The 57,671-nt window shown below is 36.3% G+C and carries 62 protein-coding genes, 1 tRNA gene and 2 riboswitches (2 of these 65 running past the window's edge); of the genes, 14 read left to right on the top strand and 49 right to left on the bottom strand.

The window, feature by feature from the left end:
* Positions 1-236, top strand: partial view of an outer membrane beta-barrel protein gene (locus tag AYC65_RS02165; protein ID WP_034871442.1) — the 3' portion only. The gene continues 391 nt to the left of window position 1, outside the view; only the last 236 of its 627 coding nucleotides appear in the window; its start codon lies beyond the left edge, outside the window; it ends in the stop codon at positions 234-236.
* A 103-nt stretch (positions 237-339) separates the two neighbouring features.
* Here the strand turns inward: AYC65_RS02165 and AYC65_RS02160 are convergent, their stop codons facing one another.
* The 3 genes from AYC65_RS02160 to AYC65_RS02150 form a co-directional block, all read right to left on the bottom strand.
* Complete coding sequence (locus tag AYC65_RS02160; RefSeq protein ID WP_034871443.1) at positions 340-606, bottom strand: GIY-YIG nuclease family protein; 267 nt, start codon at positions 604-606, stop codon at positions 340-342.
* 107 nt (positions 607-713) lie between these two features.
* The gene (locus tag AYC65_RS02155) at positions 714-1,190 is read right to left on the bottom strand and encodes a ribonuclease domain-containing protein (protein WP_034871444.1); all 477 of its coding nucleotides are present in this window, start codon (positions 1,188-1,190) and stop codon (positions 714-716) included.
* A gap of 69 nt (positions 1,191-1,259) precedes the next feature.
* Positions 1,260-1,934, bottom strand: coding sequence for a glycosyltransferase family 32 protein (locus tag AYC65_RS02150; RefSeq protein WP_034871445.1), 675 nt, complete (start codon positions 1,932-1,934; stop codon positions 1,260-1,262).
* Positions 1,935-2,350: 416 nt separating this feature from the next.
* Here AYC65_RS02150 and AYC65_RS02145 point away from each other — a divergent pair, with 416 nt between their 5' ends.
* Positions 2,351-2,776, top strand: a complete 426-nt coding sequence (locus tag AYC65_RS02145) for a hypothetical protein (protein ID WP_034871446.1) — start codon at positions 2,351-2,353, stop codon at positions 2,774-2,776.
* Between the two features lie 106 nt (positions 2,777-2,882).
* Here the strand turns inward: AYC65_RS02145 and AYC65_RS02140 are convergent, their stop codons facing one another.
* From AYC65_RS02140 to AYC65_RS02055, 18 genes are all read right to left on the bottom strand, one after another.
* Positions 2,883-3,542, bottom strand: a complete 660-nt coding sequence (locus AYC65_RS02140; RefSeq protein WP_034871447.1) for an epoxyqueuosine reductase QueH — start codon at positions 3,540-3,542, stop codon at positions 2,883-2,885.
* 14 nt (positions 3,543-3,556) lie between these two features.
* Positions 3,557-4,339, bottom strand: a complete 783-nt coding sequence (locus AYC65_RS02135; protein WP_034871448.1) for an enoyl-CoA hydratase-related protein — start codon at positions 4,337-4,339, stop codon at positions 3,557-3,559.
* A 5-nt stretch (positions 4,340-4,344) separates the two neighbouring features.
* Positions 4,345-5,226 carry a 3-hydroxyisobutyrate dehydrogenase gene (gene mmsB, locus AYC65_RS02130; RefSeq protein WP_034871449.1) on the bottom strand — a complete coding sequence of 294 codons (882 nt, stop codon included), beginning with the start codon at positions 5,224-5,226 and terminating at the stop codon, positions 4,345-4,347.
* 9 nt (positions 5,227-5,235) lie between these two features.
* Positions 5,236-6,342, bottom strand: a complete 1,107-nt coding sequence (locus AYC65_RS02125; RefSeq protein ID WP_034871450.1) for an enoyl-CoA hydratase/isomerase family protein — start codon at positions 6,340-6,342, stop codon at positions 5,236-5,238.
* Positions 6,343-6,380: 38 nt separating this feature from the next.
* The gene (locus AYC65_RS02120) at positions 6,381-7,541 is read right to left on the bottom strand and encodes an acyl-CoA dehydrogenase family protein (protein WP_034871451.1); all 1,161 of its coding nucleotides are present in this window, start codon (positions 7,539-7,541) and stop codon (positions 6,381-6,383) included.
* 46 nt (positions 7,542-7,587) lie between these two features.
* Complete coding sequence (locus AYC65_RS02115; RefSeq protein ID WP_034871452.1) at positions 7,588-9,084, bottom strand: CoA-acylating methylmalonate-semialdehyde dehydrogenase; 1,497 nt, start codon at positions 9,082-9,084, stop codon at positions 7,588-7,590.
* Between the two features lie 81 nt (positions 9,085-9,165).
* Positions 9,166-10,617, bottom strand: a complete 1,452-nt coding sequence (locus tag AYC65_RS02110; RefSeq protein WP_034871453.1) for a bifunctional 2-methylcitrate dehydratase/aconitate hydratase — start codon at positions 10,615-10,617, stop codon at positions 9,166-9,168.
* Between the two features lie 49 nt (positions 10,618-10,666).
* Entirely contained in the window at positions 10,667-11,818 is a 1,152-nt protein-coding gene (prpC, locus tag AYC65_RS02105; RefSeq protein WP_034871454.1) for a bifunctional 2-methylcitrate synthase/citrate synthase, read from the bottom strand.
* Entirely contained in the window at positions 11,808-12,713 is a 906-nt protein-coding gene (prpB, locus tag AYC65_RS02100) for a methylisocitrate lyase (protein WP_034871455.1), read from the bottom strand. The genes prpC and prpB overlap by 11 nt, the downstream gene beginning before the upstream one ends.
* A gap of 321 nt (positions 12,714-13,034) precedes the next feature.
* Positions 13,035-13,230: riboswitch (cobalamin riboswitch) on the bottom strand.
* 930 nt (positions 13,231-14,160) lie between these two features.
* The gene (locus tag AYC65_RS02095) at positions 14,161-14,412 is read right to left on the bottom strand and encodes a hypothetical protein (protein ID WP_034871456.1); all 252 of its coding nucleotides are present in this window, start codon (positions 14,410-14,412) and stop codon (positions 14,161-14,163) included.
* 227 nt (positions 14,413-14,639) lie between these two features.
* The gene (locus AYC65_RS02090; RefSeq protein ID WP_034871457.1) at positions 14,640-15,638 is read right to left on the bottom strand and encodes a M28 family metallopeptidase; all 999 of its coding nucleotides are present in this window, start codon (positions 15,636-15,638) and stop codon (positions 14,640-14,642) included.
* Between the two features lie 125 nt (positions 15,639-15,763).
* Entirely contained in the window at positions 15,764-18,364 is a 2,601-nt protein-coding gene (locus tag AYC65_RS02085) for a multicopper oxidase domain-containing protein (RefSeq protein ID WP_034871458.1), read from the bottom strand.
* Between the two features lie 4 nt (positions 18,365-18,368).
* Positions 18,369-18,839 (bottom strand): DUF3347 domain-containing protein, encoded by a 471-nt coding sequence (locus AYC65_RS02080; RefSeq protein WP_009089855.1) that lies wholly within the window; start codon positions 18,837-18,839, stop codon positions 18,369-18,371.
* 106 nt (positions 18,840-18,945) lie between these two features.
* Positions 18,946-19,335, bottom strand: coding sequence for an HYC_CC_PP family protein (locus tag AYC65_RS02075; protein WP_034871459.1), 390 nt, complete (start codon positions 19,333-19,335; stop codon positions 18,946-18,948).
* A gap of 27 nt (positions 19,336-19,362) precedes the next feature.
* A complete protein-coding gene (locus tag AYC65_RS02070; RefSeq protein WP_185097691.1) occupies positions 19,363-20,550 on the bottom strand; it encodes an MFS transporter in 1,188 nt (395 codons plus the stop codon).
* An 80-nt stretch (positions 20,551-20,630) separates the two neighbouring features.
* A complete protein-coding gene (locus tag AYC65_RS02065) occupies positions 20,631-21,089 on the bottom strand; it encodes a GNAT family N-acetyltransferase (protein WP_052114793.1) in 459 nt (152 codons plus the stop codon).
* A 37-nt stretch (positions 21,090-21,126) separates the two neighbouring features.
* Complete coding sequence (locus tag AYC65_RS02060) at positions 21,127-21,699, bottom strand: pentapeptide repeat-containing protein (protein ID WP_034871461.1); 573 nt, start codon at positions 21,697-21,699, stop codon at positions 21,127-21,129.
* A 254-nt stretch (positions 21,700-21,953) separates the two neighbouring features.
* Entirely contained in the window at positions 21,954-23,288 is a 1,335-nt protein-coding gene (locus AYC65_RS02055; protein ID WP_034871462.1) for a Na+/H+ antiporter NhaC family protein, read from the bottom strand.
* A 52-nt stretch (positions 23,289-23,340) separates the two neighbouring features.
* Positions 23,341-23,436, bottom strand: a riboswitch (SAM-I-IV-variant riboswitch).
* A gap of 144 nt (positions 23,437-23,580) precedes the next feature.
* Here AYC65_RS02055 and mgrA point away from each other — a divergent pair.
* Positions 23,581-24,543, top strand: a complete 963-nt coding sequence (gene mgrA / locus AYC65_RS02050; protein WP_034871463.1) for an L-glyceraldehyde 3-phosphate reductase — start codon at positions 23,581-23,583, stop codon at positions 24,541-24,543.
* 48 nt (positions 24,544-24,591) lie between these two features.
* Here the strand turns inward: mgrA and AYC65_RS02045 are convergent, their stop codons facing one another.
* Together AYC65_RS02045 and ffh are read right to left on the bottom strand one after the other, a co-directional pair.
* A complete protein-coding gene (locus AYC65_RS02045) occupies positions 24,592-24,867 on the bottom strand; it encodes a TM2 domain-containing protein (protein ID WP_034871464.1) in 276 nt (91 codons plus the stop codon).
* Positions 24,868-24,914: 47 nt separating this feature from the next.
* Complete coding sequence (gene ffh / locus AYC65_RS02040) at positions 24,915-26,279, bottom strand: signal recognition particle protein (protein WP_034871465.1); 1,365 nt, start codon at positions 26,277-26,279, stop codon at positions 24,915-24,917.
* Between the two features lie 371 nt (positions 26,280-26,650).
* Between ffh and pnuC the strand changes: the two genes are divergently transcribed.
* Entirely contained in the window at positions 26,651-27,244 is a 594-nt protein-coding gene (gene pnuC / locus AYC65_RS02035) for a nicotinamide riboside transporter PnuC (RefSeq protein ID WP_034871466.1), read from the top strand.
* A gap of 76 nt (positions 27,245-27,320) precedes the next feature.
* On the opposite strand, the gene AYC65_RS02030 is transcribed toward pnuC, so the two are convergent.
* The 6 genes from AYC65_RS02030 to rbfA all read right to left on the bottom strand — a co-directional run bounded on the left by AYC65_RS02030 (position 27,321) and on the right by rbfA (position 33,352).
* Positions 27,321-27,917 (bottom strand): IMPACT family protein, encoded by a 597-nt coding sequence (locus AYC65_RS02030; RefSeq protein ID WP_034871467.1) that lies wholly within the window; start codon positions 27,915-27,917, stop codon positions 27,321-27,323.
* A gap of 2 nt (positions 27,918-27,919) precedes the next feature.
* Positions 27,920-28,981 carry a bifunctional diaminohydroxyphosphoribosylaminopyrimidine deaminase/5-amino-6-(5-phosphoribosylamino)uracil reductase RibD gene (gene ribD, locus AYC65_RS02025; protein WP_052114794.1) on the bottom strand — a complete coding sequence of 354 codons (1,062 nt, stop codon included), beginning with the start codon at positions 28,979-28,981 and terminating at the stop codon, positions 27,920-27,922.
* Between the two features lie 30 nt (positions 28,982-29,011).
* A complete protein-coding gene (locus AYC65_RS02020) occupies positions 29,012-30,877 on the bottom strand; it encodes a DUF349 domain-containing protein (protein ID WP_034871468.1) in 1,866 nt (621 codons plus the stop codon).
* A 66-nt stretch (positions 30,878-30,943) separates the two neighbouring features.
* On the bottom strand, positions 30,944-31,678 hold the full coding sequence (locus AYC65_RS02015; RefSeq protein WP_034871469.1) for a shikimate dehydrogenase family protein: 735 nt from the start codon (positions 31,676-31,678) through the stop codon (positions 30,944-30,946).
* Between the two features lie 111 nt (positions 31,679-31,789).
* Positions 31,790-32,989: an ABC transporter permease gene (locus tag AYC65_RS02010; protein ID WP_034871470.1), complete on the bottom strand. Its 1,200-nt coding sequence runs from the start codon at positions 32,987-32,989 to the stop codon at positions 31,790-31,792.
* 3 nt (positions 32,990-32,992) lie between these two features.
* Positions 32,993-33,352 carry a 30S ribosome-binding factor RbfA gene (gene rbfA, locus AYC65_RS02005; RefSeq protein ID WP_009089816.1) on the bottom strand — a complete coding sequence of 120 codons (360 nt, stop codon included), beginning with the start codon at positions 33,350-33,352 and terminating at the stop codon, positions 32,993-32,995.
* 102 nt (positions 33,353-33,454) lie between these two features.
* Here rbfA and mce point away from each other — a divergent pair, with 102 nt between their 5' ends.
* Both mce and AYC65_RS01995 read left to right on the top strand, forming a co-directional pair.
* On the top strand, positions 33,455-33,859 hold the full coding sequence (gene mce / locus AYC65_RS02000; RefSeq protein ID WP_034871545.1) for a methylmalonyl-CoA epimerase: 405 nt from the start codon (positions 33,455-33,457) through the stop codon (positions 33,857-33,859).
* Positions 33,860-33,934: 75 nt separating this feature from the next.
* Positions 33,935-34,008: transfer RNA gene (locus AYC65_RS01995), tRNA-Ile, on the top strand.
* Between the two features lie 117 nt (positions 34,009-34,125).
* Here the strand turns inward: AYC65_RS01995 and AYC65_RS01990 are convergent.
* The 5 genes from AYC65_RS01990 to AYC65_RS01970 all read right to left on the bottom strand — a co-directional run bounded on the left by AYC65_RS01990 (position 34,126) and on the right by AYC65_RS01970 (position 37,315).
* Entirely contained in the window at positions 34,126-35,022 is an 897-nt protein-coding gene (locus tag AYC65_RS01990) for a GLPGLI family protein (RefSeq protein WP_059333783.1), read from the bottom strand.
* Positions 34,988-35,728, bottom strand: a complete 741-nt coding sequence (locus AYC65_RS01985) for a GLPGLI family protein (protein ID WP_059333782.1) — start codon at positions 35,726-35,728, stop codon at positions 34,988-34,990. Before AYC65_RS01985 ends, AYC65_RS01990 begins: the two co-directional genes overlap by 35 nt.
* A gap of 69 nt (positions 35,729-35,797) precedes the next feature.
* Entirely contained in the window at positions 35,798-36,109 is a 312-nt protein-coding gene (locus AYC65_RS01980; protein ID WP_034871546.1) for a hypothetical protein, read from the bottom strand.
* A 199-nt stretch (positions 36,110-36,308) separates the two neighbouring features.
* Positions 36,309-37,091, bottom strand: coding sequence for a DUF5694 domain-containing protein (locus AYC65_RS01975; RefSeq protein WP_034871547.1), 783 nt, complete (start codon positions 37,089-37,091; stop codon positions 36,309-36,311).
* Between the two features lie 14 nt (positions 37,092-37,105).
* Positions 37,106-37,315 carry a hypothetical protein gene (locus AYC65_RS01970; RefSeq protein ID WP_034871473.1) on the bottom strand — a complete coding sequence of 70 codons (210 nt, stop codon included), beginning with the start codon at positions 37,313-37,315 and terminating at the stop codon, positions 37,106-37,108.
* A gap of 100 nt (positions 37,316-37,415) precedes the next feature.
* On the opposite strand from AYC65_RS01970, the gene AYC65_RS01965 reads away from it, so the two are divergent.
* Positions 37,416-38,171, top strand: a complete 756-nt coding sequence (locus tag AYC65_RS01965) for a response regulator transcription factor (protein WP_034871474.1) — start codon at positions 37,416-37,418, stop codon at positions 38,169-38,171.
* 280 nt (positions 38,172-38,451) lie between these two features.
* On the opposite strand, the gene AYC65_RS01960 is transcribed toward AYC65_RS01965, so the two are convergent.
* The 15 genes from AYC65_RS01960 to AYC65_RS01890 all read right to left on the bottom strand — a co-directional run bounded on the left by AYC65_RS01960 (position 38,452) and on the right by AYC65_RS01890 (position 52,554).
* A complete protein-coding gene (locus tag AYC65_RS01960) occupies positions 38,452-39,147 on the bottom strand; it encodes a siderophore-interacting protein (RefSeq protein WP_234300222.1) in 696 nt (231 codons plus the stop codon).
* A 205-nt stretch (positions 39,148-39,352) separates the two neighbouring features.
* Positions 39,353-40,903, bottom strand: coding sequence for a DHA2 family efflux MFS transporter permease subunit (locus AYC65_RS01955; protein WP_034871475.1), 1,551 nt, complete (start codon positions 40,901-40,903; stop codon positions 39,353-39,355).
* A 10-nt stretch (positions 40,904-40,913) separates the two neighbouring features.
* Positions 40,914-41,960, bottom strand: coding sequence for an HlyD family secretion protein (locus AYC65_RS01950; RefSeq protein WP_034871476.1), 1,047 nt, complete (start codon positions 41,958-41,960; stop codon positions 40,914-40,916).
* A gap of 21 nt (positions 41,961-41,981) precedes the next feature.
* Positions 41,982-43,328, bottom strand: a complete 1,347-nt coding sequence (locus AYC65_RS01945; protein ID WP_034871477.1) for a TolC family protein — start codon at positions 43,326-43,328, stop codon at positions 41,982-41,984.
* 95 nt (positions 43,329-43,423) lie between these two features.
* Entirely contained in the window at positions 43,424-43,855 is a 432-nt protein-coding gene (locus tag AYC65_RS01940) for a universal stress protein (RefSeq protein WP_234300221.1), read from the bottom strand.
* Between the two features lie 83 nt (positions 43,856-43,938).
* Complete coding sequence (locus tag AYC65_RS01935) at positions 43,939-44,508, bottom strand: Crp/Fnr family transcriptional regulator (protein WP_034871479.1); 570 nt, start codon at positions 44,506-44,508, stop codon at positions 43,939-43,941.
* A gap of 268 nt (positions 44,509-44,776) precedes the next feature.
* Positions 44,777-45,535 (bottom strand): siderophore-interacting protein, encoded by a 759-nt coding sequence (locus AYC65_RS01930; RefSeq protein WP_052114796.1) that lies wholly within the window; start codon positions 45,533-45,535, stop codon positions 44,777-44,779.
* A 147-nt stretch (positions 45,536-45,682) separates the two neighbouring features.
* Positions 45,683-47,281, bottom strand: coding sequence for a Na+/H+ antiporter (locus AYC65_RS01925; RefSeq protein ID WP_034871480.1), 1,599 nt, complete (start codon positions 47,279-47,281; stop codon positions 45,683-45,685).
* A 165-nt stretch (positions 47,282-47,446) separates the two neighbouring features.
* Positions 47,447-48,067, bottom strand: coding sequence for a DsbA family protein (locus tag AYC65_RS01920; RefSeq protein WP_234300220.1), 621 nt, complete (start codon positions 48,065-48,067; stop codon positions 47,447-47,449).
* 68 nt (positions 48,068-48,135) lie between these two features.
* The gene (locus tag AYC65_RS01915; protein ID WP_034871482.1) at positions 48,136-48,525 is read right to left on the bottom strand and encodes a nuclear transport factor 2 family protein; all 390 of its coding nucleotides are present in this window, start codon (positions 48,523-48,525) and stop codon (positions 48,136-48,138) included.
* Positions 48,526-48,606: 81 nt separating this feature from the next.
* Complete coding sequence (locus AYC65_RS01910) at positions 48,607-49,446, bottom strand: MBL fold metallo-hydrolase (protein WP_234300219.1); 840 nt, start codon at positions 49,444-49,446, stop codon at positions 48,607-48,609.
* A gap of 408 nt (positions 49,447-49,854) precedes the next feature.
* Positions 49,855-50,436 carry a Crp/Fnr family transcriptional regulator gene (locus AYC65_RS01905; protein WP_052114797.1) on the bottom strand — a complete coding sequence of 194 codons (582 nt, stop codon included), beginning with the start codon at positions 50,434-50,436 and terminating at the stop codon, positions 49,855-49,857.
* 185 nt (positions 50,437-50,621) lie between these two features.
* Positions 50,622-51,629: an OmpA family protein gene (locus tag AYC65_RS01900; protein WP_034871484.1), complete on the bottom strand. Its 1,008-nt coding sequence runs from the start codon at positions 51,627-51,629 to the stop codon at positions 50,622-50,624.
* Positions 51,630-51,688: 59 nt separating this feature from the next.
* On the bottom strand, positions 51,689-52,141 hold the full coding sequence (locus tag AYC65_RS01895) for a hypothetical protein (RefSeq protein WP_034871485.1): 453 nt from the start codon (positions 52,139-52,141) through the stop codon (positions 51,689-51,691).
* Between the two features lie 56 nt (positions 52,142-52,197).
* Complete coding sequence (locus tag AYC65_RS01890; RefSeq protein WP_034871486.1) at positions 52,198-52,554, bottom strand: DUF2200 domain-containing protein; 357 nt, start codon at positions 52,552-52,554, stop codon at positions 52,198-52,200.
* A gap of 119 nt (positions 52,555-52,673) precedes the next feature.
* Here AYC65_RS01890 and AYC65_RS01885 point away from each other — a divergent pair, with 119 nt between their 5' ends.
* The 7 genes from AYC65_RS01885 to AYC65_RS01865 all read left to right on the top strand — a co-directional run.
* On the top strand, positions 52,674-53,822 hold the full coding sequence (locus AYC65_RS01885) for a helix-turn-helix domain-containing protein (protein WP_034871487.1): 1,149 nt from the start codon (positions 52,674-52,676) through the stop codon (positions 53,820-53,822).
* Between the two features lie 137 nt (positions 53,823-53,959).
* Complete coding sequence (locus AYC65_RS01880; RefSeq protein ID WP_034871488.1) at positions 53,960-54,583, top strand: DUF2306 domain-containing protein; 624 nt, start codon at positions 53,960-53,962, stop codon at positions 54,581-54,583.
* 558 nt (positions 54,584-55,141) lie between these two features.
* Complete coding sequence (locus AYC65_RS01875; RefSeq protein ID WP_052114798.1) at positions 55,142-55,816, top strand: O-methyltransferase; 675 nt, start codon at positions 55,142-55,144, stop codon at positions 55,814-55,816.
* 289 nt (positions 55,817-56,105) lie between these two features.
* The gene (locus AYC65_RS01870; RefSeq protein WP_034871490.1) at positions 56,106-56,288 is read left to right on the top strand and encodes a bacteriocin-like protein; all 183 of its coding nucleotides are present in this window, start codon (positions 56,106-56,108) and stop codon (positions 56,286-56,288) included.
* Positions 56,289-56,383: 95 nt separating this feature from the next.
* On the top strand, positions 56,384-56,566 hold the full coding sequence (locus AYC65_RS20670) for a bacteriocin-like protein (RefSeq protein ID WP_108721184.1): 183 nt from the start codon (positions 56,384-56,386) through the stop codon (positions 56,564-56,566).
* A gap of 184 nt (positions 56,567-56,750) precedes the next feature.
* Positions 56,751-56,924 carry a bacteriocin-like protein gene (locus AYC65_RS20665; protein WP_157877511.1) on the top strand — a complete coding sequence of 58 codons (174 nt, stop codon included), beginning with the start codon at positions 56,751-56,753 and terminating at the stop codon, positions 56,922-56,924.
* 506 nt (positions 56,925-57,430) lie between these two features.
* On the top strand, positions 57,431-57,671 hold the 5' portion of the coding sequence (locus AYC65_RS01865; RefSeq protein ID WP_034871491.1) for a PepSY-associated TM helix domain-containing protein. 968 nt of this gene lie beyond the right edge of the window; only the first 241 of its 1,209 coding nucleotides appear in the window; it begins with the start codon at positions 57,431-57,433; the stop codon falls past the right edge of the window.

Raw genomic sequence — 57,671 nt, 5'->3', positions numbered from 1 at the left:
CTAACCTGTCAAACAATAAAGAGTCGGGAAATTTTGAAGTCGACGGATCCGGGAAATTATCTGTAGGCTATCAATTCGGGGCAAATGTGAAAATCTCCAAGATCATTGTAAATGCCCGATATGAAGGTTCGTTTTCCAGAGATGAACGTAAATTCATCAATAAAACAAGCGGTAAAGCTATAAACTATGACAACAGACCTAGTATGCTTCTTCTTGGTTTAGGATATCAGTTTTAAGCCAACATATAGTAAGTTTATAAATAAAAAAACATCTTTATCCTGAATTCAGGGTAAAGATGTTTTTTCATTATATTCTGTATAAGAATTTAGTTTTGTAAGTCTAAAGCTTTTTTGCCTTTAATTCCTCCTGAATTTCTTTTAGCTTTTCAGCATGAAACTGCTCCTCACTGCGGTCAACAATTTCAAAATGTATAGTTGCCGCTCCATAGGTATTATACAAATCCTGGAGTTCTTTATTAGAATGAGCTCCCGCTTTTAGCATACGGATATGGTGTTTTATTTTTTGCCGGACAATAACCGATGCGTCTATAAATACATCTTTAGTTACCGAACAGTAAAAAATATAAATCCCCGAAACTAACTTCATACTGCAAGCTAAGCATAATTTAGCTTATATAAATTTCCGTCCATTGATACAGAAATAAAAAACCTTCACCGAAATGGTAAAGGTTCTTGTTTTATTAAAGTTGTTATTTACTTCTGTGTAAAAGTCTGATAATGGTCCTTTGTTATATAAACAAGCCCATCATTACTCATAATCAGCCTATCCGCATTTCTGTTTCCACAGTTGTAATTAAGATCTGCTTCATAGTAGGTTCTGCCCGTCTTTTTTGGCAAAAGCCCTTCTCTGTTCCCGAAGACATCTCCACCAATGGCTTTCCCCGGCAATACAGTACATAGATTTCCTTTTGAAGCTACCCAGCCTGCTTTCTGAGCTACGCTTTTGGTAACATAATAGTTAGGTAATTTTTTGTTATTTTTTACATAGTCTACAACAACATTCTCATTAGTAAGCTGATAAATATCAGAAGCTGCTGCAATCTGAGCTTTGGCTTCTGCACTTAATGCTACAGTTGAAGCATTTAAATCTGCCCTGCTGTCATCGTTACTACATCCCGTAAAAAATGTGAAAATTGCTAAAGTAGCAATGAATAAAAACTTTGCTTTCATAAAATTGTTTTGATGATTTACGCAAAGCTAATCTTATTCTACGGTTTGTAAGTTAATTGAATATTATATTTAAATATTCACCATTCGCGGATCTATAATATCCATTGTAAGCTGCTTTTGTTTCCAATGTTCAGCTCTGCTTGAATACAGAAAAAACTTTCCTAGTTTGTATTTAAATTTTAAATATCCTCTAAATTCTATTCCGTCAAAAACTCTGTACGGGGTCTCCGGATTTTCTTTTAGACTTGCTTCTATACCTTTTGTATAAGCCGTAGGTCCTGTTGTTTTATGAATGTCATTTGGATATCTGTGGTTCTCAATATTATCAACAATATGTTCTAATACTTTTGCCAGAAAAGGATGTCCTTTTTCATAGACCAGTGCCCACTGTACAAAAAACTGAGGATGACGCTCTCTGCTTAGTACAGCAACATCATCAGGTCTTATAAGCGCTTTAAAAGGCCTCGATACACTACTATCTACATCAAGATATACGCCTCCTTTTTTATAGAGAATAGCATAGCGAAAAAAATCTGCTTTCGCAGCACCGATTGTTAAACGTTTATAAGCTTCAAAATACCGTGGTGGAAATTCTTCCTGCAAAAATTTATCAATATCATCATCATCATACAAATGATATGAGTAATCAGGGTTTAGTCTTTTAATCTTCCAAATATGAAATCGCGTAAGCAGAGGAAGCTTCTTAGTTTTAAATGTCTGAAAGATATTTTTTTGTATAGACATGCTATTTAGGGTTTATTAATTTACTATTAGTTTTCTTTAAGTTTTCTTTAAGCTTAGATAAACTTTTGGAAAAGGGGTTAAAAGAAAAAAATAAGTTTAACATCTATTAACAAACAACTAAACAGATATAATTAACGGAAAACAGTCAAAATAAATAAAATTAATCTATTGAATATTCCAAGTGATATAAAATTACTTTTATATGTAAAATAATAATAAATCAATATATTGATAAATAAATAGTTTTATTACAACTAGTTATGAATAATTTCCAATAATAAAAGCAGTAAAAAAAATAAAGAAACATTAGTACATATTTATTTTTACTTTCATATAAACTTTTACCAGAATTTGATAAAATATACTGAAGCATTAAACTTAATTTTGAAGATAATTCTTATTAAATTAGATTAGCAATGAAAGCAATGCTCAGAAATACATCTCTTATTATTTTCAGTTCTGTTATACTATATGCATGCAACACTGATAAACCTAAGAATAACACTCAGACAATGTCAGACCAGATGACGGCAACTTCGTCCGATGGTAAATATGCTAAGGGAGATAAAGTACCAAATGAAACCGTATGTATGGTGAATGATGCTTATATGGGAAAGAAGCAAATAGAAGTACCCCATGACAGAAAAACCTATTATGGCTGTTGCGAAATGTGTGTGGAACGTATTCCGAAAGACAAAAGTGTAAGAGAAGCTACAGATCCATTCAGTGGAGAAAAAATAGATAAGGCAAATGCTTATATCGTGATGGTTGGTGATAATGGTGAAGTAGCCTATTTTAAAAACGAAGAGAATTACAAAAAATTCGTAGCTCAAAATTCTTAGAAGAAGCTTAGTCACTATTAAAGAATATAAAAAGCCGTATCAAAATTTTTGATACGGCTTTTTTATTGTAATTATTTGTATTTTTCAGAGTAGTATTTTTCTCCTTTTAGGCATCCCCTTCATGGATACCATAATATTTTTCACCTAGTTTTATCTTCTCCCGTCCATTTTCCATTCTCCATTTGTTGGTATCCCGTAAAGAATAAGCGCAGCCACAATATTCCTGCATATAAAATTGTTCCTGCTTACTAATTTCCAACATTCTTGCCGAACCACCTTTTTTTCTCCAGTTATAGGTCCAGTAAGTAATACCTTCATAATGCCCTGCCGCCCGTAGACCACAATCATTAATCTGTTCCATATTCTTCCATCTGGAGATTCCTAAAGAACTGGATATTATGTCAAATCCATTTTCATAAGCGTATAATGCCGTACGTTCAAAACGCATATCAAAACACATTGTACAGCGTACTCCTTTTTCAGGTTCCCATTCCATTCCTTTGGCCCGGGAAAACCAATTATCCACATCATAATCAGCATCTATAAAAGGAATATTATACTTTTCTGCAAAACGTATATTTTCTTCTTTCCGCAAGTCATATTCCTTTTTGGGATGGATATTTGGATTGTAAAAGAATATTGTAAACTCTATACCTGAAGATATTATTGCTTCCATCACCTCTCCTGAACATGGTGCACAACAAGAATGCAATAACAATTTCTTACCTCCTTCCGGCAGTAGCAACTTCTCTCTTATCAAACTCATATATTATATAATCTTTATTTTCCTTTAAAATCAGGACTACGTTTTTCTATAAAAGCTCCTATACCTTCATTATGATCCTCCGTATTGAAGAGTTCTCCAAACAGATAAGCTTCTTGTTTTAATCCTTCATCAAGATGTATTTCAATTCCAGTGTTGAGTGATTGTTTGGCTTTTGCTACTGCAACAGGGCCTCTGGCAGCAATAGTTGCAGCCAGCTTACAGGCTTCATCCAGTAGATCCTCCGGAGCAATTACACGATTGACAAAACCAAATTCTCTGCAGCTTTCAGCCGTATAAAACTCACCCGAAAAAACCATTTCTTTTGCTTTATACAATCCTATTGCTCTGGGCAAGCGCTGTGTCCCGCCAAAGCAGGGTAAAAGCCCCAATGTAACTTCCGGCAGACCAAATCGAGCTTTTTCACTTGCCAGAATAACATCACAGGCCAATGCAAGTTCACAACCTCCTCCTAAAGCAAAGCCGTTTACTGCAGCTATAACAGCAAATGGCAATGCTTCAATAGCATCGAATACCGCCTGGGCAGTAACTGAAAATCTCTCTGCTTCTTCCGGAGTCATTCCCTGCATTGCTTTTATATCCGCTCCGGCTACAAAAGCTTTATCACCTGCTCCGGTGATAATAAGAGCACGGACATCCTTCTTTGTTTTAATATAATCTGTAAATATATTCAGCTCTCTTAGAACATCTACATTTAGAGCATTCAAAGCCTGTGGACGATTTATTGTTAATATTCCGGTATAGCCGTCCTGTGTATAAATTAATGTTTCGAAATCCATAGTTGTTATTGTTTGTTGAGAAACTGAATAATACTGGAGAAATCTATCTTTCCGTTACCTGCATCGCTCCACATTCGGTACAAGTTTAGTGCTGTGCTTCCCAGCGGCGTAGCTGTTTTCGTTTCCAACCCTGCTGCCGATGCCAGGCCAAGATCTTTTGCCATAAGATCTACAGCAAAACCACCTACATAATCTTTTGATGCAGGTGCATTTTCCATTACTCCCGGATAAGGATTGTAGACTTCCAAAGACCAGTTCCCACCTGAACTCTTCTTCATAATCTCACTCAACACTCTAGGGTCCAGTCCTTGTCTTACTCCCAGGTTAATAGCTTCCGAAGTACCAATCATATGAACTGCCAGAAGCATATTATTACACATTTTAGCAACCTGTCCCGCTCCGGATTCTCCGGCATGGAAAATATTCTTCCCCATACATTCTAATATAGGCTTAGCTTTTTCAAAATCATACTGTGTTCCTCCAACAATAAAAGTTAATGTTCCGGCTTGTGCCCCGCTTGTTCCTCCGGAAACAGGTGCATCTATCATACTACAGCCTTTTAGCTGCACCTTATCTGCAACAGCTCTGGCAGTAACAGCATCAATTGTACTGCTGTCTATCAAAAGTGCATCTGATTTCAGATGAGTTATAAATTCATCAGAATACAAATCAGAAACATGTTTTCCGGAAGGCAGCATTGTAATAACGACATCTGCGCCTGCAATGGCTTCTAAAGAAGAATCAGCTACGTGGCCTCCCACATCCTTCAAATGATTCAAGGCATCTGCCGAAAGATCAAAACCTTTAACCTCATAGCCTTTTTTTATCAGGTTTGCAGCCATAGGGCCACCCATATTTCCTAATCCTATAAATGCAATTTTTTTCATGATGATTAATTAATTTATACTTAGATTCTTTAAAGGATGTTTTTCTTCGTTCCAGACAGGAGAAAAATAACTATCTACCCATTCTTCGGTAACCTCATCCTGTGTTGCCGGGATCCATTTTGGAGACTGATCTTTATCTACCAGTAAAGCACGCACACCTTCCGCAAAATCAGGATGTATACAGCATTGACATGATAGGTTGAGCTCTGAGCGAAATACATCCTCCAAACTTAGCTTAGCTCCCTGCTTCAGTTGTCTGAAAATAATACCAGCCGAACTCGGGGATCCTGACTTAAAGGTTTTGACCCCTGTATTTACCCATTCATCTTCTCCCTGCTGTGTTGTTAGAATATCAGCAAACTCTTTTAAGGTGTTTACTCCTTCAAACTTCCGGATGAACAACTCACGGGCAGCGGCTTTAGATTCTGGCATTCTGGTACGTGCTGAAAACTTTTCCAGCACCTCAGAAACTGCTTTATAGCGTCCACCACTCCAATCCGCCTGCTCCAGAGCTTTTACAAGATCTTCTTTTGAGGCAGACTCAATATAATAATCTGCCAACCCCAGAAATCTACAATCTGCCCCATCCAGTCTGGCTCCCGTTAAACCGGAATACAATCCATAAGCAGAAGGCATTCTGTTTAAAAACCAGGTTCCGCCGACGTCCGGATACAAACCTATTGTAATTTCAGGCATAGCCAGTTTGCTTTTCTCCGTAACAATACGGTGAGAAGCACCAACCATCAGGCCTATTCCACCTCCCATTACAATACCGCTTCCCCAAACAATTACAGGTTTAGGGTACGTATGAATAGCATAATCTACTTTATATTCTTTAGAGAAAAAATCAAGACATTCCTGTGGAACTTTCTTTGGATCAATCGCCCTTTGTTCAACAATCGCATCATGAAGTTTTCTCACATCGCCTCCGGCACAGAAAGCTTTCTCACCTGCTCCCTGTAAAAAGATACAGGCAATCTCATCGGACTCCGCCCATTCTTTTAGGACAGCACCGAGCTGTTCTATCATCGGAAGTGAAAGAGAGTTAAGGGTCTTTTCTGAATTAAGTGTAATAAACCCGACTTTATTTTTTATTTCTGTAAGTATTAAATCCATATTTTTAAGTGAAAATGAAGTGAATATAAAGTTAAGCTTTATCTGATCTGGAGCGTAGCTCCCTCCTCCAGTATTTTTCGGGAGATTACCAGTTTCATAATTTCATTTGTTCCCTCTACAACCTGATGCACTCTTGCATCGCGCATTAATCTTTCCACAGGAAAATCCTGCGTACAGCCATATCCGCCTAATATCTGTAAAGCTTCGTTACAAATATTAAAACACATATCGGTAGCCAGTCTTTTGGCCATTGCACAGTATGTTGTAGCATTTGGGTCATTAGAATCCAGCTTAAACGCTGCCAGGTGAATCATCTGCCGGGCTGCTACCAATTCTGTTACCATGTCGGCAATCTTAAATTGTAATGATTGAAACTGTGCTAAAGATTTCCCGAACTGTTGCCTCTCGTGCATATAGCGTTGTGCCTGATTAATGGCTCCCTGAGCAGCCCCTACAGAACATGTTCCAATATTGATGCGCCCGCCGTCCAGTCCTTTCAGAGCAATTTTAAAGCCTTCACCCAATGTTCCCAAAAGATAACTTTCATCTACTTCTACCTGATCCAGAAATACAAACCTTGTTGGCTGAGTATTCCATCCCAGTTTTTTTTCATTTTCGCCAAAGCTTATTCCCGGGCTTTTGGCAGAAACAACAAAAGCACTGATTCCTTTTGAAGAAGCATCTCCTGTACGCGCCATTACAATAAGTACATCACTTTCTCCGGCACCGGAAATAAATGCTTTTGTACCAGTTATCAGATATTTATCACCTTTCTTTACAGCCGTTGTTTTCAAGCTTGCAGCATCCGATCCGGATCCGGGCTCTGTAAGACAATATGATCCCAGGAGATCTCCTGTTGATAATTTTGGACACAATTCTTTCCGGATCTCATCTTTTCCGTATTTATCAATCATCCACGAAACCATATTATGAATGGTAATATAGGCAGTGGTAGACGGGCATGCTGCTGCCAGTTCTTCAAATATAATAACAGCATCCAGCCTCGAAAGACCTAAACCACCACTTTCCTCGCTTGTATAAATGCCACAAAACCCCAACTCTCCGGCTTTTAAAATAGCCTCTCTGGGAAATATTTTTTTAGCATCCCATTCCGAAGCATACGGCGCTAACTCTTTTTGGGCAAAACTCCTTGCCGCCTCCTGAAAGGCATACTGGTTTTCGTTTAAGTTAAACTGCATATCTTATTCGGTTGAAAATTAAATACTGAATATTATATTCAGTTCATTATTTTAAAGCTATAGTCATATTTACGTTACCTCCCGGTACATCCTCTTCGAACCAGCGTGCAGTAATAGTCTTGGTCTCTGTGTAAAAACGCACTCCTTGCTTTCCATAGGAATGCAGATCTCCGAAAAACGATTTGCGCCAGCCTGTAAAAGAAAAGAATGGCAAAGGAACCGGTATCGGAAGGTTAATCCCGATTTGACCTACTTCTATTTCATGCTGAAACTTTCGTGCTGCTGCCCCTGAATTGGTGAAAATAGAAGTTCCGTTACCATAAGGATTAGCATTGATAATCTTTATCGCCTCATCCAGTGTATCAGCTTTCAGCAACAATAATGCGGGTCCGAAAATTTCTTCTTTGTAAATATCCATATCCGTTGAAACATTACTGAATAATGTTGGCCCTACAAAATATCCGTTTTCATAGCCTTCTACAGTACAGGTGCTGCCATCCAGCAATACTTCTGCTCCCTGATCATATGCACTCCGGATAAGTCTCAGAACCTTTTCTTTAGATTGTTTATTGATCAACGGGCCATAAGCCGCAGATTCATCGGACCATACACCAGGTTTAATATTGCTTAGTGCTTTTTTGATATCATCTATCCAGTTCTGCGTTTCTCCTACCAGAACAGCAACACTAATTGCCATACAACGTTGTCCTGCTGCTCCACACGAAGCCCCAACCAGATTATTAATGACCTGCTCTTTGTTGGCATCAGGCATTACAACCATATGGTTTTTAGCTCCGCCAAAAGCTTGTACCCGCTTCAGGTTATGTGTTCCCGTTCTGTAAACATGCTCTGCAACGGGAACTGATCCGACAAAAGAAATAGCTCTTATATCCGGATGATTCAGCAGATGATTCACCTGATCTTTAGCGCCATGAACAACATTCAGTACACCTTTTGGAAAACCTGCTTTATAGAATAACTCCGCCATTCTCACAGAAGTCATTGGTGTCTGTTCCGATGGCTTCAGGATAAAAGTATTACCACAGGCAATAGCCATAGGAAACATCCATAAAGGGATCATTGCCGGAAAATTGAATGGTGTAATACCCGCACATACACCCAATGGCTGTACATAACTATAGGTATCTACTGCTCTGGCTACATTTTCCACAGTCTCTCCCATCATCAGTGTAGGAATATTGCAAGCATGCTCCACCACCTCTATACCGCGCCATACATCTCCCATAGCGTCGGCAAGGGTCTTCCCGTTTTCTTTGGAAAGTATTTCTGCAAGTTCCTTCTGGTGTTCTTTCAGTAGTTGCTGGTATTTTAAAAAAAGCCTTGCACGTTCGGGAGTGGCAACCTCCTTCCATATTTTAAAAGCTGCAGATGCTGCTTCAATAGCTTCGTCTATCTCAGACAACAAGGTTAGCGGAACATCAGCAATAGTTTCCTGTGTTGCCGGGTTTTCTACAGGTAAGTATTCGGTAGCTTTACTTTCTGTAAAAGCACCGTTTATTAATATTTTGATTTTTTCTGACATTATAAAAAGGATTGGTGTAGATGATATAAAAGGAAAGCTAAGGCTGCCGCAATGGCTCCTTAACCTTCCGTTCAGTATTGTTTAAATCACTAGCAAATCAACGAATTCATTTACGTCAAGGTTTACCAGTGTATTATAATCCAGAGAATTCTCCAGTAAAATCCGCTGTTGCTTTTCAGGGAAAATACGGGCCAGATTAACTTTATATTTTTTAATCAGCTCCGGAATACCTTCTTCTCTTCTGCGTTTATGTCCGATAGGATATTCAACAACTATTTCTTCCAGTACTGTTCCGTCATTTAGCTCTACAGTAAGCGCATTGGCAATGGAACGTTTTTCAGGGTCGTGATAATCTGTAGTAAACTGAACATCTTCTACACATTCCATTTTGTCGCGTAATACATCTATTCTTTCATCAGAAGCTATGTTGTCTTCATAATCTGCAGCAGTAAGCCTTCCGAAAATAAGAGGTACAGCAATCATATACTGAAGACAATGATCACGGTCTGCCGGATTATTCAGAGGTCCTTTTTTATCGATAATACGGATAGCTGCTTCATGGGTACGGATTGTAATCTTGCGGATATCTGCAGTTGTTTTTCCTAATTCATTCAGCTTTTTATGTAATGTCATAGCAGCTTCTACAGCTGTCTGAGAATGGAATTCAGCAGGGAAAGAAATTTTGAATAAAACATTTTCCATAACATAAGAGCCATAATCTCTCTGGAACTTAAACTCATTTCCTTTGAAGGAAACATCATAAAAGCCCCATGTTTTTGCAGTCAGAACAGAAGGATAACCCATTTCTCCTGTTTTGGCAATTAGTGCCAGCCGCACTGCTCTGGAAGTAGCATCTCCGGCCGCCCAGGATTTGCGACTACCAGTATTAGGCGCATGGCGATATGTTCTTAGGGATTGTCCATCTACAAATGCAAGTGAAACAGCATTAATCAGTTCGTCTCTGGTAAGGCCAATCAGCTTTCCGACAACAGCCGTAGACGCCAATTTTACTAACAACACATGATCCAGTCCGACTTTATTAAATGAATTCTCCAGAGCTATTACACCCTGAATCTCATGTGCCATAATCATAGCTTCCAATACCTGTTTCATTTTCAAAGGCTTTTTACCTTCTGCTATACTCGTTCTGGACAGCCAGTCAGCTGTTGCCAAAATTCCGCCCAGATTATCTGAAGGATGTCCCCATTCAGCGGCCAGCCAGGTATCGTTGAAATCCAGCCAGCGAATAATAGCGCCTATATTAAAAGCTGCCTGAACCGGATCCAGCTGAAATTGTGTTCCCGGTACTTTAGCACCATTGGGTACAATGGTTCCTTTTACAATTGGTCCCAGCAATTTGGTACATGCCGGATATGTTAATGCCTCCAGACCACATCCTATTGTATCCAATAGACAATAGTGTGCAGTTTTCCAGGCTAGATCATTCTTTATTTCGTAATTCAGTACATAATCCGCAATAGCTGTTAAAACATGATCTGGTTGCGGTCTTTCGTTAGATATATGATTGCTCATTGTAATTTAAAGTTGAATGTTATTTATTATTTAGGTGTTATTTTGGAATCTATTTTCTGTCTGTAATAGGGACAAATTCTTTATTCTCCGGCCCAATGTAATTGGCACTTGGTCTGATGATTTTTCCATCCTGTCTTTGTTCGATGATATGTGCACTCCAGCCAGTTACTCTGGAAATAACAAATAATGGTGTAAACATAAGTGTTGGCACGCCCATCTGATGATAAGACACTGCTGAGAACCAATCCAGATTAGGGAACATTTTCTTTTCTTCCCACATTACTGTTTCTAGTCTTTCTGCAATATTAAATAGCAGCATATCACCTGATTCTTCAGATAGCTCTCTGGCAACTTCTTTAATAACTACATTTCTTGGATCTGATATTGTATAAACCGGATGTCCAAAACCTATAATCACTTCTTTATTGGCGATTCGTTGGCGGATATCCGCTTCGGCTTCGTCCGGAGAATTATAGCGGCTTTGTATTTCAAAAGCAACTTCATTGGCACCGCCGTGTTTTGGGCCTCTTAATGCGCCAATTGCACCTGTAATTGCTGAATAAAAATCCGATCCTGTTCCGGCAATAACCCGGCTTGTGAAAGTAGAAGCATTGAATTCGTGTTCGGCATACAGGTTAAGTGAAATCTGCATAGCTTTCACCCAGGATTCAGAAGGTTCCTTACCATGTAATAAATGCAGAAAATGACCACCAATTGTATCATCATCAGTATTCACTTCTATTTCTTTCCCGTTGTGACTGTAATGATACCAATACAGCAATCCTGAACTAAAGGACGCTAATAATTTATCTGCTATATCTCTTGCTCCTGCTACATTATGGTCGTCTTTCTCCGGCTGTATACTTCCAATAGCTGACACCATAGATCTCATAACATCCATTGGGTGTGCAGCTGCCGGAATACTTTTCAGAATATTTCTCACAGAGTTAGGCAGTCCCCTCAGTGACTTTAGTTTGGATTTATAATTTTTCAATTGTGCCTCTGTAGGCAGCTGGCCATATATAAGCAGGTAGGCAACTTCCTCAAACTGGGCTTTCACGGCCAGATCAAGAATATTATAGCCTCTGTAGTGTAAATCATTTCCACTTTTACCAACGCTGCAAAGCGCTGTATTTCCTGCCGTTACTCCCGAAAGAGCCACACTTTTTTTAGGTTTAAAGGTTCCTTCGTTACTTGACATCTTGGTTTGTTTTAAACAGGTTATCTAATTTTTGTTCATAATCGTAGTAGCCAATACTTGCGTACAGTTCTTCTCTCGTCTGCATTGTATCCAGTACATTGGCTTGAGTACCATCTTTGCGGATATGTTCATATACATTGAGGGCCGCTTTGTTCGCAGCACGGAAGGCAGACAATGGATATAATACCAGTCCCACTCCAGCTGCTTTCAGCTCGTCCACAGTATACATTTTAATCATCCCGAATTCGGTAATATTTGCCAAAACAGGAATACCTGTAGCATCTACGAATTTTTGATAAACACTAAGATCCGGAACAGCTTCTGCAAAAATAAAGTCGGCTCCCGCCTCTTTATAAGCTACCGCGCGTTCCAATGTTTTTTCCAGTCCTTCATTAGCGAAAGCATCTGTACGGGCACCGATCACAAAATTGTCGTCTGTGCGGGCATCTGTTGCTGCTTTCAGCCTGTCCGACATTTCCTCTTTACTTACCAGTTCTTTTCCTGGACGGTGGCCACAACGTTTCGCACCAACCTGGTCTTCAATGTGTAAAGCAGCTGCCCCGGCTTTAATCAGTGAACTCACTGTACGGGCAATATTAAAGGCGGAAGGGCCGAAACCGGTATCAACATCTACTAATAAAGGCAGATCGCATACATTTGTAATACGCTGAATGTCTGTAAGTACGTCATCCAATGTCGTAATACCCAGATCCGGAACCCCTAGTGAGCCTGCTGCAACACCACCTCCTGAAAGATATATTGCATTAAATCCCGCCTGTTGGGCCAATAATGCATGGTTAGCATTAATGGCTCCTACGATCTGAAGAGGGTTTTCTTTTTGCATAGCTTCCCGGAACCGTAAACCGGGAGATCCTAAACTCGCATTTTTACTCATTTCAATACTATTGTTAATTTCATGTTTTTCTATCTGTCAAGCCTTTTGCTTTTTATCTTTTGGGGCATCAGAATTTCAAAGTCAGTAAAGTCCGGTTAAAAACCAGAATCACATTCTTTGTAAGCTTTCTAAAACTTTTACGGAGGAATACTAAGAGGATCAGAATACGGGATATACTACAGAAGATAAGATGACTCTGTGTATATCATTCCTGTGAAATGATAATAACGTTGGGTAATACCAGAATAGGCTTCTTTTTTATTATTATCAAAAAACAAAATACGTATCATACCTGACTATAAGCTTCAGACCGCGAAAGCATCGTCAATTCGAAAAGAGGCAGGTCTCCTGACTTGTAACAGTTATCATCGTTCTTCCCATTCTGTTGAATGAACAGTGAACTTATTGTTGATAATAACCTTATGTATTGTTACTTACAGTTGCGCGACAGTTCGTGATTTTCACACGATTCCCTTTTAATACACGTCTAAGTGTAACCAATTTCGGTTGATATTAGAAACAAAAGAATTTGTTCCTGTTCTAAATATAGAAAATTTTGTCTATCATTTGTAAATATTTCAGACCGGAGCCGGAAATTATTGATATTTTAAAGTAAGCTAAAAGCTGAATCACCGTCTGTAAGGGCATTATTGATATTTTATATCTATGCAGTAAATAATTTATTTTACCCTGATACAATATCATTTTCTGCCTGATTTTTAGTCAGTATATTCACCTAAAATCGACACAGAAATCCAATATTCGGGTTTTAAAGGATAAAATATAAATCCGGGGATAGAAATAATATCCCTGTTCACAGATAGTATTCCTCCGGAATACCTGCTTTCTCATACATTTGTTTTTTTTACACAGATTAGACTCCTCCGGAGTATCTTTTCAATCTTTCTGATTTCTCATATCATGAAATTTTATACTGAAAATAGAGTTTCATCATAATGAATGAGAAGCTCCGTCAGGAACTTTATCTCTATAGATTATAATTATGAATAACCAGGGCGTTCCGGAGGAACGCTATCTTAATCGGAGAATTGAAAATCATTTATATGAAAAATCAAAACTTCGGATTAATTTATAACACTTTAGCTAAAGGCTTTTATCCACAATAGTTCAGCTAAGGGCACTTTAGATTTTTTAAATGCTTCGACAGGCTCAGCATGACACGGCTTTACATTAAGCAAAATATTCATCTTAAGTGATCATCTTTATGAATTTAGATTTGTAATCTCAAGTAACTAAAGTATTTTTATGTCAAACTTATCACAGACTTTTATCAAAAAGTCAAAAGGATTTCATCTTCGTATTAGCTGAGCCTTCTGTCCAGTTTCCCATTTTTGACTCTGATCCAAAATATTCCCACCAGATTTAGCAGAATATAAACTAAAAAAGCTTCCTTACGGAAGCCTTAATTGGTCATTCAATTCTATTTCTATTTTTTAAAAATCCATTCCTGAAGATTCTTCGGCATATCGTGAATAATCTTCTTTACCTCCTCAATATTGTCACATCTCTCAATATTGACGCTAAACTTGAAGTTTGGCATCAAACATAGACTCACTTTTCCATAGTAATCGGATAGTTTCTGATAAAGTTCCTTTCGGATATTTTCGAAATAAAACTTTGCATCACTGAAATTATCTCCGATACCGGAAACGTTATTATTTACTAACACTATTTCCATAAGGCTATATTTTATAATTACCTAAAAATAAGAATTTTACATAAAATGAAACCTTATTACTTACTAACATTTCCACATTAACGTTCTTAATTTTTTTATAATATCAGAGCTGTAAATCAGATATATCCGTATTTTTTCTTTTTTGCCAACTTTGGAAATCTATATAAAAAAACCGGAGAAATAAATTCTCCGGCAACTTCATAAAAACAGATGTTTTTATATTAACATTATTTTTTGTCTACAACAATTCTGTCTGGTCTGTTTGCCAGATCCCATGCTATAGCGAATACTAACTGAGTTCTTTTCATCAACAACGGATAATCTATTTTATCCGGCGTATCAGTAGGCTTGTGATAATCTTCGTGAATACCATCGAAGAAGAAGGCAATCGGAATATTGTGTTTTGCAAAGTTATAGTGGTCTGAACGATAATAGATTCTGTCCGGATCTTTCGGATCATCGTATTTATAATCCAGATATAAGTTGTGCGTTGCTTTATTAGCTTTCTCTACAGCTTCTTTCAACTGAGAACTTAACATTTCTGAACCTACTACATATACAAAGTTCGGATTATCTTTATGTAACGGGTCCACTCTTCCTATCATATCGATATTCAGATCTGCCACAGTATTTGCCAATGGGAAAATTGGATTATCTGAATAATAACTTGATCCAAAAAGCCCTTTTTCTTCTCCGGTTACATGAAGGAATAAAATAGAACGCTTTGGTCCGTGTCCTGCTTTTTTAGCCTTGTGAAATGCTTCGGCAATTGCCATAACACCTACAGTTCCGGATCCGTCATCATCAGCCCCGTTATAAATCTGGCCATTATTCATTCCTACATGGTCATAGTGTGCAGAAACCACAATAATTTCGTTTGGTTTTTCTGATCCTTCAATGTAAGCAAGAATATTTTCAGAATCGTTGATCTTCTTTCTTTTGCTCATGTATTCTGAAGGAACTTTCTGATAATAAGAGCTCATGGTAGGCGGATGTCCTATCCCGTTCTTTTTGTATTGGTTTATCATGTATTCACCGGCTTTCTTCTGCCCCGGAGATCCAGTGTCTCTTCCCTGCATTTCATCACTTGCAATAATATACAAGTCTCGTTTCAGGTTCTCAGCCGAAATACTTTTCAGGGAACTTTCATATACTTTCTGAGGGTTCTGAACAGCACATGAAAAAAGAACAAGTGCCGACCCTACAGTCAATACAATTTTCTTCATAAACAATAATTTTTCCCGAAGATAAATAATTATTACAGAAAAACCGATAACTATTTTGAAATATCAAACAGTTACCGGTTATTTATATTTTATTCTCAGTTATTTTAAACCCTGATGAATTATAGTTAGTAAACAAAAGTTAAACCTGCACTCCATCCCATATCACTATCATAATGTGAAGATACCTGCAGCCATTTCTGAAGAATATAACTAAGTCCCAATCGGTATTCACTGTCAGTATTTACCATAAAGTTACCTCTTATTCTCGGCGTTATTGGAATATCTTCACGTTGTAGTACTAATCTAACCTTACCATTCTGATCCACACTGGCATCTGCTGTTACCAGCCACGGCAGGATATATTGGAAACCAGCCATGAAAACATGCCGATTATTGTGTTTTGCCAATTGATCGAACATGGTTCTTCTCGCATCTCCTGATTCTCTGTCTCTGCTTCTGGTCTGGAATCCAACATACGGATATAACCACTGAAACTTACCTAAATAACGTCCAAATCTTACTTCAGCTTCCATACCATCTGTTTTCGTATAACCTGTATGCAGCTCTCCTTGCAGCTCATAACGTGCATCACCTACTCTAAGTGCAGCATGTGTGCTTCTGGACTCTAATGCTACAGTAGCTGTATGAGCCCACATATGATTATCTTTCAAAAAGTCTTTCCAGTCTTTCTTAGGATTAGTCAGATTGGGATTAGGCTTTGAGTCTTCATAATTGAAAATCCTTCCCATCCCGGCCATCATGTGATACAATATATGGCAGTGGAAAAACCAGTCTCCGTCCTGATTGGCTGGAAATTCTATCGTTACAGTTTCCATAGGCATAAGATCCAGTACATTTTTCAACGGAGAATAAGCTCCTTTGCTGTTGATCACCCTGAAATCATGTCCGTGAAGGTGCATCGGATGGCGCATCATGGAGTTGTTATATAGAGTAATACGAACAATCTCACCGCGTTTTATTTTAATTTTATCAGTTTCTACAACTGTTTTATTATCCAGCGACCATACATACCTGCGCATGTTCCCCTCCAGTGTAAATTTCAGCTCTTTTACCGGAGCATCTGCAGGTAATGATGTCATTTCCGTAGATGCCAGCATATCATAATTCAGGATAACAGGCTTTTCTTTTGGCATATCGCCCATATTATGACCAGCATGTTCGTCTGCTTTAGAATCTGAAAGCTGTAACGGAGCATCTTCATTTTTAGTCCCCATATCATGTCCGGCATGTTCATCTGCTTTGGAATCTGAAAGTTTCAGCGGCATATCATGACCTGAATGATCTTCTTTTTTAGGTTTAACCTTTTTTGGAGGATTCATCATATCTTTCAGATGCTGCATTGTAGCTTTTCTATCTTCTTCAGGTACTTCTGGATACATAACGGAATTAGCATCCATTTTTTGTAATCCCATTTTCATGTTCATCGGCTTCATATCCCCATTCATCTTCATCATGTTGTTCATGCTTTTCATACCTTCAAAAAGCATCAGTCTTTTTAGCTCCGGAGCTTCAACTTTTTCTCCTTCACCCAGCCATAATGATGAATGTCCGGTTCTGTCTTCAGATGTTGCCCGAAATTCAAAACTTTTATTTTCCGGAATTGTTACCTCTACATCGTAAGTTTCAGAAATTCCGATAATCAGTTTATCAACCTCTACGGGTTCCACATCGTTACCATCATTTCCTACCACCGTCATTTTTCCGCCTCCATATGTCAGCCAGAAATAAGAAGAAGCCCCACCGTTCGCTATTCTTAGTCTTACCTTATCACCCGCCTTCAGATTTTTATAAGAAGCCGAGGGCTGTCCGTTCAGTAAAAATTTATCATAATAAACATCGCTGATATCCATAGCCTCCATTCGCTTCCATTCATTTTTCAGCTTGGTAAAGAAATTTCCGGAAACAATAGCCTCTGAGTAACTCTGCACTGATTTCTTTTTTATAGCATACCAGTCAGCTACCCCCATCTGCAGCCTGCGCATTACCTGATGCGGATGTTCGTCTGTCCATTCGCTTAGCATGACAGGAATATCTGCCTGAACTTTTCGATCTGCTTCGGTTTCGCCTCTTTTCAGGAAAACCAGCATACCATACATTCCCATTTGTTCCTGTAATCCTTGATGTGAATGATACCAATAAGTTCCGTTTTGTGAAATTTTAAACTTGTAAACGTAGGTTTCACCTGGTTTTATAGGCTTCTGAGTAAGAAAAGGAATACCATCTTCTTTATTTTCCAGCATTACGCCATGCCAGTGAAGTGCTGTATTTTCTTTTTTCAGTCTGTTATGCACATGTATCTCTGCAGTATCTCCTTCAGTAAAATAGAGTGTAGGAGCAGGAAGCTGACCATTAATAGCAAAAGCATGACCATGTTTTCCGGTATAATTCACCATGGAATCACTTACATAGAGATCATATCGTACAATCTTACCTTCAAAACTCACAAGCCCATTCTTAGGATTCCTTTTCAGATCCATATCTTCCTGTATCTTCTTTTCCTCTTTTACAGGCACCAGCTCCATTCCGCATTTAGGGCATTTTCCGGGTTTATCACTTACCACTTCGGGGTGCATAGGACAGGTATATTTCTGTACTGTAACACTTTGTTGTAAGTTGGATTTTTGCCCGGAATTTCCTTCGTGCTGATGCTGTGCCTGTGAAAAGCTAAAGCCTGACACAAACAATATCAACAATAATTTCCTCATTTGTTTACTTTTTAATTTCAGACTTTACTGAACCACAAGTAAGCATAGAGTTACCATAATAAGGATTTTTAATTTCCTTTTCATCACTCAGCCACTGCCCTTTTGCCATAGGACAATACTGCACATAAACAGGAGTTGAGGAAACCTTGAAATGATTGGCTATTGCAGCCATATTATCGGATAGGTTGAAGAAGTAATTTCTTTGTGTTGAAAGATTTTTGGCTTCTATAATTGCACCTGCATCTTTTCTCAGTTTATTGACATTATCTTCTGATAAAACTTTAAAATCAACTGCAGATGCCGATTGTAAGAATACTTTTGCAGCAGCAGAAGCTTTTGCTGTATCATCCTGAGTTAAGGCATTTTTTATAGCAATATAATTATGGTAAAGTTTTTCAATCTGAGTGTTTGACTTTTGAGCAAAAGCGGTAATAGAAGCAGCCGAAAATATAAGGCTTAAAAATAATTTTTTCATGTCTGTTGAATTTAGATTTTTATAAAATTTGAATTAAAAAATGGCTATGTCTGCATAGCATTATTGGATACTGCTCCATTAAGAAACAGCTGTTTTTAATCAAATTCTATAATCTAAAATTACAGTTCAGTATAAAAATCGGAAGTTGCCGCAGCTCTGGCGGGGCATTGCTTAGATAATCCTGTCCTTTCTCTTCTTCAGAAAATAATACATTCTGACTAATAAAAGAAACCTCAGGCAGTAATGCAAATGATGAAGCCAGTTGTAACTGTAGCAATTCTGCATTTTTAGCTACATCGGTTTTTACAAGTTCCAGTTTTGTTTTACAACAATCCGGAGTTTTTACAACTTTACATTCGTCGGGTGAAGAAACCGGTGGCGTATGATTCATACCACACGTCATAACTTCCTCTACACAGTAATGCATTTTCACTACTGCACCGGAGGATACCGCGGAGTAGAAAAATGCTAATAATATGAGAATGGTTTTCTTCATGACCCTGACAAAGTTATATATATTTTTTTATCTCAACTTATATTTTTCTGGGTTAATGTTAACAATAGCTATACAAACTGCTGCCACAAGTAAAACCATAAACTGGATCAACACAAAATTCCAGCCACCATAATGCCAGCAATTTACACCTAAAACGGTTCCTAAAGCACCTCCTATAAAATAACACGTCATATAAACCGTATTAATCCGACTATTGGCTGATTCATCCAGTGTATATATTGTCGCAATATTGGTAATCTGCATGGCCTGTACACCAACATCCATTATAAATACAGAAAATACAATCATCCATATATTCGACGGAAATACCATCATCAGGATTACTGAAGTTACTACAACCAGAATACTATACAGAATTCCGCGGGCAGGACTTCCTTTGTCTGCCATTCTTCCAACAACCGGAGCAACCAAAGCACCTCCCAATGCTACAATGCCTAATAGACCTATTTTATCACTTTTCAGAAAAAATGGTTCTCCGGTAAGGTGAAATGTAATTGTAGTCCAGAATGAGCAAAAAACACCAAATACCAATGCTCCTATTATGGATAATCTTCTTAGCTTCGGGAAACGCTTGTACTGTGCAATGGTACTTTTCAGTAACTCTCCGTAGGTTCCGCTAAATTGCGTTCCTACATTGGGCAGGGTAAAATACACTAAAACCATCATGATCATTATGACAAAAGCTGAAATCATATAGATAGACTGCCATCCCCATAATCTGGCACTATAACCACTTACCACTCTCGCAAGAAGAATTCCGGATAGTAGTCCTGTGAAGACCATTCCCACTATTTTACCTTTATTTTCTGTTGCCAATGTTGCTGCCATAGGCATTACAACCTGAGCAGCTGCACCCATTGCGCCTATAATCAGACTCATCACATAAATCCCATAAAGATTATGGATCAGAGCCATTCCAAATAGTGCCAGAACCAGTACAAAAAGCATTAACAGGATTAATTTTTTCCGGTTCATCTTATCTCCATAAGGTGTAATAAAAAAAAGCCCCAGACCATAGCCTGCCTGAGCTAAAGCCGGAAGAAGTCCAACCTCATTTTCAGATTTATGTAAAGATTTGGATACCTCATCCAGAATAGGCTGTACATAATACAAGCTGGCGACACTAACACCAGCAGTAATGGCCATAATCAGAATCTGTAATCGGGATAATCCTTTTTGTATGCTATTTTCCATACTGCAAATTTAAATCATACGTCATAAAAAAATCCCTTTAACAGGGATTTAGACAATCTATTGTATAAAATATACAAGCATTAATTTTGTGGTGAATAAATCATCAGATTACGGTAATGCTCTTTGAATCCTTTATTCAGGTATAGTAACAATGCATTTTTGTTATGCCTTTCAATTTCCAGCATGACTACTTTTAAACCCTGATCTTTGGCAAAATCTTTTACAAAATCTACAGCCAGTTTTCCATAGCCTTTACCTCTTGCTTTCTCGTTCAGGAAAAGTTCATCCAGAAAAGCTATTCTTCCTCCGAACTCAAAACTGAATATATAAGTCAGAATTACATATCCAATCACCTCATTTCCTTCGTTGTACATAACAAAAGCACTTCCCAAATCCGGATTTTGTACAAACTGGTGGAAGTTAGATCTGGTAAGATCTTCGTTGAAAGGGTATTGATCGATTGCATAAAACTCACGCATCATCGTTACCATATCTTCTATTTGTCCTTCATCCAGTTTTCTGAAAAATTGATGTTCCATAAATAATCTGTTTGTAACAAAGATAAGCAAAGCTTTCTCAAGAATCAATTTCCAGATCGTAGTTATCCAATAAGCCGACAAGGTTGTGTGCTGAAAACTTTGCCTTTTTAACTTTATTTTTTGACAAATCAACAGAAAAGTATTTTGCTGTTCGGAAATCTGTCCGCTCTAATATACTTCCTGAAAATACAGACCCAGACAGATCACTATTATCAAAAACAACATAGGAAAGATTGGTCTCAGTAAAATCAGTCTCTATAATTCTGCAGTTTTTGAACAGCGTTTTGGCAATATTTTGCTGATAAAAGGAAGAATGTAAAATCTGACAATCCTCAAAACGAAAAGATAAACCAAAAGGATTACAGTTTTCGAAATGCAGTCCCATAAGTTTGCAGTCATTAAACTTTACATCCTTGAAGCTAGTCCTTCCAAATTTTGTAAGGCTAAAATTACAATTCACAAACTGACACTCTGCAAGCGAAACCGAAAATAAATCTGTTTCGGAAAAATCACAGTTACTAAAGGTGCAAAATTCATAATCACCTTTTGGCAAAGGAGTTTCTTTAAAGTTGATCTTTTCGAAAGTTTTATCTAATTCGTAAACAGACATTGGCCAGAAATTTTAAGAAGTCACAAGTTAGCAAATTACCAAAGAAAAGTGCAACCTATACAGGCTGCACTTCCAGATCAAAACATCTCATTTTTTTTGGTTCAACAAAATAAAAAAGGTTTGCCGACGTGCAAACCTTAATTTTTTTCAAAATTTATATTCTCAAATACAATTATGTCGATGAATAATTTCACTTTCTTATTTTCAACATCTTAAAGTTAAGAAAAAAAATATTCCGTTGGTATGAATCAATGTTAATTTTTTGCAATATTTAAATTATCCGTGCCTGCTTTGTCTTCCTTGATATTTCCGACATAAATATAAATAAACACTGCTATGAGGAGTAAGAAAAGATAGAAACTGTTCTTCAGTAATTCCGGATAGCTGATTGTATTCTTGCTATAACCTGTAAGAATAAGTATCTGTGCACCATAAGGAATAATTCCCTGTACAAAACATGAAAATGTATCTAAAATAGAGGCTGTTACTCTTGGTCTGATTTTATATTCTTCAGTAATCTTTTTGGACACTTTACCGGTAATAACAATAGAAATGGTGTTATTTGCTGTTGCAGCATCTGTAACACCTACAAAGGTTCCTATTCCTAACAATGCAGATTTTGGCCCGTTTATTTTGCTTCGTATCAGTCTTAAAAGATTATCTATTCCTCCGGCTTTTTCAACCATAGCTGCCAGTCCTCCTGTAAGTAAGGAAAGTAGGAATATCTCAGTCATACTGGTAAAACCTTCATATATCTTCTTACCAAAATCCAGAAAACTAAAATCATGGTAAATGAAACCAAAAATACCGCTCAGTACAATACCTATAATCAGTACCAAAAATACATCCAGTCCGAAAAATGCCAGTACAATGACAGCGAGGTAAGGAATAACAAGTACAGCAGAGGACAAACTTACAGGAGTAGTATTATGTGCAACTTCGTTAGTTCCTGCTCCTACGTAAATATAAATAAAGAATGCTATAATAGCTGCTGGAAGAGCAAAGCCTATATTATTCCGGAATTTGTCCCGCATATCACAACCTAAAATCTGAGTGGCAGCAATAGTAGTATCCGAAATAATAGATAAATTGTCCCCAAACATGGCTCCTCCTAATAATGCTGCTCCTACAACATTGATATCACAGCCACCTGCATTGGAAAGTCCGACAGCAATTGGACCCAATGCTACAATTGTCCCGACTGATGTTCCGGAAGCTATTGACAAAAATGAAGCAACAAAGAAAATACCTGCCGGATAATATTGTGGTGAAAGGTTATTGATTCCAATATTTACAATAGCATCTACACTTCCTATTGATTTGGATACAGTAGCGAAAGCTCCTGCCAGTATATAAATAATACACATGGTAAGAATATTCCGATCTCCACAGCCCTCCAGAAAGGTGGATGTTTTTTCTTTAATTGTTCCTTTAATTATAATGAAGGCTGATATTATTCCTACAACAATAGCTATAGGCGATGGCAATGCATAAAAATCATTGTAATAAATTCCGGCTCCCAGAAACACCAGAATAAAGATAAGAAACGGGATTAGTGATCGTAAAGATGTGCTCTTTTGTGTCGTCATTCAATCTAATTTTTTAATTATTTTGATCAGCACACTTTCAGAAAATAGGGATGATTTCAACATTTTTTCCGGAAACGGCTTATCGATTTTAGCACCTTGCTTATTGTTGCAGGTTGCTACCCAAATTTTGGGGTTCTTGATAATTTTAGAGTGCAAATATAAATTTTTAATTTAAAAAGTGAAAAATAATTTGAGAATGTCATAAGAAAAACGATGCCCTCACTTACCAAAATGATTGTCCATAGCCTTGTAGAATGTAGACTAAAAAACATAACTTTGATAAAAAATAACGATGAAATATAACAGATGTGGCAGAAGTGGTGTATTACTGCCCGCAATATCATTGGGATTATGGCATAACTTCGGATCTGTAGATGTCTTCTCTACAGCTGAGGCTATTATCAAGACGGCTTTTGATAAAGGAATCACTCATTTTGACCTGGCAAACAATTATGGTCCCGTACCCGGATCTGCCGAAGAAAACTTCGGGAAAATCGTTAGCAGAAATTTTAATGGCTTTCTCAGAGATCAGCTGTTCATTTCTACTAAAGCTGGTTATACTATGTGGGATGGTCCTTATGGTGACTGGGGCTCCAGAAAATATCTTATATCCAGTCTGGATCAGAGCCTGAAACGTATGAATCTGGATTACGTAGATGTATTCTATTCTCACCGTCCGGATCCTGAAACGCCAATAGAAGAAACTATGCAGGCATTGGATTTTGCAGTTCGCAGCGGAAGAGCTTTATATGCCGGAATTTCTAATTATAGCGCTGAACAAACGCAGCAAGCAGCTAATATATTAAGAGAATTAGGTACACCATGTCTTATACATCAGCCTAAATACTCTATGTTTGTGCGGTGGACAGAGGAAGGTCTACTCGATGTATTGGAAGATAATGGTATTGGGTGTATTGCTTTTTCTCCTCTGGCTCAGGGATTATTAACAGATCGTTATTTAAAAGGTATTCCGGAAAACTCTCGTGCAGCAAAAAGTCATGGCTTTCTGCAGAAGAATGATATTACCGAAGAAAGATTACAACAAATTACAGCTCTGAATAATCTGGCACAGGAAAGAGAACAGACACTGGCACAAATGGCTATTGCATGGCTATTGAAAGATAACAGAGTAACATCTGTACTTGTTGGAGCTAGTTCGGTTGAGCAACTACAGCAAAATCTGGAAAGCATTAACAATCTGGATTTTTCCCAAAATGAATTACAACAAATTGAAGAAATACTGAAAACAAAATAGCCTGAGGTTTTCCTCAGGCTATTTTTATTTTTAAGTGGTAAGGTTAAATTAGAACCACTCTTTTTTACCTTGAACGTAAGTTCTGTCGAACTCCTCATCAGATTTAGTCAAATAGATAATACCTTCTACAAGACCAATCACACTTGCAATACCACATGTAACAAATGTAGCTATAAGTTGAATAATTCCTGCTTTAGTATATCCTAAATAGAATTTATGTATTCCCAAGCTTCCAATTAAAATACCTAAAACGCCTGCTGCAACTTTCTTTTCAGACTTATAAGGTACTTGTTGATTGTAGTTTTGTTGTGTTGTCTCTTCCATAATTTTAATACTTGTGTTTATTATTTAATAATTAATTATTTGCTGTTTTATTTACCAAATCCAGGCATTCCGCCACCCATTCCCGGCATACCTTTGCCCATCATAGCCATTAACTGTTTTCCTTGAGGTCCCTGCATCATCTTCATCATTTTACCCATTTGTTCGAACTGCTTCATTAAAGCGTTCACATCCTCAAGTTTGCGTCCTGCTCCTTTAGCAATACGCTGTTTTCTGGACATATTAATAGTGCTTGGTCTTCTTCTTTCTTCCGGAGTCATAGACTGGATAATCGCTTCGATGTGCTTGAAGGCATCATCATTGATATCCACATCTTTTATAGCTTTTCCAACTCCCGGTAACATTCCTAAAAGGTCTTTCATGTTACCCATTTTTTTAATTTGCTGAATTTGCTTTAAAAAATCGTCGAAACCAAATTCGTTCTTAGCAATCTTCTTGTGTAGCTTTTTAGCTTCCTCTTCATCAAACTGCTCCTGAGCCCTTTCTACTAAGGAAACAACATCCCCCATCCCCAGGATTCTGTCTGCCATCCTTTCCGGATAGAAAATATCCAGAGCATCCATTTTCTCACCAGTAGAAATGAACTTAATTGGTTTTTCTACTACCGAACGGATCGTTAATGCTGCACCACCACGGGTATCACCATCTAATTTGGTAAGAACTACACCGTTATAATTAAGGACATCGTTGAAGGCTTTTGCTGTATTCACAGCATCCTGACCCGTCATAGAGTCAACTACGAAAAGAGTTTCTGTAGGTTTTACAGACTGGTGAACATTACGAATTTCGTTCATCATCTCTTCGTCGATAGCCAAACGCCCTGCGGTATCTATAATGATAACATCGTGCTTGTTTTGCTTTGCAAATTCTATTGCATTCTGAGAAATCTGAACCGGATTAAGGTTGCCTTCTTCAGTATATACAGGAACTCCTGTCTGACCACCTAATACTTTTAGCTGATCGATCGCAGCAGGACGATAAACGTCACATGCTACCAATAAAGGGTTTTTGCTCTTTTTCTTCTTCAGAAAGTTTGCTAATTTCCCGGAGAATGTCGTTTTACCAGAACCTTGTAAACCTGCAATTAGTATAATTGTTGGTTTTTCGGAAAGATTAAGTCCTTCATTGGTTCCTCCCATTAAATCCACTAATTCATCATGAACAATTTTTGTCATCAATTGTCCCGGTGTAATGGATGTTAAAACATTTTGTCCTAAAGCTTTATCCTGAACTCTTTTTGTAAGATCTTTTGCTACCTTAAAGTTAACATCGGCATCTACTAATGCACGACGAATTTCTTTAACGGTTTCGGCAACGTTAATCTCGGTAATCTTACCGCGTCCCTGGATATTTTGTAAAGCTTTATCTAGTTTGTCCTGTAAACTATTGAACATAATTAAATCTATTCTTTGGTAAGTTGCAAAAATAAGGAAAAGATATGAGATATAAAGTATGAAGTTAATATCAAGAGGTAACAAGATACAAGATGCAAGAAATAAGATAATAGACATTTGGTCTTTTAGTCTTTAACACTACCTAATATTGTAACAATAAGTTCTTAAAACCTTCTAATTAGAGATCAGGCACTGACAACCGATAACTATTAACTGTCAACCAGCAACTGTTAGCCGAAAAACCTTTATCTTTGCACCTGTCAATGGGGTGCCTTAGTGGCTGAGATGATACCCAGGAAGTTTTTCCGCACCTGATCCGGATAATGCCGGCGTAGGGATCTGTCATCTCCTCATCAAAATGATTTATTACAATGATGCAGGAAATTATTCAACAAACAACATGGGTAGAATGGCTGGGTGTTATTCTTTCAATTTTTCAGGTCGTATTATCCCGACAAAATAATCCGATAAATTATCTCTTTGGAGTGGTCAGTATTATCCTTACACTAATCGTAATGTTCAATGCTAAACTCTATGCCGAGTTCACACTCAACCTTTATTATCTGGTTATGAGTATCTATGGCTGGCTTTACTGGAAGTATGGAAAAGCAAAGCACGAAGCTCCTATTTCTTATACAGATAATACAGATAAGCTAAAAACTGCAGGCATTGTTGTTTTTAGTTTCGGTATTTTTTATTTCGCTCTTACCCACTTTACAAATTCGGACGTACCAATATGGGATGCCAGTGTAAGTGCTTTTGCATGGGCTGGTATGTGGCTGATGGCTAAACGTAAAATTGAAAACTGGATATTACTGAACGTCAGCAACCTGATCTCAATTCCTTTGATGGTCCACAAATCGCTTTACCTGTATGCTATATTGAGCGTTATTCTATTCAGTGTGGCTGTTTCAGGATATTTTAACTGGAGAAGGATATTTAGGGAGAGTAAGATAAGTCAATAAATTCGCAGAAAGACTCAAACTGAACAGTATAGATAATAGCTAAAAATGAGTATCTATTCTAAAAACAAGGTTTAGGTTATCTATTTCTCAAAATACCGGACAAAGCCTCTTGAATTTCGTCTTCGTCTTTTAGTTTTACCAAAGCTTTTATTTTACCATAAGCACCAGAGTCAAATTCCAGTACTTTCGCATTGTATTTATTCAGAACAGTAAATATCTGATTCTGGTGGCTGAAGTCAAATTCCAGGGTTAATACCTTTTCGAGTTCTTTGGTTATCATTTCTGCAAAGCTAAGTAGTTCTTTGGCTGATTCTTTGTAGATTTTCACCAGTCCGCCAACACCAAGCTTGGTACCACCATAGTAACGCACCACAACTAATAGTATATTGGTTACATCGTGTCCCAATAATTGATTATAGATTGGCAACCCAGCACTTCCGGAAGGTTCTCCGTCGTCATTTGCACGGTAATTCTCACCTTTCAGTCCCAGTCGGAATGCATAACAGTGATGTGTCGCTTTAGGATGCAGAGCTTTGACTTCTTCCAGTCGTTTTTTCACATCATCCTCATCCAGTACCGGGTAAGCATAAGAAATGAATTTACTCCCTTTTTCTTTCAGGGTAATATCTAAAATTGGTTTGGCGATCGTATTATAACTGTAGTTGGATTCCAATATTATTTATTTCTGTAAATCTTTAACTGATTATCTCTTAGTTGTTCAATAGTTTGAGCTTCATACTGAAGTTCCGGTGCTTTTGTACCATTATTCAGAAACAGATTTTCTGCCTTGAATACCCAGGCTTCATCCCAGATATCATGCTCTATAAATTGATTCAGGGTATATGCACCACCTTCTATAATAACAGATTGTATCTGATGTTTATATAAAACTTGCATAAGATCGGGCAAGAAGTTTTCTCCAAAATCAGCTTTCAACCAATGGACATTACCTTCTGCTTTTTCTTTTTTTTCATTTATGATAAAGGTTACAGCTTCATCATTGAATACTTTATAGTCAACAGGTACTTTCAGTTCTCTGTCTAAAATAATACGCACCGGATTGTTCCCGCTTACCTCTCTTACTGTAAGCCCGGGGTTATCATTCAATACTGTTTTTGTACCTACCAGAATGGCCTGTTCATCTGCTCGAAGCTGGTGATTTTTCTGCTGAGAAAGTGCATTGCTAATGGCATACGGTTGAAAATCCTTATCCATAAATCCATCTGCAGATTCAGCCCATTTCAGAATAATATAGGGACGCTGCTTACGATGGTAAGTAAAAAAACGCTTATTTAACTCATCACACTCAGCTTCCAAAATCCCGGTTATTACTTCTGTTCCAGCAGCTTCAAGAATTGCTTTTCCCTTTCCATTTACTTTGTCGTGCGGATCCATAGATCCTATAACAACTCTGGGAATTCCCAATTCTACAATCTTTACAGCACAAGGAGGTGTTTTCCCGTGATGTGCACAAGGCTCTAACGTTACATATATTGTACTGTCTTTCAGCTGCTCTTTGTCCTTTACATAATTAATTGCGTTGATTTCTGCATGAGGCTCTCCTGCTTTATGATGCCACCCTTCTCCTATTATCTTACCATTGGATACAATAACACTACCTACCAACGGATTGGGATAGGTATTCCCTAAAGCTTTTTTTGCCAGCTGCAGTGCACGCTGCATGTAAATGTGATGTTCTTCCATATCTAATAAAAAATCCAACATTGACAGAAACATCAATGTTGGACAGTTATATTTTTAATGATCTTACTCTTCTGTCGGCTTCTCCTCTTTTTCCTCAGAGGTATCTGCTTTTGGGTGATCATGCTCTGTAATAATTTGATGTAATTTGGAGCGAAGTCCTTCCAGTTCTTCTTTTTTAGCATCAAGGCTATCATAAGTAGCTTTTAACAGAGGATTTTCTCTTGTCGGATTACTAAAGAAGGCCAGGTTATTTTCCAGTTTGGATACTTCAGATTCCAGATCTGAAATCTGATTCTTAATCTTACGAGCTTTATCTGTAAGCTGAGTTTCGGAAAGGTTACCATCAGAAAGCTCATAATCTTTCATTCTGTTCAGCCTCATCTTACTTCTGAGCGCTTTATTAAATTCCGTATTGATGCTGATTTTATCACGTGGAACTTTACCAATGGCATTCCATTCGTTTTTGATTCTGTTGATTACTTCAGCACTATTTTCTCCTTCCTCGATATCCTTAAGCTCATCCAGAAGTGCTTTTTTCTTTTTATAATTAGCTCTCCAATCATCTGTTGCTCCATCTCCTTTCTCACGGAATTTGGCGAAGAAATGATTACATGCATCACGGAACTCGTCCCATACTCTGTTAGACTGACTTCTTGGTACATGGCCAACAGCCTTCCATTCTTCCTGAAGCTTTTTAAATAAAGGTACTGCAGTATCCCAATCTTCGGAATCCTGATTGTCTTTCGCAGTCTGAATCAACTGTAACTTTCTTTCAAGATTCTCCTGCTGATTCTTTTTCAGTCCTTTATAGAAATTGTTTTTTGAAGCATTAAATGCACGAAGTGTTTCTTTAAAATCTGTCCAGTTCTGATTAGAAAGCTTTTTCGGAACACTTCCCAATGAAATAAATTCATTTCTTAATTCCTCCACTTTTTTAATAGCTGACTGCCAGTAAGAATGTGCAGGTTCTTTTTCAGGAGCGGAAAGTTTTTTAAGTTTTTCTATAATTTCATTCTTCTTCTCCAGATTAATTTTCTGATCGGCTTCGATCTGTGCAAATAACTCTGCTTTTCTCTGGTGGATAACATTGGAAATTTCTTTAAATTCGTCCCAGGTACTGTCTCTGAATTCCTCAGCTACAGGTTCTGCTTCTTCTTTCCATAATTTATGAAGATACTGAAGCTCGTTCAACGCTTTTTGTACTACAGGCTCATCTTTAAGCTCTTTAGCACGTGCAATAATATGCTGTCTTTTCTCCAGATTATGAGCATATTCCTGCTCACGGTATTCTTTATTTAAGTCCAGCATCTGATAAAACTGATTCAGATGGTGGAAATAGTCATTGCTGAGTGTTTTAAATTCAGATTTTGCAACCTGACCGGCTTTTTGCCATTCATCTTTAACTTCTCTTATCGCTTTAAAAAGATTGGTTCCCGCTTCAGTATTGGTATACAGATTTTTAAGCTTTTCAATAATAGAGCGTCTCTGTAACAGGTTTTCTGCATGTTCCTTCTCTACTTCTTTGTGATAGCTGTCCTGTTTTTCTTTAAAAATATTGGAAAGCGCGTTGAATTTAGATCTTAGCGGAGATTGATATTCAAAATTATCAGGATCACCTCCATCCGCTATATAAGCTTCTTTTTTATCTTTTAACTCTTCCTCCCAAGCGGTATTGAAAGCATCGCGAAGTTCCCCGAATTTTTTAGTCTGTGCACCTGCATTTGCAGAGTTTACAATATTTTCGGCTTCCTTAGCTATGTCTTCCATAGACAAATGCGTGTAATCTTCAGCATGAAAATCATGATCAGTTTCTTCGTCGTGGTCTGCAGTATGCTCATGATGCTCTGCAACCGGACCTGCCTGTTCAGGATGTTCAGTTGATTGATTCGCCTTTAATTCTTCATTCTGATTGTTGTCTATTGAAGCCATAACAAGTCTTTTTTAAAAATACGTAATGTTTCCATTACCTTTAATTGCTATAAATTTATTGTATTTTTAGTCTAAATTCCAAATTTCCCATGCTTTTTCTGCCTGTTGTTCAAGCATATAATAGCCATTTACTGTTTTTGCTCCTGTTTCAGCAGCATTTTTTATGAATTTGGTATAATTGGGATTGTAGATTAAATCAATAATAAGATGTTTATCTGAAAGTCCTTCGAACGGGAACACAAGGCAATTTTCAACATTTGGAAAAGTACCAACCGGAGTAGTCTGAATGATTAATGTATGCTCCTTTACAATTTCGGAGGTAAGATTATCAAAATTCAGTTCCGATTTTCTGGAAACCGTTTTATGAGCAATATTATGCTTATCCAACACATATTTTACAGCTTTTGCAGCTCCTCCGTCTCCCAAAATAAGTGCCGAAGTATGATAATCCTTTTTATGGGCAAGCAAAGTCTTCTCAAAACCAAATGCATCTGTATTGAAACCTTTTCTTCTACCATCAGCAAGAACCTTTACGGTATTTACAGCACCTATCTGCCTAGCCTCATCGCTTAATTCGTCCAGAAAAGATATAACCTGTTCTTTATAAGGAATGGTAACATTAAAACCTCTCACATCTGCGTCTTCTAACAACTTAGCAACCTCATCAATCTGCTGCAGATCGAATAAATCGTAAGTATGAGTAGGAAGCATAAGCTTTTTGAATTTCTGTTCAAAATGTTGCTTGGAGAATGAATAAGAAATATTTTTACCGATTAATCCTAGTTTCACAGGTTTTTCCATACATCAAAGTTAGGGAAAACACAGGGAATAACGAAACACTATTTTTAAAGTTAACAGTTGATTATAATCAGTTTTAAAATTCTTAAAACTTAGGGATAATAAAAGGATGTTTTAGCTTCTTAGCTGGCGCTTGCTCCCTCTGGAGAATATCCATGAAATAATTATTCCGAATAAAAGCGCTGTAGCAGCTACAATAAGGTAATTCTGCCATTCAATCTTTACAGGGAAAGGCAGTGCCGCTGTTGCCTTAAAGAAACCAAAATGTTGCTGCAAATAACAGATAAGAGACCCTACAACTAATCCTACTGATACCCCGAATACTACGATGAGTATTCCGGTATTAAAGTAAACTCTTCTAAGCTTTGCCATAGACATCCCCATTGAAATAAGGGATTTTGCCTGCTCTTTTTTATCCAGCTGAATAATGATAATGGCCCCTGCAAGGTTGAAAGTTGTAATAAAAATCACCAACCCAAAAATCAGATAGATCATTAGTTTTTCGGTGTTGATCATCTTCCAGAAAGCAGCATTTTCTTCTGCTTTGGTTTTCATTTCCAAGCCAGCTCCCAGCTTTTCCATCAGGCGATTTCTTACCTCATTGGCCTTTGCAGGATCTTTAAGCTTTATAACAACTGAATAAGCCGTATTTTTAGGCATTCCAAGCAATTCAGCAGACAGTTCCAAAGGAGCGACAATATAACTTGCCATTTGGCTATTGGTAAATACACCTGTTGTAAAAAAATTCTTTTTGTTGAAGATATCTGCTTCTTTACTAATAAGTCCTACACCCGGGCGAGGCATCAGAATCTGGGCATAATCATCCTCCGATGCTACAGGAATCTCCAGTCTGTTGTTCAACTGAGTTTCCATTATAACTTCGTTGGAATATTTAAAAGATGGGTATTTCCCATAAAATACCGTCGAATCTATAGGATTTACCTTTGTATAAGCGGAGTCTACTCCCCTCAGGTAAACAATTTCTCCGTTTCCTTTGTAGTTAATGTAAGCTTTTTCTTCTATTACTTTAGAAAAGTGTGCGATCTCCTGCTCTTTCGATAAAATCCCGGTAACTTTAGTAATATTCGGAATTACTTTCCCTTTTTCCGGAGACAATGTAAGATCGGCATGAATATCCGAAATCATTTTCTTATTAAGCTCAATAAGCCCTGAAAAAACAGAAACAATAATAAACATTGCTGCCACTGCTACCATCATAGCAAATGCAGACAAGCTTGTAATAAAACTTACAGCCTGACTTCCTTTCTTAGAAATCAGGTAACGTTGTGCTATATAAAACGGAGTAGATTTCAACTCTTATAAAACAGGATTATCGCCTTCGCCTTTTAATTCTTTTTCTATGCGTTCTGCATCATCCAGCGAAGTATCCAGAAAGAAACTCAGCTGAGGAATAATACGAACCTGCTTCCCCATCTTTTGTCCCATAAAGTTGCGGTAAACAGCTTTATTTTCTTCAATCTCTTTCATAATATTCTTTCTCAGCTCCGGCGGAAAAATACTAAGGTACACTTTAGCTACTCCCAAATCTGCTGTTACCCGTACACCGGAAACAGTAATTAACAGGTTTTGCCCTGCATTGGCAGCCTGTTGGCGAAAAAGTTCTGCTAAGTCTTCCTGTATAAGTTGTGCTACTTTCCTTTGTCTGTTACTCTCCATAATGCTGCAAATTTACTACTTTTGTTTTAATTGGAGTGTTTCTTATTTATGAATAAGCCCGACTCCCTTGTAGCAACAATTATAGCAAAACAACAAAAATTTATGCTGGATAAAATAGAACATCTCGGTATCGCTGTGAAAAGTCTGGAAACTTCAGACTCTCTTTTCGCTAAACTTATAGGTAAAGAAGCTTATAAAATGGAGGAAGTGGAACGTGAAGGAGTAAAAACAAGCTTTTACCAGATTGGCGAGAGCAAAATCGAATTACTGGAGAGCACACGTGAAGATAGTCCTATCTCAAAATTTATAGAAAAAAAAGGTGAAGGTGTCCATCATATCGCCTTTGGAGTCGATAATATCTATGCTGAAATAGAAAGATTAAAAAAAGAAGGTTTTGAATTTATTTCCGAAGAACCAAAGGATGGTGCTGATAATAAGATTGTTGTATTCCTACACCCTAAATCCACCAACGGAGTACTGATAGAATTATGCCAAGAAAAGCGCTAAAAGTTTGGTGTTTTCTAAATTTTTATTAAATTTGCACACCAATAAAAAACAAAGGCTTTTAAGCCCCGAGTTTTAGGCCCTATAACTCAGTTGGTTAGAGTAGCTGACTCATAATCAGCAAGTCCTTGGTTCGAGCCCAAGTGGGGCCACCCAAAACTCCCTGAAATAAATATTTCAGGGAGTTTTATTTATATAGAAGTATTAAAAAGAAAAAAGCGAGATTAATAAGTGTAGTGTGAATATCAAATTCATATAATAATTTTTGATTATTTAAATAAATCAAGCTCTATGAAGTTATTGGTTCTTTTTAATCTTTCTTGGGCTTCTTTCTCTATCTGTCTAATAAGTTCGCTCCCACTATAAGTTTTACCATTTTCATCTGTTATACTCATTGAAATTTTCACATTAGAAAAACTGGATGGTGGAAGCTGCATGTCTTTGACAGGATTCTTTACATAATCCTTCCAAACATTCTTCAATGATTTATGGCTAATAGTATATGTTTTTTTATCTTTGAAAGGAGTATAAATTTTATTCTCAGTAATCGATTTAGTTCCGACCAATATAAAAGAGTGGTCTTTATTAACGTCTTCTACCTTCAAAATAAGTCCGGGTAATCCTTTAAATCTATAAGGTCCGTCTTGTATTGGAATGTCTGGACAAAACCACGCTTTCCATTTTCTACCTCCCAAAGATACTTCTGCTAACTGAACTTTAAAATCTAGTATAGTAAATGTTTCGGATTTAATTTTCCATGAAATAGAATTAAAATCATCCATTGCATAAGCGTCAGAGCCGATCAAATAATATAATACCGTCTTATTCTGTTTATAATCCTTGGCAACCGAAAAATCAACTTTTGAACTATAATTAGTAAAGTCTATAGTTTTACCACTACCTAGCTTACTTCTGCTAACTGTCCACACAGAATCACGAGCAAATTTTTTATAACTGTAAAATTCAGATTTATCTTTATTAACATCTAAAAACATAAGTTCCTTATCAACTTTTGATTTATTAAGGGAATCCATTTTGAATGTATATTCATAAATAAATTGATTGGCTTGAGAAAACATTAAAAAAGGAAGCAATAAACAGATAATAATAGTACTTTTATTTAGTTCTATTCTAATTTTCCCATTCATATTTTTTTTCAATCCCATTTCTTGGTTGTTTAATCATTTCTATTTTTGCCTGACCCTCAGCAGGAGCCATTAATTTTTTAAAGAAAGCATTATCCTTTTCTTTTTTTAATTCTAAAAATTTTTGCAATGATACTTCTTGAATATTTTTTGGAATAATAATAGCAGGTATTTCTGCATGGTTATTAATGGAAATTACTGTCCATGAATTTATCTTTCTGCCTTCTTCATAAACTTCAAGTATAAGCCCCGGTAATCCTCCAAATTTATAAGGTCCTGTAGGATATGGTATTTCTTTTGTGAAATAGGCTACTATATTACTCCCTCTAAATATAGCTGTCGCTTTATAACACAAATATTTATCTATTTTTTTAGAAATATTATAATCTATACTCCAATTAATTGCTGGCAAAGAATCATCAATTAAATATTCTGTTTTGCCAAGATGTTCTAATATTTTTATATTGTTATTTGTTAAGTCCTTAATTATTTTCTTTTTATAAATTTTTGTTTTTAGAACAAAGCTAAATTCATCTTCTTCCGAGGAAATATTTGCTGTTTTATGCATTATAGAATCCTTTATACTATAAACAGAATTTCCTTTTACATATAAATCTTCATTAAATGAAACTGTTTTTGAAACCACGTGATTATATTGTACATGTATATCTTGAGCTTGTATATAACTTACAATAATACAGTGAATAAGTATGATTATTTTTTTCATATTAGTTTGAATATAATAAAAGTAGCTGATAAACAGCTACTTTAAATTAAAAATAGATTACATAGTCTATTAATCTACACTATCATTTGCGTCAGCCTCTGCTTGAAGTTGAGCCTTACGTTCACTATGCTTATTCGCACATTCTTCTTTAGTGTTTACTGAATAAGTTTCTCTCCATTGCTTAGTTTCTCCAGTACTAGGGTCTGTAACAGAAACAAGAAAAGTACATATAATACCTCCATAGTATTCTATAGAAATATTCACATTTTTAGTTGCACTATACTTTTCTGCACTGCTAACTTTCGAGTTATCCACAACTGAACCTTTAGCACTTACTAATCCGGCAGCTCCAATAACTACAATAAATAAAAGTTTTTTCATTTTGATATTTTTTAATTGATTGATATTTACGAATGTAAATATTTTTTTCAATTAGCAATTTAACATAAATTATTTTCTTATTTTTTACTTTTTATCATTATTACAGAAAAACCATAAAGTATTTATTAAAAAAATCCCGGCAACTCGTGCCGGGAAATATGTCTTATTTCAATTTTAGCCAGAAATAATTATAAAAACTCTATTTCAAATAATCTGCTGCATTCACAAGTTCATATTTTGGACTGCGCTTCATGAATTCATTAAGGAAAGCTGTATGAGTAGCCCCCATAATGATAAAAATTCTATCATCTTTAGTAGCCGGAATCTGATTCAAATTTGAAAAAATCCTCAGGTTTCTTCTGTAAAACTTACTCGCTTCATCAGCTCGCTCAAAGTTTCCTTTAGTACTGATATAGGTTAGAATATCCGCATTGATATTAATAAACTTCTCCAGAGCTTCTTTAGAATTAAAAGTCTTCAGTTTATCCAGTGTAGATAACTTTCCAATTTCAGCAAATTCTTTATAAACACTATTGGTGTAATTCTTTGAAGTCAGGCTGTCTACCGGGTTTTCCAATTCATTTCCAATATTATAATTGTATGGCGCTGTAGCCTGCTCATCGATACCATAAATCTTTTTCACTCCTGACATTTTGCCAACTTCATAAGCAATCAGAGCTACTTCTCCACCTATCTTAGTTTTGTATGTTTTGTCCTTTAAGAAATTAGAATAGTCATTATTCAATTCCTCATTTCTTTCAGGAACTATTTCCACACAAATTATTGTAGGCTTGAACTGCGCCAGCGTTTTGGCTATTTCATAAGTTTCGGATTTACTCTTTTCATCATTTTGATCAAATTTCACTTTATGTTTATCTGGTGTATACACCATGTGAAAAGTCGCAAAATTTAAAACTTTCACTTTTTGCGCAGACAAGTTTGCGTAAATAAAAATCCCAAAGATTAAAATAGTCTTTTTCATTTTTATTCCAGCTTTTAGCATTCTATCCAACGAACAATATACTGACGGATAATTTTTTCAAATAATTCAAGACTGTTTTCAAACCCTACAGCCCCATATTTATTGATGGTAAAACAGGTTTGCCCAACATTTTTATAACTTCCCATATTTACAGTTTTGATTCCGGCAATAGCAGAAACCACAACTGCAATTATAAACAGATTTATTAAAATTCGTTTCTTCATGTTTATTACTTATTATTTCGCCCAAAAATATTGCGGTTTGTTTTGATAAATACTACACTTTTGTGTAGTTTTATACAAATTCGAAAATCAGACATTAGCAATGGATTTTAACCCTTTATTTTCTACTAAAAACAGAATAGATAACCTCTCTTACAAAGATCTATTACAAACCTCTGATTATATAGAAATTGTAAAAGCTTTTTCACGGATTACCTACCAGAGTATTTACATTATAGATTATCAATCCAAAGCTTTCGAGTTTGTTTCGGACAATCCTTTATTTCTTGCTGGTTTAACACCAGAACAGGTATTATCTATGGGTTATGACTTTTATCAAAAGTTTGTACCTGCTGAAGATTTGCAAATGCTGATTAACATTAACAATTCGGGGTTTGAATTCTATGAAAAAATACCACTGGAAGAAAGGAAACAATATGTTATATCCTATGATTTTCATATACAGAATGCAAGCGGAAAATTTATTTTAATCAACCATAAACTGACACCAGTCTTTCTGACAGAAGAAGGAAAGATTTGGAAATCCATGTGTGTTGTCTCCCTTTCTACAAATACTTCGTCGGGAAATGTAACTATAGGAAAACTAAATTCCGACTTGTTATGGGAAATGGATCTTATGACCAATAAATGGTCGGAACGTAAAAAGACAAATCTCACAGAACGGGAAACTGAAATATTACGTTTTTATAATCAAGGTCTCAGCATTAATGAAATAGCTGAAAAAATCTTTATTTCGGTCGATACAGTCAAATTCCACCGTCGAAAATTATTCGACAAATTGGAAGTGAATAATATCAACGAAGCCTTGGCTTATGTAATACATCATAAGTTATTGTAATTATTAAAAATGTTTGTGAAACAGACATAAAAAAAAGCCCCGAAATTAATCGGGGCCAACACCAAATCACAAAATATTTTATATGAAAAAATACTTTACTTACTATACACAAAAGCCTTGCCAAATAAAATATTTTATGATTTTTTTTAGACATATTAACAAATGTCATGTTTTTTTTCACTTTTAAATCCATTCATTAGAAACAAAGGATAAAATGGCAGATTAATTTTTAGAAAATCTGACTGTTTTTCAACCGACATTAAAGTTTAATTATCAAACTTTAATATGGATTGTTAAAATTGACAATCCTTACCTGATCTTCTCTGGTTTCCCATTCTTTTTTGAAGAAATTTGTAAAAAGTTTATTCACCTCATCATTGCCAGCCAGTATTACCTTAAAATCTTTGCTTGTTTTTATAAAATCACTTCTGAAAAGATCCAATACCCTTTCCGGGCTATAGGGATATACAATATGATAGTTGAGTGGATAACTTCCATCCACATCCGGAAAAAACTCTCCCGTATGCCTGCTGTAAACAAAACTATTAACCATACTGGAAAAAGGAAGGTTCCTGTTGAACTGGTAGAAAAAAGATTGCGCATCGGCATTGCCAATAAGGTAATAACACTCTGCATTTGATTCCTGTAGTACCATTTCCTCGGGGTTCATCCATTTAATAATCTTTCCGTTTTGCAGATCTCCCAACCAGTTATACAATTCTTTATCCGGACTGGGATGAATTGTGATATCTGCTATATTACGCATCGCATCATAACTCCACAGCATAAACCTTCTTAATACAGGAATACCTTGGTTATTATAACCAATCATTACAGGAATTATATATCCGGGATTCTTATCTATATCCAGTTCCATTGGGAAAATTGTTCTTATTTTAAGATGCCACGAGGTTGTTGTTATCTTTTTATGATATACAATTTCGCCCCGGTTTATATTTCTTAATTCTGATTTCATTTTACATATTTTTAGAATTATATTTTGTTTCCATCATCTGCCTCTTTCGTTTTCGATTAATAAACCACAACAGAAAACAAAAATGTTTTAACTCACTTTAGCTTAACAATCGTTACACAAAAAGGAAAATAAGGACATACTATTTTTATTAAACTATAGCGACTGTTGTGGTTATAATTAAGTATGATGTATTTCTATTATAATATTAATGGGCATCTGCAGGGATTTCTGTTTTTGTCTTCTTAAAGCCCTGTAATAACACAAACGGAATACAGCACAGCATAGCGATTCCCAGATACTGGTAGGCATCTGTAAACCCCATCAGCATCGACTGTTTATTAATCGTTCCCTCCACAGCCCGCAATGCCATTTCCGAAGCATCAGAATGAGAGAAACCTTTCCCCATAAAACCAACGATATAATCCTGTATTCTTTCCCAGTAAGCAGAGCCATATTCATTTACGTTTTCCAGTAGATAATTCCGGTGTTTTCCTTTTCCGATATGTATTGCTGTTGCTAATCCTGCAATCCCAAAAGAACCGCCTAACTGACGCATCATATTATATAATCCTGCACCCTGCCCTATCTCAGGTCCTTTCAGATCTTTAATAGCCAATGTAATAAGTGGTACAAACAACAATCCAATACCTATTCCTCTGAAGTAAAGTGGAAAATAGAAGTCCGTATTTCCAGAAGACAATGTTGCTTTACTCATAATCATCGGAAAAATAAAGAAGCATATAAATCCTGCAATAACAAAGAGCTGTGGTGGAACTCCTTTTTTCAATAATTTCCCTACTGTTGGCATTAAGGCTATGGTGAATATCTGACCCGGCAGCAAAAGAAACCCCGTTTGCTCTGCCGAGAATCCCAAAAGGCTCTGGCAAAACTGAGGAAAAACAAATACAGAACCATACAAGCCTATCCCGAAAAGAAAAGAAGTAACCATTCCCGCCGAAAAGCTTCTGTACCTGAATAATTTAAGGTTTACAACTGGATGATCCGTTGTGGTTTCCCGCCAGATAAACAGGAGTATACCAATGACTGCAGTAACTGTAAGCACTATAATATACTTGGTTGCAAACCAGTCTTTCTCTTCACCTTTTTCCAGAACTGTCTGCAAGCTTCCCACCGCAACAGTAAGGAGCAAAATCCCCCACCAATCGACAGGTTTGCCTGTATTCTCTTTAGGTGTAGATCTTACATACTGATAAGTAAGTATTGCCGCCAGAATACCCAATGGTAAATTAATATAGAATACCCATGGCCACGATAAATGATCCGTAAGATAACCTCCCAGTGCAGGTGCTACTGTAGGACCTACTACTGCTCCGAAACCAAATATCGCAGTAGCTGTTCCTCTTTCCTCCGGTGGCCAGGTCTCGAGTAATATTGCCTGTGCATTGGATATTAGCCCGCCTCCTGCAAGCCCCTGTAATATTCTGAATACAACCAGCTCTGTCAATGTATGCGAATTACCGCACAACATAGATGCTATTGTAAATAAAATAATAGAAAACAGAAAATAATTCTTACGCCCAAAGCGGCTTCCCAGCCATCCGGACATCGGCAAAATAATAACATTGGCTACAGCATATCCTGTAGATACCCATGCTACATCTTCCAATATAGCGCCCATATTCCCTTGAATATGAGGTATAGCAACATTTACAATAGTTGTATCCAAAAATTCCAGCATACAGGACAATACCATGGTAAAGGTTATAATCCATTTTCTAAATCCTTTCTCAGCCATTATTTCCTGATTATTTGGTTACAACGCTTACCTCTACATTCATTCCCGGACGTATCTTTTTAAGAAGTTCTGCAGAGGCATTAATTTTAATCTTTACAGGAATACGCTGCACTACTTTTACAAAGTTCCCTGTAGCATTATCCGGTGGCAGCAAAGACATCTTGGCACTGGTAGTTCCGGCATAGTTGTGTACAACACCATCTATAGGTTCATCCGGATAAGCGTCCACTATAATCTTAGCTTTCTGTCCCGGACGGATATGCTGCATCTGCGTTTCTTTGAAGTTGGCTGTTACATAGAGGTTATTTTCATCTACAACCGCAAACAGCGTTTGCCCTACCTGCAGCAACTGTCCCATTTGTACACGACGCTTGGTTACAATCCCGGAAACAGGTGCTTTAATATTCGTATAGGATAGCAGTAGCTTCGCATAATCTACATCTGTTTGCTGCTGGTTTGTTGCTGTATGCGTTACATTAAGCTCCGAACGCGTATTTCCAATCTGTGCTACTGCCGTTTTATATTGCTCTTCAGCAGATATATAAGCTGCTTTAGCAATATCACGTTCTGCCTTAGCCTTATCAAAAGTCTGCTGCGGAACAGAGCCACTTCTGGCAAGTGCTGCATAACGATCGTAATCCTGATTGACCTGCCATAGTCTGGCTTTAGCTTCTTCTATTCTTGCTTTATATCCCAATGATGCAGCATGAGTAGCAGATACCTGAGTTTCGGACACACCAATCTTAGACCCTGCGGTCTTTTGTGCTGCCAAAGCTTGTTCCAATTTAATACGGTACTCCTGATCTTCCAGTGTTACCAAAGTCTGTCCTTTAGTCACACGCTGATTATCTTCAAAGTTTATAGTATTGATATAGCCTCCTACACGTGCCACCACAGCACTAAGGTCACCATCCACCTGAGCATCATCGGTATCTTCATGACTCTGGTAGTAGGTATATTGTTTTATTCCGAAAATACTACCGGCTATAATTACGACCAACAGAATTGCCGGTACTGTATATTTTTTCTGTTTTGTCTGAGTTGTTTCGATATTCATAAGTATTGTTTTCTTATAGTATTATTGATTAATTGTTGATATTTTACCCGACACTTTTAATAAGTTGTACCAGGCAACAGAAGCGTCGGCACGGGCAATTTCCAGATCAGTAAGAGCCTGATAAAGTTTAGCATCTGCATCTATACGATCGGTAACTGTTGTAACATTATTTTTATAGCGGTCTTCCTGCATACGATCATTTTCCGTTGCCTCGTCTATGGCAGAATGCAGTAATGCTACTTTATTTAAGGCACGCTGATATAACTGATAAGCCTGATTCACCTCTGTACGAATCTTATCTGTCCAGATATTCTTTTCAATCGATGTTTGCTGCTGGCGGATTTTTATTTCAGAGCGTTTGTTTTTATTCATCCACAGCGAGGAAAAATCCCAGGATAATGTAGCCCCCGCTGAAATCGGAGCTATAAAATTTCCGTTGGCAGGAATAAATGTGAAACCGGCATGAAGATATTTTAATCCGGCATTTAATGACAATTTCGGAAGTTCATCTGCCTGTATCGTTTTAAAGGAAAACTCTTCCACTTTATATTGCATATCATTTTGCTTCAGCTCTTTCCTTTCCGAAAAAGCCATATTCACATATTGGTTCAGCGGAGCCGGGGCATCTTCTTTTAACAATACCTGTCCCGATTTTAAATCTGTTTCCTCCGGCAATCCGAGTAATACTGCTATATTATAACATATAATCTTTCGGTTGGCTTCCAGATCCGATGCTGTGATTTCTATTGCCGATTTCTGTAATCTGAAGCGCAACACATCGTTTTTAGTAACAACACCATGGCGGTAAAACTGATCTGCCTGCTGAATCAGCTTTTCTATGGCTGCCATATTCTGCTGTACAATTTTCTGGCTCTGGGTTACTTTATACAAATCAAAATACATTTGTACCGCTGTATAAATCACCTCATCTTCACTAAGAGACACATTGGTTCTGGCCATCTCTGTTAACAACAATGTAGAAGCTCTTGCATATTTTAGCTTAAAGCCGTTGAACACAGTTTCACTTAGTACAATATTCCCGTTATATGATTCTGCTCTGTCCGGCAATGTCCAATCCAGAGATCCTAATCTGATATGATTTGCCGGAATTTCTGCATGAGAGAAACTACCACTTATACTTCCTGTTGGTAGTGACATATCCTTTGCCTGATTGTATTTATTAATCGCAAGATCTATTGCAGAACGCTTTAGCTTTAGTGTATTACTGTTAGAAAGCGCCATTTCTATAGTCTGATTAAGTGTAAGAATATTCGACTGAGCCTGTACACTTACCATCATCATACTTCCTCCGGCACACATTAACAGCGATGCCTTTAGGGCTTTCAAAGGAATTTTTAATGTTTTCATTTCTTATATTTTTCGTTCATTACAGAGCATAGCTCCGCCAGGCAGGCTTTTAGCCCGTTTATTTTTTTATTACTAAGCAATTATGTTATGAGGATTTAGTGTGCCTGATGGTTGTAAGGCATTACCAGTACTGGTATAGTAGTATGTCGGATCACCTGCTCGGCTACACTGCCATTTATCCAGTGATCCAGTCCCGTTCTTCCGTGAGTACCAACAATAAGTAAGTCGGCGGTATTTTTGGTAACAAACCGGATTATTTCCTCCGAAGGATCACCTTCCGGTATTATTACATGACATTCTACAGTATTAAAAATTTTATTAAGCTCCTGGACTTTCTCTATCAGCTGCGCTCCGGAGCTGTTATTCTCTATGGAAGCATTAGCCAGTGATGCATTTACAACAGCCTCATTATTTCGGATCAAAAGTATTGTCATTCTACTGTTAAAGGATGTAGCCAATTCAAATCCATGCCGGGCGATCATTGGAGAATAAATACTCTCATCGAGTGCGATGATTATAGATTTCATGTTCATAGGTTTTGTTTAAAATCATGTTGCAAAATTCCGCTATCACAAGATTAAAAACTTTGACCTGTGTCAAAAAAGGAGGTTTATAACTTAGATTTTAAGCGGCTAAGAGTTTCCTGAGAAATATTAAGATAGGACGCCACCATTTTATTGGAAAGCCTGCGTACAACAATTGGATTTTCTGCCAGCAGCTGGCGGTATTTTTCCAATGCATCCTGTATGAGGAATGACATCAGACGTCTGGTATTAGTTATATATGCAATTTCAAGATAAATTCTGTAAAATTTCTCCCACTGCGGAATAATCTCCAATAGATGGTAGAAATCTTTATGGCTGATGTAGAAAACTTCAGTAGGCTCTACCGCCTGTATAAACTCTTTAGATTTTTCAGCTGTAATAAAACTTACTAATGCACTGGCAAACTGATTTTCAAAAGCAAAGTAACGTGTAGCTTCCTGTCCTTCTTCATTGATAAAGAAAATTCGCAGACAGCCTTTGGTTACGAAAAAAGAACGCTGACTAACCTGCCCTTCAGCAAGCAATAATTCATTTTTTTTAAGCTTAATACATTTAAAGTAAGTGAGAATAGTATCCAGCTCTTCCTCTGTTACCGATATTTTACTTTTGATATATGATATGAGTAATTCGTTCATGTAATTATCCTAAATAAGGTCAGCAGACAAATGTAATAAAATTAGAAAGACATTGCTGCACTCTGTAAGTTTCCTGTTTTTATGAATTTAAAAATCCCTGCCGGAATTATACACTCTGACAGGGACCAACTTTAATAGATTTTCAAAAATTATATATACTAAGTTATCTGATGCATTTTTTTTGAAACAGATAAAAGCTAATTTTAATGATAAATACCTACAGAAACCCTTTAGGCGGGTTCTGTAAATATTCTGTTATTAATTAGTTTCAGTTCTTCAAATCTTCAGATGCTTCATCTTCTGAAACTCCTGCCTTCCAATAAGAACAAGCATACATTTCACGGGGATTCCAGCCCTTATCTGTTCTGTAATAGCTGCGCAAATCTTTTACTGTTGCATATTCTGCAGCGATATACACATACTTTTTCAGATCATCATCCGGAAATTCAAATGCCCTTACCTGTTTTGCCAGATCACTTCCCTCCTCAGGAGCCTGGTTATATAACCATTCCGTTTCTACACTGGCTGCAGAACACAACATCAGCTCATCTTCTTTTGTGGGGACTTCCAGAAAAACCTTTGCTTTTGCTTCTGCAGGAAGCTGCTCCAGGATAACGCTAATAACAGGTAAAGCCGTTGCATCTCCTGCCAGCAAATAACAATCTGACTCCGGAACCAGTGGCCTTAAACTTTCTTTCATTCCGATTCCCAGATGATCTCCGGCTTTTGCCTTCAATGCCCATGCAGATGCAGGACCATTATCACCATGTGCTACAAAGTCAACGCTAAGCTCATTTTTCTCCAAATCTATTTTACGGTTGGTATAGGTTCTTACTATTGTTTCCCGTCCATCATTACCCACCGGAATAAATATCTTATTATTGGATCCAGGTCTTACACCGGCCAGCAATTCTGACTGTTCATCATCCATATTAAATACGACACGGATAAGATGTGGTGTAATATATTCTTTATGTTTTACTGTAAATACAGACCGTATCTTTTTAGTTATTTTCTGCTCCATCATTTAAGTAAGTTTTTATTTGATATAAGTTCTGTCATAATTATTACGCCAGCAAAGATCACCACATCGAAACAGATAAACATTGATCTGAGTCAAAAAACGAACAGCATCTGTATTTTTCTATTTTAGATTACAATGGATCTATTGATACTACACCTTCAGAGATTCTACCTCATGATAAACCGTCGTTGTCCAGAAATCCAGTTCCTGTTCTTTTTTCCGTATTTCTTCTAGCTCATATTCTCCTTTACGATAGCATTTCACAAGCTCCTTACGCTGAAAATCTATGAGTTCCAATTCTATTCTGAAATAGGTTTCCCGCCATTCTTTCTTTGCCATAACATCTGTATTTTCAGCATTGTTTCCGAAGAGTTCTAATTCTTCCTTTTTTAGCTTTTCAACCATTGTAGCAATAATATCTTGTGACATTTCATCCTGAGGATGCATGGTCTGTAGACAGGAAAGTGATTTTTCAATTAAAAGGATATTCAGTTCCTTTTCATACTGCTTTTCTTCCGAAGCGGGTTTAATCAACTTTATCAGTTTAGGTAATGTAAGTCCCTGTATAAGCAGGGTAAAAATAATAACAACAAATGATACAAATAATATAGTACTCCGTTGTTCTATAAGTACACCATTATTAGTATACAGGGGTAAAGCCAAAGCAGCGGCCAGTGACACTACCCCACGCATTCCCGACCAGGACAGAATAATATATTCCTTGCGAAAGCGTGGCAGCAAAACATCTTTATAGCCGTTTTTCTTTCCGGAAAACACGGGAAAAGTAAAGGTTATCAACAACCGGATCAATATCAAAATGCCAAACATCAACAAACCATAAAGAATAAGAACAGGAAGCTCCGAATGTGGTATATCTGCAACAATCTGTGGCAGCTGCATTCCGAGGATAAGGAATACCAAACCGTTGAGGATAAAAATAATAACATCCCAGAAATGCCCCATCTGAATCCGGCTTACAGAACTAAACAGGGAAAATGAATTCCATGAAAGAAACATTCCAAGAGCTACTACAGCCAGAACTCCCGAAGAATCCAGATGTTCTGCCAAACTATAAGTGGCAAACGGTAACAGAACAATGGCAAAAGTTTCAGTATTGCTGTTACCATTCAGAAAACGGTGTATCTTAAGAAAAATAAAACCGATTGACAGCCCTATAATAATCCCTCCGAGGCTAATGCTGACAAACTGTACACCTGCATTCCAAAAAGAAAACACCCCGCTAAGCACTGCCGTAACAGCACATTTATAAGCTATTAGCGCGGAAGCATCATTCAGAAGGCTTTCTCCTTCCAGTATGGTTATTAGTTTTTTAGGAAGCAGCAAATCTCTTGTTATACTGGTTGCTGCTACTGCATCTGGCGGCGATATAATGGCACCTAATATAAAAGCCAGCGGCCAGGTAAATCCGGGAATAATACTATGGGCAACAACAGCAATAACTGTAGTGGTAATAAATACCAGTCCTACTGCCAGCAAAGATATTTTTGGCAACTCTTTTTTGAAATCCGGAATAGAGGTATTCCATGCAGCATCGAATAAAATAGGTGGAAGTACGACATAAAAAATCATCTCCGGACTCATATCTATAGATGGTATCAGTTGGGTAAGACTTAATAACAATCCTGCCACTACCAATAAAATAGGCAATGCCAGTTTCAGCCTGTCTTTTACCGAAATAATAACAATAAGAATAATAGAAATCCAGATAATTTTTTCAAGTTCTGCCATACACAAATAATTATGCCGCGAAATTAGACAGCTCTGACAGCTAAAACTATGATCTGGATCAAAAAATAAAAGAGACCTATTTTGGGATATGGTCTCTTTTATACGTTTCTTCAGCATTAGCAACACCGAATGTCTTATGCTGAAATAAATCTATTAGTGAGGTGCTTAGTTTTTTAATGCTTCAATACGTTGTTGAAGATCAGAAAGAGAGGCATAACCTTGTTCGATAACTTTATACTTACCATTATTTTCTACCAGCATAGTAGGGAAAGATTGTGCAAATTGTACAGCTTTCTGAAAGGTATTTTGGGTTTCCCGTCTGGCTTTATCAGAGTGAAAGTAATCAAGAAATGTTTGCTCATCGATCCCTAAATCTTCTGCAACAGAAAGATAAGTTTCATCCAGATTCAAATCTTTTCCAAAATAATACCTTGCTTTTTGTACTGCTACCATAAAAGGAACTGTTAATTCAGGAGCTATATTCTGTATGGTCACAATAGCTCTTGAAGGGATTTCGCTGTCCAATACTATTTCCTGTTTCAACAACTCTCTGTAGGCGTTACCAAACTCTATTCCGGTGTGTTCTTCAACTGCTGCATCGTGACGCAGAAAGAAACTGACCATTTGTGGCGATTGTCCTCGTACGTTTTCACCAACCCACATTCCGCCGGGAAGAATCTCAAATTTTATTTCGTTTTTATACTTTTCAAACAATTCCAGTACATTGTCTGAGTTACCATAACACCATCCACAAAGTGGATCCATTATATATATTAGTTTCATCATTTTGTATTTTTAAATTGTATTCTGGCTCCTATAACTGACAAAACAAATTATCAGGAAACTCAGTTTATTTATTGCATTGCATCCGTTACAGTTTTGCTGTCTACAAACTGTTCAAACTTAACAATTTTACCATGCTCCAGATGCCAAATGTGTGCTACTCTTGCCACAAAAGCTTTGTTAGTCACTTTATTTATTCCTGTATAAGTTCCGAAAGCCACTACTTTGTTATCACTGGCCACATAATCTTCCGGTGTGAATTTGTAATCAATCCATTCGCTCCCAAGACGGCTGAAAACATTTTTTGTAATTTCCTCCAGACCTGTATATGTTCCTGCATACGGGAAGCCTTTTGCTTCAGTCCATTGTACATTTTCTGCAACATGAGCGGCTAATGCTCTTCCGTTTTCTTCCGAAGTTTTTCCTTCGTAAGTGCTTTTTACAATTTCTAAATTGGTCATAGCTGTATTATTTTTTGAATTACAGCCTGATAACAGAAATATAACTATCAGGCTGTAGATTATTGATTTCATATGATCCCGTTACCATTTCATTTCGCCGGTGTTCACTTTTGCACCAATCTGAAGGGCAGTTTCAAAAGTAAGCGCAGGATACTTTGCTTTGATCGTCTTGATTAATGCTTCTGAAGTACTGTTGGTTTTTAGCGCTTCTTCATAGAAAAGAATATAATCTTTGGTGTGCTTCACAGATGTTAAATCTGTTGGATCTGTCAATTTTCCGTGTGCAGGGATTACTATTGACGGTTTCAATGCAATAATCTTATCCAGCACTTTAATCCAGTTAGAACGGGCTTCCGGTGTTTGCGCATCTGCCATCCAAAGGTTGAAAGAGTTTCCGAATACATTGATACCGCCAACAACTGCTTTTGCAGATGGAATATATACAAATGTTCTGGTCGGGAAGTCTTCTAAACCTGTAATTTCCAGTTTTTCACCTTCCAGCTCAATGCTGTTTCCTTTTAATACCTGTGGCAATACTACATTACTGGTCACTGCTACCCCCAGCTGTCCGCCCCATACATCCAGCTTTTTCTGTGCCGTCTGCGCTATTGCTTCTACTACCTTAGGAGTTGCATAAGCGGTTACTCCGGGAAAATGTCTTTTGAAAACTTCCAGACCGAAATAAAAATCAGGGTCATTATGTGATATATATATCGCTTTAAGGTTTTTACCTGATGTTTTAATTTTTTGCGCAACTGTTTCCGCATCTGCTAATGTGAATTGTGCATCTATTAATACTGCGTCTGTTTTGCCTGATACAATTACAGATGCAACACCAAAGCTATTTTCTGAAGCATTGAATACATCCAGATTAAATTTACCGGCCTGAATTGTTTTAAAATTTTGTGCTTTACCTGACATAGTGAATAATGTTAAAATTGTGAATAATGTTGTTTTAAATACTGATTTCATCATTGTAAAATTATGATTTTTAATAACTTGCCGCCTTTGAACTAGTTCAATAAATTAATCGCCGTTATCTTTATAAACTCTACAGTCTGTATAGTAAAGCTACTGTACTAAGAAAGAATAAAGTGTCAATAATTTATGGGTCCGTAGATGCTTTATATTTTATTTACAATGCAAAGTTCAGCATCTGTGTTCTCTAAAACATTGAACAAGTTCAATAAATGAAAATGGTAAAATCAGGAGGGGTATCTAAAAAGAAATGCGTAACCGTATATTATGATACCAGTTAACGGAAACTTAGTAACAAGAGAAATGCTTTCGTTACTGGGTTTTATTAATGGTTAAAAACCAATCACAATTTTATTTACGGATCACCGTCTTTCTTCTTATCTTACTCAAAAACTCGTGACTAATTCCAAGATAGGCCGCAATCTGTAAATTTGTGAGTCTTTGATTAAGTGAAGGGTATTTTTCAATAAAATCCAGATAACGCTGATCGGCTGTTTTACTTAGGTTATCTATCATCCTGCGTTGTAAAGTGGTATGTGTTTTTTGTGTCATAATACGGAAAAGCTTCTCTACCCAGGGGTAATTTTCATAAGCAAAATCTTTATCCGTTTTCGAGATTAAAAGTACCTCGCTATCTTCAATTGCTTCTATAAAAAGCCGGGAAGGCGTTTGATTGGTAAAGCTGTCGATATCGGTAAGCCACCAGTCTTCCATTCCGAAATATAAAATCTGCTCAGCTCCTTTAATATCAATATGGTATATCTTAAAAAGACCTTTTGTTACAAAAGCTTCAAATTTACATACTTCATCCTCCCTCAATAAGAAATCTTTCTTCTTAATCGATTTTGAAGTAAAAAGATTACAAAACTTAGCTATATCAGCCTCAGAGCTTGCTATATTTCGCGATATATTGAGATGGAGTGCTTCTATCATAGATTATTTGATTATTGAGCAGTATAATACAAAAATATTAAAAAAGTAATGCTATATCTATACCTGTAAACTGATTTATGATGATTGTTTTTTTATACTAATTATCTAACAACAAACCATGTAATTCTTTTGATTACATGGTTTGTTGGTTTAAAAATTCAGCTTTAAACTGGATGGTATTCTTTCTATTTCTTTATAAGTTCCACCCTTCTGTTTTGGGCTTTTCCTTCCTCAGTATTATTATCTGCTATTGGACTTTGCTGTCCAAAACCTTTTGCTGATAAACGATCCTCAGCAATGCCTGCCTTGGCAATCTCTCCTTTCACAGACTGAGCTCTTGCATCAGAAAGTTTCAGATTGTGATCAGCATTACCAGAGTTATCCGTATAACCATTAATGGCAATTTTTAATGTCTTATCAGTGTTCAGAACTTTTACAATTTCTTTTACCGCATCGGATCCGTCAGGTTTAAGAGTAGCCTTATCGGTATCAAAATTAATATGAAGTACCGCTTTTCCTTTTTCATCAAGCTGCTTCTTTATCTCATCAGATTTTACCAAAGTAATAGTTTGTTTAAAACCTTCTTCCTGTAGAATATTAATTTTCCCACTGGCACTGTTGCCTGTTAGCTGAATAAAGATATTGCCCTGATCTTTACGTCTGATCACATAGACTTTAATATTTTCCCCGGCATATCCTACATCACCATCTTCACCAAGATTTGTTGCTTGTTTGCTATACTTTTCGTATTCTTCGTTGGTAATTTGGCCATCAAATATTTTAACACCACCTACAGCTGTAATAGCTTCGTCGAAGCTTTTCTCGAAATATGGCAGCGCCCATTGCTCGCCGCCTCCCTCTTTAACAACAACATTTGCTTTCCAGACTTTTCCTTCAAACGGAGTCATTACACCACCTATTGGGAAAAATACTTTATCATATTTCTTTTCTATAGGTTTATTCTGTGAAACAAGTCCTTCGGGCATATTGAAAAATGGAAAGTCGCCAATATTTTTATCCGATACAGGAACGGCATCAATATTAAATGTCGAAGACATTGCTTGTGAAGTATTTTTTTCTTCTGTTTTTATACTATCCTGTGTTGCATTGCTATCCTCTGCTTTCTTCTTGTTGCAGGAAAGTATAAATAAAGACATTGCTGCAATCGCAACTCCGGTTGTCATTTTTTTCATGTTTGTTATATCTGTTTAGGTATTATTCGCTGATTGTTTTTACTTTACTTCCAAATATCTTAAATTTTTATTGATAGTGAGGATTCTAGGCTTTTTATTTTTTTTCTGAATATTAAAAATTCTACGATTGTGCATAACAGATAAATTATTGAAAAACCCAATAAGCGTATTAGAAAGCTCTCTTTGTATTGATAAAGATCTATCGGAATGCTAACCATTAAATAGATAACGCAAAAGATTGGTATTCCTGAAAATGTCAAAAAAGACAAAAAATAATTATTCCTGATTTTCTCTACCAGATTTAGGAAAAAAGTCAAAGAACTGAAAACCATTACCACCAGATAGATCATTGAGAAACCAAGGCTTAGCAATATATCCATCATGTATAAGATTGTATCTAACCAGGTTTCACCTGCTTGTTTGGTTTCCATTACAGTAATTCTGTAAAGAATAAATAACAGAATACTGATCAGAAGATTAATCAGCCAGAATTTCAATATAATTTTTTTCATTTCTTATTAGACAGCTATTTTCATAATTCTTTGTTTCATGCAATTTGTGGCCATAGCTATTTTCTCAGAATCTTCTCCATACTCTTTCCTTTCGCCAGTTCATCTATCAATTTATCCAGATAGCGTACTTTCTGCATCAATGGATCTTCAATTTCCTCTACCCTGTACCCGCAAATAACCCCCGTAATTTTTGATACATCCGGATTAATCTGTGGTGCATGGCCGAAAAAATCTTCGAAGTTGGTTTTCTGATCTATATGCTGCTGTAAGCTTTTTGCATCATAACCTGTAAGCCAGAATATAATCTCATCTACCTCAGCTTTTGTTCTCCCTTTCTTTTCAGCTTTCTGAATGTAATGCGGATATACACCGGCAAAGGACATTTTGTATACTCTTTCGTTATTACTATTCATTTTATGGGTTATAATTATATTTATACAATTACAGAGAAGGACTAAAAATACAAAACTTTTCAACTCATAACCGGAAAAAATGAATAAATTAAAGCTCTGATTTTAAGTTTAATATTTCTATGCCGGATCTCGATATTCGTTTTTTGTCAATTCCTGTAATATTTTATCTCTCAAGTGTTTTCATTACTTGTTTTTCTGCTTTTCTTATTCTTGGAAAAGCTAAAAAACAGACTGCGGATTACTTGTTGGCAGTATGGTTCTTTATTATAGCAATACATCTTGTTTTTTTTATCTTATTCTATTCCGATCAATTTTCCAATTTCCCACATCTTCTTGGAATAGATATTCCTATACCACTAATACATGGTCCAATGTTGTATTTATATATTTTATGCCTTACAGGCCGGCAACCTAATAAATACAAATGGCTGTTGCATTTTGCACCTACCATTCTAACCTATATTTACCTTATAAATTTTTTCATGTTGCCCCCTCAGGAGAAGATCCATGTATATGAATATGGTAGTACCGCCTACAGATTCTTCCGAAAAATCATCATGGTAATCATTATTCTATCCGGTATTTTGTATGTTATACTCAGTATTAAGGCAGTCCGTCAATATAAAAGTCAAATCTCCGACCTGTATTCCAATACTGAAAAAATTAATCTGAACTGGTCTTATTACCTTATCACAGGTATTGCGCTAATTTGGATCGCAGTAATTATAAAGAATGAAACTCTAATCTTTACATTGGTTAGTTTATTTATCCTTGTAGCTGCCTACTTTGGAATCAGTCGTGTTGGTATTTTAGAATTTACGCCCAAACAATCTGATGCCCCTGAAGAAAAACAAACCGAACAGAACGATGACATTATTGCTGTAAAATATCAGAAAAACTTTGTGGGAGAAAATGCAATACAGGACACCTATAAAAAGTTAACATATCAGATGGAGTATGAAAAGTTGTATAAAGATCCGGAACTCAATTTGAATCAAGTGGCAGTTTTATTGGATGTTCATCCGAACATACTCTCACAAACAATCAATTCTGTTGAAAACAAAAATTTCTACGACTATATAAACCAACATCGGATTGAAGAATTTAAAAGAATTGTGGTATTACCAGAAAATCAAAAGTTCACGATTCTTTCTTTAGCTTTTGAGAGCGGGTTCAATTCCAAAACTTCTTTTAATCGGAATTTTAAGAAATATATGGATTGCTCACCAAGAGAGTTTATAAAAAATCAGAATATGAATAGAGAATAATTATAAGGGTACCAAAAGACACAAATATGTGATAAGTACCAGAGAACCAATATTCATAAAATACGTTCCACCTTTCATTTCGGAACACTTGGAACCTTTATAATCCTCATTTTTACAAAAAAATTAAATAGCCTGCTATGAGGAAATTCTTATTTGTTATCGTCAGTATTTTTGCTCTTCTTATCGGAATCTATCCGTTTATGTATGCTTTTGTAGATCACAAACATACTTTTCTGGGGTCTAAAACTCCGGAAGTTCTTCACAATATTATCTGGCAGCTGTCATTCTACAGCCACATTATCTTTGGGGGATTATCGCTTTTTATCGGATGGCGGCAGTTTGGTAAAAAGTTCAGGGACAAACATATAAAACTACACAGGAATATCGGAAAACTATATGTAATATCGGTTATTATAAGCTCTGTTGCCGGAATTTATATGGGATTTTATGCCAATGGCGGTATTATATCCGGAACCGGATTTATCTTACTGGGACTCATCTGGTTTAGTACAACAGTTATGGCTTTATCACAGATCAGAAAAGGAAATATTATACAACACCAGCAACTGATGACCTATAGCTATGCCTGTACTTTTGCTGCCGTTACACTCAGATTATGGCTTCCACTATTAACCATTATAACAAAAGATTCAGCACTCTCCTATCTGGTAGTAGCATGGTTAAGCTGGGTTCCAAATCTTATAGCTGCGTATTTTATTAACAGAAAAACATTTATCATCAACAGGGCAAAAACCATCTAATTAGCTGTATTGGAATGAGTTCCAAAGTATCTGCAAAATAAACTTGTATCATTAAAAATGAATGCGCACTTTCATAGAGCCATTTAACATTTAGCCCAGCAATATTCCGTCAAACTGGTGTTTATAATTGTAAGATCTTTTTTGGATTCATCTGTATTATCAATAATGAATAGACCTTTGGATTTAGATACAGGATCTATTTGGTATAAATTGTAAGCATTATCTAAAGTTAAGAACCGGAACAAACTACTTTAATTAAAAATTGTACACCTGTAAAGAATTTGAATCCTTAGAAATGTAAAAAACATTACAAATTTAACATTAATGCTAATAAAATGCATTTTATTCTAAGTTTAATAGTTATACTTTTGTATATGGCTTAAATATTATAGTAATCATCAATCTTCTAGAAATATTAAGTATTTTGTTTACAAATAATATTTCAATTAAAACAGAGTTACACGTAAGAGTTTTTTGCATTGGGCCATTTAAAATTTAGCTATTCTCTTAAACTCTCAAATAAAATATATTTCAGTATTTACTCTAAATTTTATAAAAATGAAAACAGATCTTTTCTTAGAAATCGACAATTACATTAGTGGTTTACTTGCACCTGAAGACCAACCATTAAAGGACACAATTAAATCTCTGGATGCAGCAGGACTTCCTCAGCATAGTGTTTCTGCCAATCAGGGAAAATTTTTGCAGGTAATGATGATGGCCTGCAATGCAAAAAAAGTTCTGGAATTAGGGACTTTGGGCGGTTATAGTACGATCTGGATTGCACGTGCTTTACCTGTAGATGGTAAAGTTATTACAATAGAAGTTGATCCATCTCACGGAAAAGTAGCTCAACAAAATATAGATAATGCAAATCTTTCAGATAAAGTAGATCTAAGGGTTGGTAGAGCATTAGATATCTTACCTCAAATAATAAAAGAAGAGGATGAAAAATTCGATATGATTTTTATTGATGCTGATAAACCTCCTTATACAGAATACTTTAACTATGCATTACAATTATCGAGACCTGGCACCATTATTATTCTTGATAATGTAATCAGAGAGGGACAGGTTCTTGACAATGAGAGCAAAGATGAAAAAGTGCAAGGTGTACAGAGATTGAATAAACTATTAAGCAATAATAAAGATGTTACTGCTACCATACTACAGACTATTGGTTCTAAAGAACATGACGGGATAGCTATCGCTGTTGTTAATAATAAATCTTAATAAATTTAATAGATAAAGAATCATTTTAATTTTTTCAAAAACAAAATAAAGCTCTTCAATTAATTTGGAGCGCTTTATGTGTTACAAGTACAACTTATAATGTTTGTGTACTATGTACGAAATTTTAAAATGTAAATCTATTTTTCATTTTTTCAATTCCTCTAGCTCCATATCCACAGACCCGATATGAAGAGATAGCTTTTTCATTTATCAAAGAATCTTAGCTTATTTATTTGCAGGTTGATAAATATATCTATAATTTGAAAGTTAAATCAAAAAGAATTTTATTATGAAAAAATTACAACAACTTTCAAGAAATGATCTTAAAAATGTAAAAGGGAGTGCAGCGTGCAGTATGTGGTATAATCATACAGCTTCTTGCGGGGTTAGTTATGGTTTGTGCTTTGATAACTATACAAGCATAGACGATATGCAAAAGGCTGTCGATGATCTGGATAAAATTAAATGCTAAAAATTTTTATTTTTTTCAGTTATTTTATTATGTTAAGTCACTATATATAGAATTGTTTTTTATATTTACAGACCAACCAAATAAATATTAATCTTATGAAAAATTTAAAGAAAATTTCCAGAGACGAATTAAAGTCTGTATTAGGCGGAGTCGGTGGTTATAAACCTCCGTATTGTAAACCTGGCTACCTCATGGTTTGTGAATCTATAGGTGTCTGTGCTGAAGAATATGAACAATATGACTGCATTTGTCACTGTATTCCTGTAACAAGACCATAACATTAGCCCTCATTATTGAGGGTTTTTATTTATGTTATAAGCACAAAATCCTTTTAAAATTATAGTATTCAAATCTGCTCTATTGATTGTTGCTAAAGCATAGATTAAGAATACATTCAATATAAATCACTTTTAAGTGAATAAAATACATTATATTTGCCCTACACCAAATAAATATAGTATTATGAAAAATTTAAAGAAGATTTCCAGAAACGAACTTAAATCTGTTGTAGGTGGTGTCGGTCCTAATGAAGCTCTTCCATTTTGTACAAAGCCAAGACAAATAGAGCTTTGGGAAATGCAATGCAGTCCTTTGGATACCGAACCATGTTATGCAGCAGGTTGCAGAATGAAGTAATTAAAACAAGCAGCTGGTATTTTTATCAGCTGTTTTTATGTTTACCTTCTACATCAAACTTCTCTGTTTTTTAAAAACATAAATATTTTAACAACTAAGTCACTTTTAAGTGAATAAATATTATATTTACACTTTAACCAAATAAATAATTTATTATGAAAAAGTTATCCAAAAAAGATTTAAAAGTTATCAAGGGAAGTGGTGAAAGGGGACAATGCAACACATCCAATGACTGTAGACCTGGTGGGAACTATGCATGTTGCTTTGGGGTTTGCCAAAAAACTACAGAAATGGAATATTTACCTGAATGTACTGAGTTTTAGAAAAGGATGCAATAGCGTCCTTTTTTATTACTTATATAATTCCACACTCTAGTATTTCTCTAAAACCCTAATAAAAATCAGGTTTTTAAGGTGAAATAAAGTTCTCACACTGTTTAGAATTATTACAAATAAAGCTATATTTGTAATTTATTTATTTTTAATAAGACTAAATAGTAATAAAGAATGCAACAGACAGATAAAAAGAAGTCTAAAGGTACATTTAAGAAATATGTTCTGAAAGTCCATTTGTGGCTCGGTCTCATTACAGGCATTATAGTACTCGTAGTTTCTCTTTCCGGAGCATTTTTCGTTTTTAATGAAGACATTACTGCTGTAATGCGAAAGCAACACATCTTTCATGGAGAGAAAGATATTCAGCACAAGAAACCAATCCCAATACACGATTTAAAGGATATCGTTAACT

Source organism: Elizabethkingia bruuniana (assembly GCF_002024805.1).
Classification (GTDB): Bacteria; Bacteroidota; Bacteroidia; order Flavobacteriales; family Weeksellaceae; genus Elizabethkingia; species Elizabethkingia bruuniana.
The sequence above is the reverse complement of the archived record's forward strand: the minus strand, read 5'-3'. Positions and strand labels throughout refer to the sequence as shown.

Bases quoted from the DNA above. Each gene is read 5' to 3' on its own strand.
- AYC65_RS01960 (WP_234300222.1), bottom strand. From the start codon at position 39,147: ATGAAATCAGAATTAAGAAATATAAACCGGGGCGAAATTGTATATCAT.
- AYC65_RS02090 (WP_034871457.1), bottom strand. From the start codon at position 15,638: ATGAAGAAAATTGTATTGACTGTAGGGTCGGCACTTGTTCTTTTTTCA.
- AYC65_RS02060 (WP_034871461.1), bottom strand. From the start codon at position 21,699: ATGTCTGTTTACGAATTAGATAAAACTTTCGAAAAGATCAACTTTAAA.
- AYC65_RS02095 (WP_034871456.1), bottom strand. From the start codon at position 14,412: ATGGAAATAGTGTTAGTAAATAATAACGTTTCCGGTATCGGAGATAAT.
- AYC65_RS02145 (WP_034871446.1), top strand. From the start codon at position 2,351: ATGAAAGCAATGCTCAGAAATACATCTCTTATTATTTTCAGTTCTGTT.
- AYC65_RS02125 (WP_034871450.1), bottom strand. From the start codon at position 6,342: ATGGATTTAATACTTACAGAAATAAAAAATAAAGTCGGGTTTATTACA.
- AYC65_RS01910 (WP_234300219.1), bottom strand. From the start codon at position 49,446: ATGTCAGGTAAAGCACAAAATTTTAAAACAATTCAGGCCGGTAAATTT.
- AYC65_RS01935 (WP_034871479.1), bottom strand. From the start codon at position 44,508: ATGAACGAATTACTCATATCATATATCAAAAGTAAAATATCGGTAACA.
- AYC65_RS02085 (WP_034871458.1), bottom strand. From the start codon at position 18,364: ATGAGGAAATTATTGTTGATATTGTTTGTGTCAGGCTTTAGCTTTTCA.
- AYC65_RS01930 (WP_052114796.1), bottom strand. From the start codon at position 45,535: ATGATGGAGCAGAAAATAACTAAAAAGATACGGTCTGTATTTACAGTA.
- AYC65_RS01990 (WP_059333783.1), bottom strand. From the start codon at position 35,022: ATGGGATTGAAAAAAAATATGAATGGGAAAATTAGAATAGAACTAAAT.
- pnuC (WP_034871466.1), top strand. From the start codon at position 26,651: ATGATGCAGGAAATTATTCAACAAACAACATGGGTAGAATGGCTGGGT.
- AYC65_RS01970 (WP_034871473.1), bottom strand. From the start codon at position 37,315: ATGAAGAAACGAATTTTAATAAATCTGTTTATAATTGCAGTTGTGGTT.
- AYC65_RS02155 (WP_034871444.1), bottom strand. From the start codon at position 1,190: ATGAAAGCAAAGTTTTTATTCATTGCTACTTTAGCAATTTTCACATTT.
- AYC65_RS01955 (WP_034871475.1), bottom strand. From the start codon at position 40,903: ATGGCTGAGAAAGGATTTAGAAAATGGATTATAACCTTTACCATGGTA.
- AYC65_RS01920 (WP_234300220.1), bottom strand. From the start codon at position 48,067: ATGATGAAACTAATATATATAATGGATCCACTTTGTGGATGGTGTTAT.
- AYC65_RS02115 (WP_034871452.1), bottom strand. From the start codon at position 9,084: ATGTCAGAAAAAATCAAAATATTAATAAACGGTGCTTTTACAGAAAGT.
- AYC65_RS02055 (WP_034871462.1), bottom strand. From the start codon at position 23,288: ATGACGACACAAAAGAGCACATCTTTACGATCACTAATCCCGTTTCTT.
- AYC65_RS02135 (WP_034871448.1), bottom strand. From the start codon at position 4,339: ATGGATTTCGAAACATTAATTTATACACAGGACGGCTATACCGGAATA.
- prpB (WP_034871455.1), bottom strand. From the start codon at position 12,713: ATGAGTAAAAATGCGAGTTTAGGATCTCCCGGTTTACGGTTCCGGGAA.
- AYC65_RS02110 (WP_034871453.1), bottom strand. From the start codon at position 10,617: ATGAGCAATCATATATCTAACGAAAGACCGCAACCAGATCATGTTTTA.
- AYC65_RS02160 (WP_034871443.1), bottom strand. From the start codon at position 606: ATGAAGTTAGTTTCGGGGATTTATATTTTTTACTGTTCGGTAACTAAA.
- AYC65_RS02015 (WP_034871469.1), bottom strand. From the start codon at position 31,678: ATGGAAAAACCTGTGAAACTAGGATTAATCGGTAAAAATATTTCTTAT.
- AYC65_RS01985 (WP_059333782.1), bottom strand. From the start codon at position 35,728: ATGAAAAAAATAATCATACTTATTCACTGTATTATTGTAAGTTATATA.
- AYC65_RS01940 (WP_234300221.1), bottom strand. From the start codon at position 43,855: ATGAAATCTATAATCATCGCACTCGATGAGAGTATTTATTCTCCAATG.
- rbfA (WP_009089816.1), bottom strand. From the start codon at position 33,352: ATGGAGAGTAACAGACAAAGGAAAGTAGCACAACTTATACAGGAAGAC.
- AYC65_RS01880 (WP_034871488.1), top strand. From the start codon at position 53,960: ATGAGGAAATTCTTATTTGTTATCGTCAGTATTTTTGCTCTTCTTATC.
- AYC65_RS02075 (WP_034871459.1), bottom strand. From the start codon at position 19,335: ATGAAGAAAACCATTCTCATATTATTAGCATTTTTCTACTCCGCGGTA.
- AYC65_RS02080 (WP_009089855.1), bottom strand. From the start codon at position 18,839: ATGAAAAAATTATTTTTAAGCCTTATATTTTCGGCTGCTTCTATTACC.
- AYC65_RS01875 (WP_052114798.1), top strand. From the start codon at position 55,142: ATGAAAACAGATCTTTTCTTAGAAATCGACAATTACATTAGTGGTTTA.
- AYC65_RS01915 (WP_034871482.1), bottom strand. From the start codon at position 48,525: ATGACCAATTTAGAAATTGTAAAAAGCACTTACGAAGGAAAAACTTCG.
- AYC65_RS02070 (WP_185097691.1), bottom strand. From the start codon at position 20,550: ATGGAAAATAGCATACAAAAAGGATTATCCCGATTACAGATTCTGATT.
- AYC65_RS01885 (WP_034871487.1), top strand. From the start codon at position 52,674: ATGCCGGATCTCGATATTCGTTTTTTGTCAATTCCTGTAATATTTTAT.
- prpC (WP_034871454.1), bottom strand. From the start codon at position 11,818: ATGTCAAGTAACGAAGGAACCTTTAAACCTAAAAAAAGTGTGGCTCTT.
- AYC65_RS02020 (WP_034871468.1), bottom strand. From the start codon at position 30,877: ATGGCTTCAATAGACAACAATCAGAATGAAGAATTAAAGGCGAATCAA.
- AYC65_RS01965 (WP_034871474.1), top strand. From the start codon at position 37,416: ATGGATTTTAACCCTTTATTTTCTACTAAAAACAGAATAGATAACCTC.
- ffh (WP_034871465.1), bottom strand. From the start codon at position 26,279: ATGTTCAATAGTTTACAGGACAAACTAGATAAAGCTTTACAAAATATC.
- AYC65_RS01895 (WP_034871485.1), bottom strand. From the start codon at position 52,141: ATGAAAAAAATTATATTGAAATTCTGGCTGATTAATCTTCTGATCAGT.
- AYC65_RS01905 (WP_052114797.1), bottom strand. From the start codon at position 50,436: ATGATAGAAGCACTCCATCTCAATATATCGCGAAATATAGCAAGCTCT.
- AYC65_RS02140 (WP_034871447.1), bottom strand. From the start codon at position 3,542: ATGAGTTTGATAAGAGAGAAGTTGCTACTGCCGGAAGGAGGTAAGAAA.
- AYC65_RS01870 (WP_034871490.1), top strand. From the start codon at position 56,106: ATGAAAAAATTACAACAACTTTCAAGAAATGATCTTAAAAATGTAAAA.
- AYC65_RS02045 (WP_034871464.1), bottom strand. From the start codon at position 24,867: ATGGAAGAGACAACACAACAAAACTACAATCAACAAGTACCTTATAAG.
- AYC65_RS02065 (WP_052114793.1), bottom strand. From the start codon at position 21,089: ATGGAACATCAATTTTTCAGAAAACTGGATGAAGGACAAATAGAAGAT.
- AYC65_RS20670 (WP_108721184.1), top strand. From the start codon at position 56,384: ATGAAAAATTTAAAGAAAATTTCCAGAGACGAATTAAAGTCTGTATTA.
- AYC65_RS02120 (WP_034871451.1), bottom strand. From the start codon at position 7,541: ATGCAGTTTAACTTAAACGAAAACCAGTATGCCTTTCAGGAGGCGGCA.
- mce (WP_034871545.1), top strand. From the start codon at position 33,455: ATGCTGGATAAAATAGAACATCTCGGTATCGCTGTGAAAAGTCTGGAA.
- AYC65_RS02150 (WP_034871445.1), bottom strand. From the start codon at position 1,934: ATGTCTATACAAAAAAATATCTTTCAGACATTTAAAACTAAGAAGCTT.
- AYC65_RS20665 (WP_157877511.1), top strand. From the start codon at position 56,751: ATGAAAAATTTAAAGAAGATTTCCAGAAACGAACTTAAATCTGTTGTA.
- AYC65_RS01925 (WP_034871480.1), bottom strand. From the start codon at position 47,281: ATGGCAGAACTTGAAAAAATTATCTGGATTTCTATTATTCTTATTGTT.
- AYC65_RS01975 (WP_034871547.1), bottom strand. From the start codon at position 37,091: ATGAAAAAGACTATTTTAATCTTTGGGATTTTTATTTACGCAAACTTG.
- AYC65_RS01945 (WP_034871477.1), bottom strand. From the start codon at position 43,328: ATGAAAACATTAAAAATTCCTTTGAAAGCCCTAAAGGCATCGCTGTTA.
- AYC65_RS01950 (WP_034871476.1), bottom strand. From the start codon at position 41,960: ATGAATATCGAAACAACTCAGACAAAACAGAAAAAATATACAGTACCG.
- AYC65_RS01900 (WP_034871484.1), bottom strand. From the start codon at position 51,629: ATGAAAAAAATGACAACCGGAGTTGCGATTGCAGCAATGTCTTTATTT.
- AYC65_RS01890 (WP_034871486.1), bottom strand. From the start codon at position 52,554: ATGAATAGTAATAACGAAAGAGTATACAAAATGTCCTTTGCCGGTGTA.
- mmsB (WP_034871449.1), bottom strand. From the start codon at position 5,226: ATGAAAAAAATTGCATTTATAGGATTAGGAAATATGGGTGGCCCTATG.
- AYC65_RS01980 (WP_034871546.1), bottom strand. From the start codon at position 36,109: ATGAAAAAACTTTTATTTATTGTAGTTATTGGAGCTGCCGGATTAGTA.
- ribD (WP_052114794.1), bottom strand. From the start codon at position 28,981: ATGTTTCTGTCAATGTTGGATTTTTTATTAGATATGGAAGAACATCAC.
- mgrA (WP_034871463.1), top strand. From the start codon at position 23,581: ATGAAATATAACAGATGTGGCAGAAGTGGTGTATTACTGCCCGCAATA.